Genomic DNA, 44,956 nt, shown 5'->3' on the forward strand with positions numbered 1-44,956 from the left:
TCTATAAAGAAGAAAGAAGATAACAAATATTGCCTTATGTGGTACGAAAATATGTTATAGTTATATTACATGCAAATTTTTATGTAAAAAAATGTTGTTTTTAAATATTCTTCAATTAATAAAGGTTCTTTTCTCATAGAATTTAAAATTAATCAAAAAAAAACGAGGGACAAATCCCTCGATTTTTTAATTCTCACATGCTTGATGCGGTACTCAAAAATTTTCAATATAAAAATACCATTAACATTATTGATTTCCTAAAATAATAGGCATTCCACTTTTTCCTGAACCAATAATAACAACTTTACTATTAGTAGAGTTTGCTAGTCTATTGGTAGCTTCAATACCTTTATCTTGTAAAATTTTATCAGTTAACGATGCACTTAAAATTCTGTTTGCATCCGCTTTACCTTTTGCTTCAATTATTTGTTTTTCTGCTTCTTTTTGAGCTGTTACTAACCTAAACTCATATTCTAAAGATTCTTGCTCTTGCTTTAACTTACGCTCAATTGCTTCTTTAATAGTTGATGGTAAGGTTACATCTCTAACTAAAATTTCATTTAATTGAACATATTGTTTTTCTAATATCTTCTTTGTCTCTATAAATATTTCATCTTGAATTGCATCTCTTTTACTAGAGTATAATTGCTCTGGAGTATAACGACCAACTACACTACGAGCGGCTGAACGAATTGCTGGTTGAATTACACGTTGTAAGTAATTTTCTCCTAATACTTGATGTAATTTACCTAAATTGCTGTAAACCGGTTGATACCAAGCTGATGCATCTATTTGAATTTCCAAACCGTTTGATGATAATACTTTCATTTTTTCAAAAAGCTCTTGCTGTCTTACTTCATAAACATGAACCTTGTTCCAAGGTGCAACTATATGAAAACCTTCTCCTAAAGGTGGTTCATCAGTTACAACCCCTCCGTCAAAAGTTTTATACAGTACTCCTGCTTGTCCTGATTTAATTGTTTCTGTTGATTTTGCTATAAAAATTATTAAAACTATTACTACTGGAATTAACATTCCAAACTTTGGGAATTTTAACTCTACTTGATTTCTTGCCATCACTTATATATTTTATATTCTCAAAAATACTGAATTAATTTTCATTGTACTTTAATAACCTAAGAGCATTTAAAACTACAATTAATGTAGAGCCTTCATGCATTAAAACTGCTAAACCTATAGATGCAAAACCAAATAATGTTGTTGGAATCAGAATTGCTACTACTCCCAAGCTTATCCACAAATTTTGTTTAATTATACTTTTTGATTTTCTACTCAACCCTATTACAAAAGGTAAATTTTCAATTTTATCAGAAAGTAATGCAACATCTGCAGTTTCTAAAGCAACATCACTACCTGCTGCTCCCATGGCTATACCTACTGTGCTATTTGCCATTGCTGGTGCATCATTCACTCCATCACCTACCATAGCTATTCGAGTTTCAGCTTCTTTTAATTGTTGAATAGCTGCAACTTTATCTTCAGGTAATAAATTTCCTTTTGCTTCTGTTAAACCTATTTGCTTAGCTATAGAATCTCCAACATTTTGATGGTCTCCAGTAAGCATCACCATTCTTTTTATTCCTATCTTTTTTAATTTTATTAAAGTATCTTTTGCTGATTCTCTAGGAACATCCATCACACTTAGCAAACCAATTAACCTATTATCAAAAGCTACTAACATGGTAGTGTGTCCTTCTGCTAACAAATTTTTTACCTGTTTTTTTACTTCTTGAGAAATGATTATTTGGTTTTCTTCTAATAATTTTTCATTTCCTATAAAAACTTTTGTCTTTTTATAATCTGCTGAAACCCCTCTACCCTGAACAGCACTGATATTGGAAGCTTCATTAGAAGGTTGAATAGCATATTGTTCTTTAATGTCTTTAGAAATTGCCTTTGCTAATGGATGATTGCTCAAACTCTCTACTTCTACTACTAGTTTTAAAAACTCTTTTTCTTCAAAATTATTTAAGGCGATTGCATTCGTTAATCTTGGTTTTCCTTCGGTGAGTGTACCTGTTTTATCAAAAGCTATTGTAGTTAAGCTTCCTAAATCTTCTAAAGCACGCCCTCCTTTTATTAACACTCCTCTGTTAGCTGCTCTAGCAATACCACTTAACACTGCACTAGGAGTCGATATTGCTAGTGCACATGGACTTGCTGCTACTAATACAGTTATTGCTCTGTATAAACTTTCATTTACAGTTTCATCTAATATCAAATAAGCAAAACACAAGACAAAAACTAAGATTATTACAAAAGGTACAAACCATTTTTCAAACTTTTTAGTAAGTAGTTGTGTTGGAGATTTTTTAGTTTCTACCTCGCTTACCATTTTAATTAACCGTGATATCGTTGAATCCTCATTTAGCTTTAATACCTTTACTTCAATAACATTATCACCATTTATTGTACCTGTGTAAACAACGTTTTTCTCTTCAATTTCATTAAAATGTTTTGGTAACGCTTCTAAACTCGAATATGCTTCTTTATCAACAGGCATACTTTCCCCTGTTATAGATGCTTGATTTATACTCGATTTACCTTTAATTACAACACCATCTGCAGCTATTTTAGTGTTAGGCTTAATTATAATAACATCATTAATTTTTAATTCTTCAACCGCAACTTCTACTGTGGTGTTATTTCGTTTTACAAGTGCTTTTTTAGGAGATAACTCTCCCAAAGATTCTATTGATTTTTTTGCTTTATTCATTGCATAATGCTCTAAAGCATGCCCTAAACTAAATAAAAACAACAGTAAAGCTCCTTCTTCCCATTTACCTATATAAGCTGCTCCAATAGCCGCAACTAACATTAAAAAATCGATTTCAAATTCTCCTTTTTTAATTTTCCCAATAGCTTCAATCGTAGTAAAATATCCTCCAAAGAAAAAAGCTATTATAAAACTTATAATTAGATACGTGTTTGGTAGATTAGTTAGTTTTTCGAGCAATATTCCTATGAAAAAAAACAGTCCGCTTAAAATTGAAAAATAAAGTTCTGTTTTTTCTCCAAAAACACCTCCATGCTCGTGTGCATGGGCTTCGTTTTCTGAATGTGTATGATTTGACATTGTAAATTGTTTCGTTAATAGACTTTATTTCTTTTAAAAAGATGCAATTAATTTAATATTAAACATGGGGTTATAGAAGTTATAACCCCATGCTATTATTAATGTGCATGACCTTCCATTCCGCCTGCCATTTGTAATAATTTTCCTTTTAAGAAATGTGCTCCTTTGTTTACAACTTTTGCATTGTAATTATTTTCTTTAATTGTTTTTATTTCAATATAACCATCATCTGAACCTCCAATTGTTACTTCTATTGGCACAAATTCTCCTTCTTTCTTTTCTATAAAAATAAAGTTTTCTCCTTCATTTTCTATCACTGCTTCTTCAGGTACTGCAAATACTTCCTCTCCTCCTAATAAAATTTGAGCATTGATAAACATACCTGCTTTTAATCGGTTTTGCTCATCTTCAAAATGTCCATGAACATTTACCGTCTTCGTTTGGTCATCTACTTTTTGGCTTATTAATTTTATATATCCTTCATATGCGACATCTATTCCCGAAGGTTGAAATTCAAACTCATCCCCTTTCCTTATTTTTGTTATGTCTGTACCAAAAACATTTAACTCAGCATGCATATGATCGTTGTCTATTATTTCTAACATTTCTGAATTAGCAGCTAAAAACATTCCTTTGTTCAAATTATTTTCTACAACATAACCAGAAATAGGTGCTTTAACATATACATATTGTTGAATTCCTTTTGCTGCTACTGTATTAGGTGATAATCCTGCCATTTTTAACTGTGCAGCATAACTACTGACTAAACTTTTAGAAGATCGATACCCTCCTTCAGCAATTTGAAATGATTTTTTTGAGGTAATATCGTTCTCTAACAACATTTTCTTTCTTTCATAATCTGCTTTAGCCACTTTTAGCTTGTTTATTGCTTCAAGATACGCATATTGTAATTCGATAAAATTAGGGTGTTGCAACACTGCAACTGTTTGTCCTTTTTTTACTTTATCTCCAGGTAATAAATCTGTTTTATAAACAAAAGCCTCTAAAGGAGCGTATATAGTAGCTTTACTTTGTGGAGGCACCTCTATAGTACCAGTCACAGCTACTTTTTCTCTAATTTTCTTTTTTTCAATTAAAGAAGTTTCAATTTTTGCTGTAACAAGTTGTTGTTTTGTTAAATGAATTTCATTTTCTTTATGAGCTTCCTCTTTCTTAGTGCTCTCTGTTCTTTTTTCTTCGGAAGCATGGTCGTGACCTGAGTGATCTTCTTTTTTTGAGTTACAACTAACAACGATGATAGTTACTAACAATATTATAATTTTTTTCATCTGTATATTTTTATTCTTTTGTATAAAATTCGTAGGCTATTACAGTTTGGTTAAAGTTATTAACCAGAGATAGATAATTTTGCATTACTTGAAAATAAGCTGTAAAACTCTGGTTATATTGATATGCATCAATTTCACCAACCTTATAAGCTAACTGTAGTTTTTTTATAAACTTTTGTGCTTGTGTAACTGTTGTGTGAATACTTACCAACTCTTTATTTAAATAAATAAGCTGCTCTTGCAGGCTTTTAAAGTTATTTTGAATAACCATAGCCTTATTGTTATTTTCATACGCTATTTCTTCTTGTACAATCTTTTGCTCTTTAATTTTTGCATTATTAGACCAAAAAGAAAGTGGAATATTCACTCCTACATTAAAACCTGTATAACTGTTTTCATTTCCTGTTTTTCTATTAATTACACCAGCAGTTAAAGCAGGAAAATATATTGATTTGGCTACCGATACATTTTTAGCTGCTACCTTATTCTGTTGTGCTAAACTCTCCATAAAATCATTTGATAAAGAATCTTTTTGAATTAAAAAAGACTTCTTCTCTGGTAGCTTTTCAAATGGTTGTATCACATAATCAATCTGTAATAATTGCTTTAACTCATTTTCAGTTTGAACAAGATTCTTATATATCTTATTTTTTTGCGACTGTACACCTAATGATTGTAATGAGGTTAAGTCGTTTTCTAATCCTCCTATTTCTCCAGAAGCATGCAACTTTTTTGCAATTGATTTTATTTGGTTTGTACTTACCTGTTGTTCTTCCATTAAAGACAACAAACCGTATAAATAACTCCACTGTTGGTATAAGCTTCTTGCTTTTCTAACAACTTCTCTTTTTGATATATTGTTATTGATGGTTGCTAGATTATTTGCTGCCTTTGCCAACTTCTTTTTTTGGACATGTGTTAAAATTGAACCGAAATTTTGATTTACAGACCATTCCTTTTCTGCAATACCATTGGCTACCCCTACATCTTGATATTGAATAGCTGTAGGACTTAAATCAATTGCTTTACTTATTGCTGCTTTCGATTTTTTCACTGCAAGAGTTGATTTTTTCATCAAAACCGATTTTTGTAAAGCTAACTCAATAACTTGCTGTTCTGAAAGTTTTTGTGGTACTTCTTGAGCTTTAATACTGAAAATACCAGCAGCAAACACCAAAATAGTTACCACACCTTTTTTCATTTTTAAGTTTACTTTCTTTTCAAAAATCATATATAACACAGGTAAGATAAGTAAGGTTAATAAAGTAGCTGATATCAACCCTCCTATTACTACCGTTGCCAAAGGTTTTTGTACCTCTGCTCCTGCTGACGATGATAATGCCATAGGTAAAAAGCCTAATGAAGCCACTGCTGCGGTCATAATTACAGGACGTAAACGCACCGATGTTCCTTTTTTTACTATTTCAGTAAGGTCTAATATTCCTGAAGCCTTTAATCGGTTAAACTCAGCAATTAAAACGATTCCATTTAACACAGCTACTCCAAATAAAGCTATAAAACCTACTCCTGCTGAAATTGAGAATGGCATATCACGCAACCATAATGCAAAAATTCCTCCAATAGCAGACATCGGTATCGCAGTGAATATTAATACGCTTTGTTTAATGGATTTAAAGGTAAAATAGAGTAGCAAAAAGATTAACAATAAAGCTACTGGTACTGCTACTCCTAATCTGGCACGAGCTTCTTCTAAGTTTTTAAAAGTTCCCCCATAAGTAATATAGTATCCTGGATCGAATGCTATTTTATCTGAAACTTTGCCTTTTAATTCTTTAACAATACTAGCTACATCACGCTCTCTTACATTAAAACCAACAGTTATTCTTCGTTTAGCATCATCTCTTTGAATTTGATTCGGACCTGTTTTGAAATCTACAGATGCCACTGCTGTTAAAGGAATTTGAGCCCCTGTTGAAGTTGTGATGTATAGTTTACGAATGTCTTCAATACTAGCTCTTTTATTTTCTGCCAAACGTACTACCAAGTTGTAGCGTTTTTCACCTTCATATACTGAACCTGCTGTTTGTCCTGCAAAAGCAGTATTTACTACTGTATTAACATCAGAAATGTTGAGTCCGTAATAGGCTAACTGACTTCGATTATAATCAATTACGATTTGTTGTAACCCAGTCATTTTTTCAACATACACGTCTTCCGCCCCTTCTACACCTGGAATAATTCTACTAAGTTGATTGGCATACTTTACTAATTTATCCAGATCTTCTCCATAAATCTTTAGTACAACATCCTGCCTAGCACCTGTCATTAACTCATTAAATCGCATTTGAATGGGTTGTTGAAACCCAAAAGAAACACCTAACAAATTTTCATCTAACAATTGCTGCATTTTCTCTGTCAGTTCATTCTTTGTGCTAGCTTTTGTCCATTCATCTTTTTCTTTTAGAATTATAATGATGTCTGAAGCTTCTATTGGCATTGGATCTGTTGGTATTTCTGAAGAACCTATCCTACTTACAATTTGCTCTATTTCGTCGGGAAATTCCTTCATTAATAGTGTTGATGCTTGATTTGAAACATCAATCGTATACGAAAGTGAACTTCCAGTTGAAACAATAGCTTGTACTGCTAAATCACCTTCGTCTAAAGAAGGAATAAATTCCGATCCCATTTTAGAAAAAGTCACCAAACTAAGTATAAACACTAGTACTGAACCTATCACAACTTTTACTTTATGAATTAGCACAAAGTTGAGTATTGGTGTATACACATTTTGTATCGCTGTTATGATTTTATCTGAAATATTCCTTTTGTTGTTTATTGTTTTCTTTAAAAACAACGAACTCACCATAGGTACATAAGTAAGCGATAGCAAAAATGCTCCTAAAATTGCAAAACTTACTGTTAATGCCATTGGTTTAAACATTTTTCCTTCAATACCTACTAAGGCAAGAATTGGTAAATACACAATAAGGATAATTATTTCTCCAAAAGCCGCACTTGTTCTTATTTTTGAAGCTGATTCATACACTTCATCATCCATTTGATTTTGGGTTAATTGAGTTCCAGATTTTTTTAACCCCAAATGATGTAGCGTTGCCTCTACTATAATTACCGAACCATCTACGATAATACCAAAATCAATAGCTCCTAAACTCATTAAGTTTCCAGAAACGCCAAAAACATTCATTAAACTAATAGCAAACAGCATTGCTAAAGGAATTACAGATGCTACTATTAAACCTGCTCGTAAATTACCTAGCAGTAGTACTAAAATAAAGATTACAATTAGTGCTCCTTCTATAAGGTTTGTTGATACCGTTTTTATGGCTTTATTTACTAATTTGGTGCGGTCTAAAAAAGGCTTAATAGCAACGCCTTCAGGCAAACTTTTTTCTATTTGAACTATTCTTTCTTTTACATTTTCAATCACCTTAGAAGAATTGGCTCCTTTTAACATCATAACAATAGCACCTACCACTTCTCCATCGGTATTTCTTGTCATTGCGCCATATCGTACCGCATGTCCTAACTGAACTTTCCCTATATCTTTCATCAAGATAGGGGTTCCATTTACATTGTTTTTTATGACAATGTTTTGGATATCTTCCGGAGTTTTTATCAACCCTTCACTTCTAATAAAGTACGCTTTCGGGTTTTTATCTATATACGCTCCTCCTGTATTTTGATTATTTTTAGATAGTGCCTCAAAAACTTCATTAATACTAACATTTAATGATTGTAAACGTTCTGGTTGAATAGCTACTTCATATTGTTTTAAAAAACCTCCAAAGCTACTTACATCTGCGACTCCCTCTATTCCTAGCAGTTGACGACGTACAATCCAATCTTGAATAGATCGTAGCTCCATTGCGTCATACTGCTTTTCATATCCTTTTTTAGCATAGAGTGTGTATTGATATATTTCTCCTAACCCTGTGGTTACAGGCGCCATTTCGGGTGTTCCTACTCCTTCAGGAATTTGATCTTTAGCTTCAATAAGCCGTTCGCTAATTTGTTGACGCGCCCAATAAATATCGGTACTTTCTTTAAAAACAATTGTAACGACACTTAACCCAAATCGAGAGAAAGAACGAATCTCTTCGATATCAGGAATGTTTGACATGGTTATTTCTATAGGAAACGTAACTAAACGTTCTATATCTTGGGCTGATTGTGAGGGTGCAGATGTTATTATTTGCACCTGATTATTGGTAATATCTGGTACAGCATCAATAGGTAATTGTTTTAGAGAGTAGATTCCCCAGCCTATTAATGCGACAACCAATGCTCCAATAATCAATTTATTTTTAATTGAAAATTTTATAATGTTATCTAACATTTTGTATTGATTTAATTCTATTGTAACATAATTTTTACCGGTTATTATTAAATAACCGGTACAACAGTTCGTAGTTCTTGTTTACACAAGAGCTACTGCTGTTTTTAATAATAAAATAGAATTAAGACTTAGGTGGCTGGAAAATAGCCGATAAGTACGAGTTATAGTAGGTGTTTTGATAGAAGTTAATCCTGTTTCTTATTTCAAAAAAGACAGGGATATCAAAACTATAATCAATCGGAATAAAATCTGCTGTAACAGTAATTACGTTACAATGATGGTGATGTTCTTTGTTTTTTTCTTCTTCAGTATCATGTTGATGATGCTCATCTTGATGATCTTCATTTAACACATCGTGATGCATTTCTGATTCAGCTACAAAAACCACAGCATCAGTATGTGCCTGTAGAGGAGGTACAATTAACAGTAAGGTTAATAATATGATGATGCTTTTTTTCACTAATCTAATTTAGAGTTACAAAATTATAAAAATTTATGAATCTTCATTATCCAATCTATCTTTAACATACTCAATTTTTGTTTTACCATGCGCAAAAGGCTTGCCTTCTTCGTCTAAACTCACCATGATAATTTTATCAATTGCAATAATTGTTTTTCGGGTTATTTTGTTACGAACCTCACAACTTAAGGTGATAGACGTTGTTCCAAACTTTACTACATTTATTCCTATTTCAATAATATCTCCTTGTTTTGCTGAACTAACAAAGTTAATTTCAGACATAAACTTGGTTACTGTTTTAGGAATTTCTAACTGAATTATAGCATATAACGCTACTTCTTCATCAATCCATTGTAATAATCGTCCTCCAAAAAGTGTTCCGTTAGGATTTAAATCTTCTGGTTTTACCCATTTACGTGTGTGAAATCTCATCGTATTTATTGTTCTATATTTTTAGCTTCAAAAGCTACTAAATCGTTATTTACAAAAGTAAAGGTTATTTGTATAGGATTGCAACATACCTCACAATCTTCTACATAGGTTTCAGATGTACTGGCATCTAATAACATAGAAATTTCTTCCCAACAATGCGGACATTGAAAAAAGTGTTCATACGTCATATTTTACCATAATATTTTCTAACAAACCACTCTATTGACAATAAAACTATAATCAGTAATAACAACCATTTCCAATCAACTAAACTTTGTTTTTTGGTAATAGACTTTTGAGTGGTATAAAAAGATGCATCTTCTTGTATCTTTTTTAATAAATCATCAACTTTATCTACATAAACTATAGCTCCGTCTGTTTTTAACGCTAGCTGTTCTAATTTTTTAAAATTAGCATTGGTAAACTGCTCTTCTATCTGATAGTCTTCAATTTTGAACCTCCCTGAGCTACTTATATTTTGGTTTTTTACAGTTACTGTATATGAATATTCTCCTGAAGCTAATCCTTCAACAGCAACTTGATACGAGTTATTAAATAACGAAAACGGAATGCTCTTTTTTGCCTTTGTTTCTAAATTAGTTACTGTTAACTCTAAAGATGCTCTGCTATCAAATTGGTAGTTTTTATCAACGTAAAATGCACTTATGGTTATAGGTTCATTAGCTGCATATAAACGTTGTGCTTTTACCTCTAAACGCTTTCTCTTTTTAGTGGATGCTAAATACTGAACTAAGTTTCCTACAAACGTATCAAAACTTTCAAAATTTTTCTCTTTTAAATAACTGGCAGCTCTCCATTTCCAAATACCTTCACCAAATAGTACTGCATACTTTTTATCATTTTCTTCAAAGGTTGATAATAATGGTTGAGTGGTTTCTATTCCTGCATACTTTTGATACAACAAGCTTTGAGATTCTTTTTTAATCTGTACTTCTCCAAACTTGTCTTTTAGCGGTGGAAATTGACCGAAACCTATATCTTCTTGATAAAAAGTTAGAAAATCTGCATTGTAAATAGCAGTATATTCTTCTTTTTGATTGATAGCTCTTTTTTGAACTCCCAAACCTTGACTATTCAAAAAGTTCCAATCTGTTTTAGTTCCTGATACCAGTAAAAAATTAGATAGTATTTTTTCTAAAGTTGATTTAAAATAACTGTTAGGCTGATACAAAACAAAAAACTGATATGCATCTAAATCTATGTTCCTATCTTGTATCAAAGCAATGTCTACTTTACGTTGTTTATTGCTCTCAATTGCTTTTTTTAGCGCCCCTAAATCTGGATGTAAAAAAGAACTTAATAACAATACTTTGGTTTGCTCATCTAAAACTTCTACTGAAAAGCTTTTATAATTGTTCTTCGTGTTTTTTTCATTCGCTATACTACTTATCGACGCTGTGTAATAGTGCACTCCTTTGGTATTAGACACTAAATTGGCTGTAACAGTTTGCACAGGATTTTCTGGTGAGAGACGTACTCTTTTAGAAAAAACTCTGCTCCCGTTTTTTACAATTGAAAAAGTAGTAGTAACCGTTTCTTTTCCCTCATAATACAACAATGCTTCAACTGGAAACTTGTTCTTTACATAGCTGTACTTATTCACATTTAACTGCGAAATTTGTATGTCTTGATACTTAATGGTATCACCAATAACTACAGGAAATACTTTATGCTTTGTTGATGAAAACTCGTAATCATTCCCTTGGGTTTGGTTTCCATCAGTTATTAAAATGGTAGCTGCATTTTTATCTTTATTCAACTCATTAACAGCTTCAACTGCTTTTGAAATATCAGTTTGTGTTTCAGTAAAAGATAAACTATCTAACACCTGAATATCATTCCCAAACGAAAAATATTGTACGTTAAATTTATCTTGGAGCTCTTGATTACTTTTAATTTTTGAAAGTGTTTCTTCAACCTTCTTTTCTTCTTTAAAAAACTGAGTAGATAGTGAATTATCTACCAATACAGATAGCACAGGTTTTCTGTTTTCTGTTTCAAGAGTTGTTATCTTCGGATTAATGAGTAGCAATCCTATTAAAAAAAGACTTAGGGCTTTTAAGCTAAAAAGTAAGATGTGTACTTTAGGAGTTCTTTTTACCTTATAGAAATATTGAAAAAAAGCAATGGCTACGCTTATTAATACGGCTAATACAATGTAAATTATAGTTATTGACTCCACTCAGCTTATTTTAGTATGTGAAGATAAAAATATCTAACAAATAAAAAGACCTTTTCTTATTTTTCATTTATGACTTCAATCATAAAAAACTAATTATCAGTTACATAATTTTATCAAAAACTATTATGTATGGTAACTACTGAAAACTTAACCACTGAAAAAACACTTCAAAAGACAAATAGCATGGGAATTACGGCTTACATCAATAAAAAAATAGCTGAAGGCGAACGAAACAGTATTGGTATATCTATTATATTAATTACTGTAGGCTCAATGATAGCCTCTATAACTGCTGCTTTAGCTATAGATGGAGAGGTTCATTTATTTGCCCTAATTTTTGCTTGTGTAACCGCTATGGGCGCTAATGCTGCCGCCATAAGTCAACGCCCTTTTAAAATAATTGCATGGGCATTTATTATCAATATACTCGGTAATATTTCGTTGATTATTTACCTACTTACTACGTAGTTGTAGGCTTCGGCTTTGCCTCAAACATTCTAAAAAAGAGCATAGAGGCTATGTTTCGTGCTCTTTCTTTGGCTTCATGCGCTTTTGTTCCGTCAAAAAGTTCATCAACAGTTTCAAACCATAATTGTAGCCAGCGTCCAAAGTGTTCTTGATAAATAGAATATTCAAAATTTCTATCTACATTTTTATGTGCTTTCATTGGGTTTCCTTTAAACTTTCTAACAAAAAACAAATTCGTTTCCCAAAAATCGGTGAGTTTTTGTAAATGAGGTTCCCAAGTTTCTTCTGGAATTGTTTTTAAAAATATAGGACCTATAAAATCATCCTTTCTAATTTTATCATTATAAAAGGTTGATACTAACTTATACACATCTTCCCTATTTTCTATGTCTCTTTTATCCATTTACAAATCGTTGTTGAAATACGCTACAAAAGTATATCTTTATGCTATTGCAATTTATGACTTAAATCATAATGATTCCAGAAGAACTCTTATTAAAATATACCGCTGAAACCAAAAGTTTTCAAAAAGACGAAATTATTTTTTCTGAAAAACAAACCGCACATTATTACTACCAAATAGTAAACGGTGCTGTAAAAATGAATAATTTTAATGATGATGGTAAAGAGTTTATTCAAGGGATATTTTATAAAAACCAAAGTTTTGGTGAACCACCTTTGTTTATTGATGTAAAATACCCTGCTAATGCAGTGGCAATTTCTGATAGTACGATTCTAGCCTTGTCTAAAAGCAACCTGTTTAAATTACTGCACGACAATCCTGAAATTCACTTAAAAATAACCCAAAGTTTAGCAAAACGTTTGTACTATAAAGCTATAATTGCTTCCGAAATATCGAGTCAAGAACCTGCTCATAGAGTACTCCGCTTTATTGATTATTTAAAAGACGATGTATACAAAGTTGAAGGAAAGTATTCGTTTAAAGTAGCCTACACACGTCAGCAAATAGCCGATATTTTAGGTTTACGCGTAGAAACGGTTATTCGGGTCATAAAATCTTTAGAAAAAAAGGGAGACGTAAAAATTAGCAAACGAAAGGTATATCGTTAAAGCCTTCTTTAAAGAGAACATTCAATAAAACACCTTACAAATCATAAAAATTAATTGATTTACGGAATTCCGTAAGAATTTGTACACCCCTTGTAGTAAGTTCGCTGAAATTGTATAATTAGTTAATAAATACCGATAACTCGTTAATAACTTTATCTCAGGTAACCTATTGATTTTAATATATTTGATAGCGTATAAAATTGCTAAACTTTACGATATCCCATACTATTCTCCGGATAAAACAACTAAAGTTTGACATATAACGAGTTAGCGTTCATGCAAGAAGACTATCGCACAGATTAATTTTATTAAATAAATTTTAACCATTAATTCAAATATTATGACAAAAAATGAAGAAAAATTCAAAATTTTAGTAGACCAAAAACCTTTTGAAGTTGAAGAACAATTCATTACGGGTTTGCAGATTAAAACGTTAGTTGCTGCTCCAGCAAATTATGGCGTATGGCTAAAAGTAAATGGACCGAATCCAGACAAAGAAATTGCAGACAACGAGCAAGTTGATTTACAACAACCCGGAAGAGAACATTTTTTTACAGGAGCAAAAACTACAACAGAAGGCTAATGTTTTTACCGGAATTCGACAGAGATTATTTGCTTGAAAAGGAATATGTTTTTGAAGAAAAAATTGATGCTAATCGAAATGGACTGATAATTAGAGATTGGATTTTACCAACTGGAAAGTATAATTTGGAGACATCGGATTTATTAATCTTACTACCGAATGGATATCCTGAAGTTAGACCCGATATGTGGTATTTCAATCCTGCTATTTTATTAGCCCCTTCAAACAAACTTGCAAAACAAACACAAGTCAATATTAATTTTGAGGGGAAAGTATGGCAACGATGGTCAAGACATTATCCTGCTAATGAATGGAGAAGTGGAATTGACGGAATTCATACATATTTAAAGAAAGTACAAACTGCTTTAGAAATAGCTACATGAAGTATTCTATTACAATACAAAACCAACATTTTGAGAATCTTAAGGAAAATCTTATTAAGGTTGACGGAAAAGAACGTGTGGCTTTTATTATTTGTGGACGCTCTATTATTAATGATATTGAGGAAAGGTTTTTAAGTAAGGAGGTTCATTTTATATCTGATGATAAGCTTCTTATTTCAGAACACAATCAAGTAAGTTGGGATAATAAGTATTTTATTGATGTTTTAAAAAAAGCAGAAGTAAAAAACCTTGCTATAGTCTTGGTACATAATCATCCTGAAGGAATAAATAGTTTTTCGCCAATTGACGATAATGGTGAATTCCATCTTTTTAAGTTAGCATTTAATAGAAATGGAGGTGCAAATTCTCATGCCAGTCTAATAATGTTACCTGATGGTAATCTAATTGGCAGAGTTTGGAAGAAAGATTTATCAACGGAATCAATTTCAATGATAAGAGTAATTGGGAACAAGATAAAGCTAAACTATCCAAAACAAACCGATGATTATGAATCGCCTGAAATTTTCAATAGACAGCAATTAGCTTTTGGAAGTTCTTTGGTTCAAGATTTATCAAATTTGAAAATATCAATTGTTGGTGCAGGTGCAACGGGATCTGCAACAGCTCTTCTATTAACCCGATTAGGTGTTGGAGAACTATGCCTAATTGACAAAGACACCATTGAAGAATCAAACTTAAATCGTTTACATGGGGCAAAAATGTCAGATGTTGGACAATTTAAAGTTGATGTTTTAAAAAAATATATTAGTGATATTGGTGTTGGAACAAAAGTTATTGCAGTTAAAGAGTGGGTATCAAATTCAAATTGCATTGAGCAATTAAAAACGAGTGATATTATTTTTGGTTGCACTGATGACCATGCAGGGAGAATTTTACTAAATCGATTCGCTTATTTTTATTTGACCCCGATAATTGATATGGGTCTTGTTATTTCTGTTAAAAAGGATTCTTTTGAATTAGAAAATTTACAAGGTCGTATTTCATACTTATTTCCAGGTAGCGATTGTCTTATTACAAAGGGAAACATTAACATTGACATTGCCTATTCTGAGAATTTGAAAAGGAATGAACCTGAGAATTTTAAAAAATTGAAGGAAGAAGCTTATGTAATTGGAGAAGGTAACCCGTCTCCAGCAATAGTTACATTTACAACTCAAATTGCATCTATGGCAGTTAATGAGTTTCTTAACAGAATTCAAGGATTTAATCCTCAAGCGTTGACTGCTCCTCACAAAATATTTTTCTTTCATCGTGGCATTGAAATTTTTCCTGAGAATATTACAGAAAATGAATGTCGTATATGTGGGAAAAGCAACTATTGGGGAAGAGGTGATATGGAACCATTTTTAGATATGGTAATATAAATGGAAAAACTAAATTATTTTAAAAGTAAAATTAGAGATATGCTATGGTCATATAAACAATTTCAGTATAAAATTGAAATTATTCCCGACAATCCAAACCCAGATTCTCTTAGGGATAATATTGTTTATGTAGTTGGTACAAAAGACTACATAAAATGGGGTTATATTAAATGTCCTTGTGGGTGTGGTGAATCTATAATGTTGTCTTTAAATAAAAAGGCTTATCCTTCTTGGTCTATTAAACAAGATAAAATAGGGAGAGCTACGATTTCTCCTTCGGTAAACAAATTGGACGGTTGTAAAAGTCATTTTTTTATAAGAAAAGGGAAATTGATTTGGGCGACATTAAATGATTATTAAAGAAAAATAAAGCACGAAACGCTAACAATGTGTCATACGTAATGGCTGGGAATGTTGCAAACATCAAGGTTTGTGGCTCGCATCAACACCGTCTCGATTTGATAGCGAGAAGCTCCGAAATCCGCCACTACGCATACACTCAACGTTAGCAGCAATTAATAAAAAAATATGATTGGAACAATATTAGGAATTTTGGGAATAGTCTTCACTTTAGGATTTGGGGGTTATTCTATTTGGGTTTACAAGAAATCAAAGAGAAACGTTAGTCTAGAGTTTAGAAATACAGAGTGCTACAGCCTTTTTAGAGATGATGTAAACAGACTGAATATTGAATTGATATATAATAAAACTACGGTTAATAATACTCTAATCTTATTGAAAGCTAAACTCATCAATAATGGACAAATTGATATAGATAAAAATAGAATTTATAATCCTCTAAAAATTAAAACAACTGAAATATATAAGTGGCTGGAAGCAACAGTAACAAGCTCACCTACTGGCGCAAGTACTAATATAGAATTAATTAGTGACCAAGAAATTCAATTGAATTGGGATTTACTTAAGCATAACGAGTATATCGAGATAGAAGCATTAGTTGAAATTATTGGTGAATTAGAAAAAGAAGGAGAGAAAGGAACCGAATTTTATAATAATCTAAATTTTGATTATCGAATAACAGATTTAAACTCAATCCAAAAAGAAAAGCAGATTTCTAATTCAATTAGACGCAAGGCTTTATCTAATAAAATGAGTAAAATAATGGCTATTGTTTCTATTATAATAGGAGCTTTATTTTTATCATTTGAATTTTTCCCTGCAATAAATATTATGGAAAAGCAAGTCGTAAGCTATGCTATCAAAAAGGGTAATAATGAATTAGTTTCTATAATTTCAGTAAACAATAAATCAGATAAAATAAAGCTATCAATAGAAGGAGAAGAAGATGAACGAGAAATTACCATAGACGAATTTAATCGAACATATGAACTTCAAAAAATTAAAAAAACAACCATTGACCCGAAATCAAGCTTATTCAACCGAATTATTGGTGCAGTTTATATTGGCTTGGGACTGTTGCTTTTATTACTTGAACAGTTGTTTTCATTACTTAAAAAGAGAAAGAAAAAAGCTGCTAACACCGTATAAAATTAATTGCTAGGGCAAACTTACTTACGAAAATCCTCGCGGGTTTTCTATTCGGTTTGTATTTGCTAAATTAGTTGTTTAACCACGCAAAAAACCATGTACAAAACCGGTAGCTATAATTCGATTATAAAATTCTCTACAGACTTTATTGAATACTCCCTACATATCTGTAAGAAAAGCTTAGTGAAGCTCGCTAATATTGCAACATGGGTCGCTGATATTACGGCACGCTCCGTTAACATCACGGCATGGGTCGCTGATATCACGGCACGCTCCGTTAACACCACGGCACGCTCCGTTGACACTACGGCACGGGTCGCTGATACTACGGCATGCTCCGTTAACACCACGGCATGGGTCGCTGATATTACGGCACGCTCCGTTAACACCACGGCACGCTCCGTTGACACCACGGCATGGGTCGCTGATATCAAGGCATACTTATTTGTACCTAAATGAGATTGCTTTTATTAAGTACTAAAATTCCTGTAGTTTATCTCTAAAAAAAGGGAAGTATTTTCTATTTTTGTGCCTTTCAACACAACAACAAAACATGAACTTAACAGAATTAAACGCCATCTCTCCTATTGATGGTAGATACCGTAACAAAGTAGCAAGCTTAGCGAACTATTTTTCAGAAGAAGCTTTAATAAAATATCGTGTAAAGGTAGAAATTGAATATTTCATTGCTTTATGTGAAATTCCATTACCTCAGTTAGCCGATTTCAACAAAGATTTATACGATGATTTACGTAAAATTTATGAAGACTTTTCTGCTGAAGATGCGCTAAAAATCAAAGAAATTGAAAGCGTTACCAATCACGATGTAAAAGCTGTTGAGTACTTTATTAAAGAAAAGTTTGACGCTTTAAGCTTACAGAAATATAAAGAATTTATCCACTTCGGATTAACGTCTCAAGATATTAACAACACTGCTATTCCATTATCTATTAAAGATGCTATGGAAGAAGTATACTACCCTACTTTAGATACCTTAGTTTGCAAATTAGCTGATTTATCAGAAGAATGGGAAAATGTACCAATGTTAGCAAGAACTCACGGGCAACCAGCCTCTCCTACTCGTTTAGGAAAAGAGTTTTTTGTATTTGTAGAGCGTATTAACAATCAAGTTATTCACATACAACATACACCGCATGCAGCTAAATTTGGTGGTGCTACAGGTAATTACAATGCCCACAAAGTAGCGTATCCAGATATCGACTGGAAAAACTTCGGTACTCATTTCGTTGAAGAAGTGTTAGGTTTACACCACTCCTTCCCTACTACGCAAATTGAGCACTACGATCACATGGCGGCTTTATACGACGGATTAAAGCGTGTAAACACGATTTTAATTGATTTAGATCGTGATGTATGGACATACGTTTCTAACGATTATTTCAAGCAAAAAATTAAAAAAGGGGAAGTTGGTTCATCTGCAATGCCACACAAAGTAAATCCTATTGATTTTGAAAACTCTGAAGGAAACTTAGGTATTGCAAATGCTATTTTCGAACATTTATCTGCTAAGTTACCGCTTTCAAGATTACAACGTGATTTAACTGATAGTACAGTACTTCGTAACGTTGGTGTTCCTTTTGGACATACTTTAATTGGTTTTGCTTCTACTTTAAAAGGATTAAACAAGTTATTATTAAATGAAGCTAAGTTCGCAGAAGACTTAGAAAATAACTGGGCGGTAGTTGCCGAGGCAATTCAAACAATTTTGCGTCGTGAAGCGTATCCTAATCCATACGAAGCGTTAAAAGGATTAACACGTACCAACGAGAAAATCAACAAAGATTCTATCGCTAATTTTATTGATACGTTAGAAGTTTCTGAAGCGATTAAAAATGAATTAAAACAAATTACACCATCTAATTACACAGGTATATAACCTATGAATATTATAATCTTTGGGCCTCCTTTAGCTGGTAAAGGAACCCAATCTAAAAAAATAATAAATGATTTTAACTTAACACATCTTTCTACCGGAGATGTGTTAAGAAAAGAAAAAGCTAAAAAAAGTGTTTTAGGCTTAGAAGCTGAAGAATACAGTAGTAAAGGTCTACTTGCTCCAGACGATTTAGTTATGGAAATAGTAGAGAAATTTTATACCGATCAAAATGATAAAAACAATTTTCTTTTTGATGGCTATCCTAGAAACATTAAACAAGCAAAGCATTTAATCAACTTTCTAGAAAAAGATCAGAATGCTATAGATTTAATTATCCATTTAAAAGTTCCTAAAGATGTTTTGTTAGAAAGAGCTAAAATAAGGGCAATTGAAGAAAACAGAAAAGATGATGCAGATCAAAACACAGTTTTAACTAGGATTGATGAATTTGTTAATCTTACTACACAGGCTATTAATTTCATCAAAGAACAGGGAGTAACAACTATTGAGGTAGATGGAAATCAATCTGTAGAAGAAATTTACGAAATAATTTATCAAAAACTAAATAATCTAGAAAGTGAAAAAAGCTAACTTTTTATTTCTATCTAAAGTCTTTTTCTTTTTTTGCATGTTAATTATAACATCTTGTAATACTGAGAAAAAAGGAGATCCTACACGTTTTGTTCACGGAACATTTGAAATTCCTGCTGGTGATAACTACGGAAAAACAACTATTGTAAGAAAAGATAGCTTACAAATAGAAGAGTATACTAAAAAAGTAAGTATTTCTACTGACAGCTTAGTTACTGAAAAAGAAATAAAGCATATAGATACACTCTACATCAAATGGAAAAATAATTTCGCGTATATCCTGCGAATGAAAAGTCCAAAAACCGATTTAGATAAAGACCCTATATTTGTTCAAATAACTAAAGTAACTGACAGCTCTTATAGTTTTACCGCAAAAATTGGCTATTCTAACTTTAAACAAAAAGGAACTGTATATAAAGTAAAATAAACTATGGAAATTTTCTTACAACCTGATACGTGGGGTGCATTAGTAACCTTAACGTTTTTAGAAATTGTATTAGGTATTGATAACATCATTTTTATTTCAATAGCTGCAAATAAGCTACCTGAAAATCAACAAAAAAAAGCCACCAATATTGGACTCTTTTTAGCCATGGTACTTCGTATTGTGCTACTATTTGGTATCTCATTGCTTATTGCTATGAACTCTCCTTTTTTTAACATCGATTTATCTTGGTTAAAAGCCGGAGTTACTGGACAAGCATTAATTTTATTTGCCGGTGGAATATTCCTACTATATAAAAGTACTAAAGAAATTCACCATAAAGTTGAAGGGTATGCTGAAGATGAAAATGATGGTAAGCCTAAAAAAGGATACACATTAACGCAAGCTATTATACAAATTACGTTAATTAACATTGTTTTCTCTTTTGACTCTATTTTAACGGCCGTAGGAATGACCAATGGTATTGAAGGTGCAATGCTTATTATGATTACCTCAGTTGTATTATCTATGGTTATTATGATGTTATTTGCAAATCCAGTAGGAAAATTTGTAAGCAAACACCCAACCATTCAAATGTTAGGATTATCTTTCTTAATCTTAATTGGATTCATGCTTATTGCAGAAGGGGCACATTTATCGCATGCTACTCTTTTTGGAGAAGAAATAGGGAGCATCCCTAAAGCCTATTTATATTTTGCTATTACCTTTTCTTTAGTAGTAGAAATGTTAAATATGAAAATGCGAGGCAACTCAAAAAAGCATTAAGAAAATATTAAGACTATAAAAAAATAAAACCTAATAGTAAATTTCTATTAGGTTTTATTTTTTATACTTTTGTGCTAAGTGATTAAGCTCAAAAAACATATTGCACTACTAAGTATATTAATTCTACTATTACCAACAGTAGTTTTAACAATACACTTATTCGAAAATCATGAGCATACTGTTTGTACATCTACTAGTGAGCATCACTTTCATGCGCAAGAACTTGATTGTTCTTTAGCTCACTATCAATTTAACACATTTACATATCGTACTGCTGAAAATTTTGCAGTTATTCCGCAACACTTTTATAAATTAGATTATGAGACTCAACCTCAGTTAATCTCTTATGTGTATGCTGATAAAAAATCTTCAAGAGCACCCCCATATTTTACTGTATCATAATATTGTTATAAAAACTAACAAAACACATCGTTAACAGTAAAATTCATTTTAATGAAGAAAATAATAAACTTCCTATTATTCATAGGAGTATCTGCTATATATGCACAAAACAGCTTATCAGGAAAAATCACAGACACTGATAATCAACCACTTTTAGGAGTAGAAGTATACTCAGAACAATTACACAAAGGGACTGTAACCAATGAAAACGGCACCTACAACATACAAAACATTCCTAACGGAAAAGTAATCTTTAACTTTACATTCTTAGGTTTTAAAACTGTTTCAAAAGAGTTTAATTTTAATAATGAAAATGTCTCTTTTAATCTTCACTTAGAAGAATCTATTTTTAAAATTGATGAAGTAACCATCTCCACTCCTTTTAACAAATTACAGTCAGAAAATGTAATGAAAGTTGAACGTATTTCGGCTAGAGCCCTTCAAAAAACAGGAGCTACAACATTAGCTGAAGGAATTACAAACATTGCAGGAGTATCTCAAGTTTCTACAGGAACATCTATTGGAAAACCTGTTATTAGAGGTTTAAGTGGTAACAGAGTTTTAGTGTACACACAAGGTATTCGATTGGAAAACCAACAATTTGGTGGAGAGCATGGTTTAGGTATTAACGATGCTGGTGTTGCTGGTGTTGAAGTTATTAAAGGACCTGCTTCGCTTTTATACGGTTCTGATGCTTTAGGTGGGGTTTTGTACATTCAACCAGAAAAATTTGCCCCAGAGAATACTACTAAACTTAATGTGAATCAGCGTTACTTTAGTAATACTTTAGGTACAAATACTTCGGTTGGTTTAACATCTTCTTTAAAAAACTGGCAATTTTTAGCTAGAGGAACGTACGCACAGCATGCAGATTACAAAACACCTAGTTATAGAGTAACTAACACACGATTTAAAGAAAAAGATTTAAAGTTAGGTGTAGGTTTTCATGAGAAAAACTTTTCTTCTGAGTTACGTTATAACTTCAACAATTCTAAACTAGGATTAACTGAAGGAATTGGAGAGCAAACCAAAGAAACACATTTCGAAACTCCTTATCAAGATATCGACAATCATATTATAAGTTTACACAATCATATTTTCTTTAAAAACTCAAAATTAGATATCGATTTAGGGTATACCATTAATAACCGTAAAGAGTTTGAAGATCATCATGAGCATGAAGAGGAACACGAAGAAGGTGAGGAAGATCATGAGCATGAAGAAGAACATGAACATCATGAAGAAGGTGAAGCTGCTTTAGATATGAAGCTAAAAACGTTTAGTTACAACACTAAATATCACCTTCCTAAATTTGGAAAATTTGAAGTTTTACTAGGTGCTCAAGGTTTACACCAAACCAACACTAACTTTGGTGAAGAATTGTTAATTCCTGACGCTACTGTAAACGATTTTGGTGTATTTACTACAGCAAACTATGAATTGAATGATAATACTTCACTACAAGCTGGTATTCGTTATGATAATAGAGCTATTACCACAGAAAGACATGAAGTAGCACATGAAGATGAAGTACATATTTTTGAAGCTATAGATAAGTCTTTTAATAGTTTTACAGCTTCTTTTGGTGCTAAAACTAAACTTTTTAATACTGTAACAACTCGTTTAAATGTTGCAAGCGGATTTAGAGCTCCTAACCTTGCTGAGTTAACTTCTAATGGGGTACATCACGGTACCAATCGTTTTGAAGTTGGTAATAACAACCTTGTTAATGAGAAAAACTTACAGTTTGACCTTTCTTTAGATTACAACTCTGAACATTTTGAATTATTTGCTAACGGTTTTTACAATAAATTAAACAATTATATTTACTTATCACCAACTGGTGAAATTGAAGATGAAGCTCCTGTTTATACTTACTTGCAAGAAGATGCTAAATTATACGGTGGAGAATTTGGTTTTCACTTACACCCACACCCTTTAGATTGGTTACACCTTGAAAGTAGTTTTGAAACGGTAATTGGTAAACAAGATAACGGAAGTTATTTACCTTTAATCCCTGCTAACACTTTAAAAAATACACTTAGAACAGAGTTTTCGAATGAAAAATGGTTACCAAATGGGTATGCTTCTGTAAGCTTACATTCGTATTTAAAGCAAGATAATGTTAGTGATTTTGAAACTACTACACCAGCTTATAATTTGGTTAATTTTGGTATTGGTGGAGATGTTATTATTAGTAAATATACTTTTACTACATCCTTAGCAATTAACAACCTTTTTGATAAGAAATACATAAATCACTTATCAAGATTAAAGCCTGATAATATTTTTAATCCTGGTAGAAATATTGTTTTAGGAATAAACTTTACCTTATAACATTTCAAAGTATCATACACAAAAGCCTATCAAAAAGATAGGCTTTTATTTTTTAGCATAATTTAGCTCCAACCACTAATATTCATCGTAGAACTGGCATCTACTTTTATCTGATTATTAATAGGCGGATTTTTAGCATAAATTATTAAAGTACTTGCTTTTTCAACAGATCCTGTTATTGTTTTTACTTCTCCAAAATCCACATACATTACTACTGTTCCTGAATTTTTTACATTAATATTACAATTTCCATCTTCTAAAGTAATGCTCATTGCTTGTACATTCGATGCATCGTTACAATTAACATTTAATGATTTAGCTCTTAAAGGACGTCCTAAAGCAATAGTTCCTGATGCATGACTTATCATCGTTAAAGTTTCTTCAAAAGATAAACCATCATTTATTAGATGGATACTTCCACTACTTCTAGCTTCTAAGTTACCTGTTGAATACTTTCCTACCTTAATGTTTTCTACATTGAATAATCCTGAAGAAACAAGTGAGTACGGTTTTAATGCTGTTAATGTGCTCATAATAATTAGTTTTAGGTTAAATATGTAAGTAAAGATGATTTATATTTTACTTACTTTTTTTCAAAAAACCTTAGACGATAAGCAATTGTTTATGAACGACTTAAAAACAATCATCAAAACTCCCCAACAAATATGCTGGGGAGTTTTTTTATATAAACAAACTTTAACTTAATAAAGTTTTTAATGCTTTTCCTTTTTAAGCAATTCCGGAAACTTGCGTTTAAACCGATTTAGTCGAGGAATTGAAACTTTCTGCACATACGGATTCTCTGGGTGCAAACGTTCATAGTTTTGATGATACTCTTCCGCAGGATAAAACTTCTCCATCTTTTTAACCTCCGTAACTATTTTCCCTTGATAAACATCTTTATTTAACCTTTCAATAGTATTTTCTAATATTTGCTTTTCCTCTTCTGTTTTGTAAAAAGCTATTGATCGGTATTGTGAACCATAATCAGGATGTTGCCCGTTTTTGGTTGTTGGATCATGTGAACCAAAAAATACCGTTACTAACATTTGAAAACTAACTTTTTTCGGATTGTAATATACTGCTACAGACTCTGCATGCCCTGTACGACCAGTTCCTATAGTTTTATACGTTGGGTTTTTAGTGTGTCCTCCTGCATATCCTGATACAGCCTCCTCTACTCCATTTACACTTTCAAAAATTGCTTCTACACACCAAAAACAACCACTTGCAAAGTAAGCTACTTTTGTTTCTGAAAGTACTACTTCTGACGTCTCTTTCTGTTTTTCTTCTTCTTTATGTGAGAAACTCAATAAAGTTATCGCTAAAACAATAGCTGTAAATACTGTTACTACCTTAAATATCTTCATATAAATAGTTCTGTTTATATGTTAGTTGGTCGAAGAAAGAATACAAATTTTACAATTGTTTACAACTTTAATATTTCCTTAAGAAATTTGTTTGTATGTTGCCTTTGTGTTTTCTATTTTTGTTTACGTAAACAGTAGATTTTAATGGAACATTTTATAGTATCGGCACGTAAATATCGTCCTCAAAATTTTGAAGATGTGGTAGGGCAACAGGCTATTACCAATACGTTAGAAAATGCTATACAAAACAACCATTTAGCACAAGCTTTATTGTTTACAGGACCTCGTGGAGTTGGTAAAACATCGTGTGCACGTATCTTGGCTAAACGTATTAACCAAGAAGATGCAACTACTGATGATGAAGATTTTGCTTTTAATATTTTTGAATTAGATGCTGCTTCTAACAACTCGGTTGATGATATTCGTAATTTAACTGATCAAGTTCGTATTCCACCTCAAACAGGAAAGTACAAAGTTTATATTATTGATGAGGTTCACATGCTGTCACAAGCTGCTTTTAACGCCTTTTTAAAAACGTTAGAAGAACCGCCAGCTCATGCTATCTTTATCTTAGCAACTACCGAAAAGCATAAAATTATTCCAACGATTCTATCTCGTTGTCAAATTTTTGACTTTAAACGTATTGGTGTTTTAGATGCTAAAGAGTATTTAAAAACCATTTGTGCTAAAGAAAATATTACTGCTGAAGATGATGCTTTACATGTAATTGCACAAAAAGCTGACGGTGCAATGCGTGACGCCCTTTCTATTTTTGATAGAGTTGTAAGTTTCTCAGGAAGCAACTTAACACGAGAAGCAGTTACTCAAAACTTAAATGTGTTAGACTACGATGTGTATTTTAACATTACTGGCTTGTTACTTGGAAATAAAATTCCTGAAGTTTTGATGACTTTTAATGATGTATTAGGAAAAGGGTTTGAGGGACATCATTTCATAAATGGTTTAGCTTCTCACTTTAGAGACTTGTTAGTTGCAAAAGATAAAGCGACTATAGCTTTACTAGAGGTTGGAGACAACACTAAGAAAAAGTACTTAGAACAAGCTTCTAAAGCTAGTATGCAGTTTTTACTCCCTGCTATAGATAAGGCAAACGATTGCGACTTGAAATATAGAGGAAGTAAAAACCAACGATTATTGGTAGAACTTACTTTAATGCAAATTGCCTCTATCACTTTTGATGGAGCAAAAAAAAAATCTAGCAACTACATAATTCCCGCTACTTTTTTTACCGCTTTATCTCCCTCAATTAAAAAAACTGAGGTGAAACCTGCTGTTGCAAAAACTCCTAAAAAAGTTGAAGCTACACCTGTAACAGCTTCAGCAGCAAAAGAAACTCCTGCTAAACCAGTTTTAAAAAATATTAAACGACGTACCTCTGCTTTATCTTTTAAAAGTTTACAGCAAAAGAAAGAAGTAAAAAGTAACATAGATGTAGAAGAAAATTACGACAATCATCCTAGAACTCCTTTTACTCAAGATGAGTTAAAAGATGCTTGGAAAAAATATTATTTTCAACTTCAGAATTTTGGAGAACGAAGTATAGCCGCTATTTTAGCTTCAGATGAACCTAAACTACAAGAGGATTTTACCATTGTTTTTTCATTACCTAATGATTTAATGAAATCTCAACTTGAAAAAGGAAAACCTAAATTACTACGTTTTTTACGTGAGAAACTAAATAATTACGGTATTCAAATTAATGTTATTGTAAATGAAACAGTAGAAAAAAAGTTTGCCTATACTCCTCAAGAGAAATACGACAAACTAAAAGAAAAAAATCCGTTAATTGAAAAGTTAAAGAATACTTTTGGGTTAGATGTTTAAATTCTTTCCAACGTAAACTAACTTCCAATCTTCTATTTTTTTAACGTTTTTCTCAAATTCTGAAATCAATAAAATCTCATTCTTTTGACTCTTAACAAAAATTGGTATTGACTTTTGATCACGATTAATTTCATCAATTTTATTTTTATAGTCATCAATAGAATTTACTACTGTCTCATGAATTTCAGGAAACTCTCTTACAGCTTCCATTAAGTTAATATAATCATCTTCTATAGTAAATAAATGATCTTCATCTTCGTAGTCTTTTGTAATAACTTCTTGTGAGGTTGCTAAACGATAAGCTCCTTGTTCACCAAAAATCGACGAAAAATTTGAGATGACAAATTTATTAATTGAATCACTTCCAGTCATTGCTATTAAATATCCTACATCATTTAATTCAATATTATCTGTTAATTCATCATCGTAAATATTTACTTCAATCGATTCTAACCCTTCTTCCTTAGCCTTTTCTACATTTTCAATATTAGAGTCAATTAATACTACTCTTCGTTTATTATCTTTTAAGTACTTCGCAATCATTCTAGCTAAATCTGATGCTCCAACAATCATAATTGCATTAGAACGCTCTAAAAACACTCCTACTAGCTTAGAAAACAATCTTGCTGTCGTTGCATTTAACAAAACAGTTCCTAACACTACCATGAACACCAAAGGTGTAATATACTCTGCTCCTTCAATTCCTTGCTTTAGTAATTTACTACCAAATAAAGAAGCAATACCTGCGGCAACAATACCTCTTGGACCTACCCAACTAATAAAGAGTTTTTCATTTGTTTTTAAGTTAGATTTCGATGTACTTAAAAATACTGCTAGTGGGCGTATTACAAACACTATTAAAGCAAATAAAAGCAGTGTTTTCCATTCATACAATAGTGTTAATTCTTTATAATCAATATTTGCTGATAATAAAATAAACAGAATTGAAATTAATAAGACACTTAATGATTCTTTAAAGTATAATATTTCTTTTAAATTCTTTAGTTTACTGTTTCCTAACACCATCCCCATTACTACAACGGCTAGTAGTCCTGATTCATGAGCAAATAACTCTGACTCTACAAACACTAATAAAACAGTGGATAAAGAAACTACATTTAATAAATAGTGTGGCACCCATTTTTTGTTGATTACAAATATTAAAGCATGAGCAAAGGTGAAGCCAAAGGTCGTTCCAAAAAGGATTATTTTTAAGAATTCTAACAAGGCGGTTCCTGTAAAACCTGCTCCTCCTCCTACACTTATAAATTCAAAAACAAGTACAGCTACTAAAGCTCCAATGGGGTCTATTAAAATTCCCTCCCATTTTAAAACTGCTGAGACGTCTTTTTTAAGTGGTATATTTCTAAGAATTGGTGTTATTACCGTAGGTCCTGTAACGATTATTAATCCTGAAAATAAAAACGATAATTCCCAACTTAAACCAAACACATAATGAGCGATTATAGCTCCTCCAAAAAAGGTAATTGCCGATCCTAGGGTTATTAATTTTGTAATAACAGGTCCTATATTTTTTATTTCACCACGTCGTAAGGTTAATCCTCCTTCAAAAAGAATAATACTAATAGATAATGACACGAAATAATACAGTCCATCGCCAGGAAACAATCCTTTTTCTCCATTCCAAACAGGTTCTATCCATTTACTACCATCAACATTAAAAAATTCTGCTGCAATAGGTCCTACAAGCAATCCTATTAAGATTAAAGGTAAAATTGCTGGAATTTTAAATCTCCAAGCTACCCATTGTGCTAAAATTCCAAGTATAATTATCCCTGCTAGTTCTAACATATTTTATATTTAAAAAAACTAAAAATACAGCTTTTAATTAAACCGTATTTATATTTATTTAATTTTTTATTTCAATAACTCTCTTCAACTCATTACCAAAATCATCTATAACCGTTATTGTATGAGTTCCGCTTTTTGGCATAACTGCTTGCTCATGATATTGTTCTGTTATTCCGATGAATTGTTTGTTTAAATACCAATACACTTTTGCCTCTGCATTAGCGTGTGTTAGCTTTAAAATTATAGGATTTAGCTTATTGTTTTCTCCTCTTGTTAAAGATATTTTCGAGGTATATTTGGCAGGAAAAACAAAATCCATTGTATTACTTTCCAACTGATTACAATCTGGTCTAAACTTAGGTAACGATCTGTAATCTGCATTGTTTTGCTGATAATAATACGCCATTAGTGGAGGTAACACAAACCATGATTTTGTTACCATGTTTGAAATTGACTCACAATTAGAATTAACTCTAAACTTTTCTAACCTATCCACTGTTATTTCTTGATGATACGGACACGACTTGGCTTTCATTCCACTTTTTTGAACTCTTTTTGTTACAGATGGACAGATAGATTTGGCTAAGAACCCGCTTTTTTCACAAATAGCTGCTTCTACTAAATCTTCATAGGGTTCTAAAAACCAATTAGATTTTGGTAACACATCAAAAACATTAAATAGTAAAGGAGCTGCACTACCAACTCCTGTTAAATCAGGACGTCCTTCTCCATCAGAATTCCCTATCCATACTCCCACTACATATTTAGGCGTAACTCCAACTGCCCAAGCATCTTTATTTCCAAAACTTGTCCCTGTTTTCCACGCTATTTTTTGAGATGAATCGTAATACTTCCAAGCTTGATCTGTATAAGGTCTATTTACCTCTATTAAAGTGTTTAGTGTTAAAAATGTAGCTCCAGCATCTAAAGTTGTATAATCCTCCTGAATCTCACCAAAATCTGTAATTCCATCAGACAAAAAGCTTGGTTCTATAAATTCTTTTTGATAATAATTGTGTTTTAATTCTTCATAGTGATTTACAATACCTGCATATCCTGCAAAAGTTTTACATAAATCCCACAAACTGGCTTCAGCTCCTCCTAAAATTAATGAAAGTCCGTAATAATCCGCAGATTTATTAATATCATTAATGTGATATGCTTTGATATCTTCTCTAAATTTTTCCAATCCATATCGTTGTAACATACGCACTGAAGGAATATTTAATGAACGTGTTAACGCTTCGTTCGCAGGAACTGCTCCATCAAAAGTTAAATTAAAATTTTTCGGAGAATACCCTGCAATTTCTGTTGGTACATCTGCTACTAATTGATTGGGTAATAAATCTCCTGACTGTAGCATTTGTGCATATAAAAAAGGCTTTAAAGTACTTCCTGTGCTTCTTGGAGCATTAATATTATTCACATCTTTTTGATGCGCTTTATCGGTTGGAGAGTTCCCTATATAAGACAATACTTTTCTTGTTTTAATATCTAATACCAAGACCGCCATATTGTAGACTTCATTTTGTTTTTGACGAAAATAATGTTGTTTTACTAAGTTATTTACTTGCCTTTGTAAATGAATATCAATAGAGCTTTTTACGCGTTGTCCTCTATACTGTTTTGTTACTTCTTGCACAAAATGTGGTGCTACCGTAGGTAATGGATATGGTTTTTGTGGTAATTCTTCTTCAATCGCTAAATCATAGGTTATTTGATCTATAATCCCTTCCTCATGTAATTTTTGTAATAATCTATTTCTTTTAATTTTTAATCTTTGTTGATTTTTCCCTGGATAAATTAACGATGGAGCATTTGGCAACACCGCTAATGTAGCCGTTTCTGCCCACGATAATTGATGTGGTTTTAATCCAAAATAACGCCACGAAGCCATTTCTAACCCAACAACATTTCCTCCATAAGGTGCATGAGAAGCATACAGATTTAAAATTTCTTTTTTAGAATGACGGAGCTCTAATCGTGTGGCTAATATTAACTCTTGCAGTTTTTCAAAATAGGAACGTTTTTTATTTTTTCTTGATAAACGAATTACTTGCTGCGTTAATGTGCTACCACCTCGGACTACTTTTTTTGCTTTGATATTTTCTACCATCGCTTTTCCTATTGAAATAGGATTGAATCCAAAGTGCTTGTAGAAATAAGCGTCTTCAAATTCTAAAATACAATATTCAAATTTTTTAGGAACAGAATCTAACTCAGGAAATCTCCATTGACCATCACTGGCAATTACAGCTCCTAACAATTCATTATTTTTTGCTGTTACGACTGTTGATGTTGGATTATCGAATAGGTTTTTAGGCAGACAGAAATAATAAGCTACCATAAAAACACTTATAATGATAACTTTAATTTTATGCTGTTTTAAAAAGATAAAAACAATTTTCATAGACAACTTATATATCTCAAAAGTATAAAGTTTATAGCAAACATTTAGTCGATAAGTCTGTTATATTTGCAACTCAAATTACACTATGAGTTTTAACTTACTTTCTTCACCTTTACAAGGGTTTACCGATTTTCGTTTTAGGAATGCCCAACAAAAATATTTTGGTGGTATCGATACTTATTATGCTCCTTACATTCGATTAAATGGGAAATTTAAAATAAAATCGAGTTATGAACGTGATTTACTCCCTGAAAATAACACAACTTTAACGGTTATCCCACAAGTTATAACCAATGATGCTGAAGAATTTTTATTTGTTGCCAAATATGTACAAAGTTTAGGTTATAAAGAGTTGAATTGGAATTTAGGGTGTCCCTACCCTATGGTTACAAAATCGGGTATGGGTTCTGGTTTAATTTGTAATCCTACGCGAATAGATGAAATACTACATCGTGCTCATAACGAAACCGACATTCTAGTATCGATGAAAATGAGAATGGGATATGAAAACAGTGAAGAAATACTACACACTTTTCCTATTTTAGATAAATACCCGTTAAAAAATGTGGCTATTCATGCCAGAATTGGAAAACAATTATACAAAGGAGGTGTTGATTTAGATGCTTTTCAAAAATGTATAGACGTTGCCAAACATCAATTATATTATAATGGTGATATTACCTCAGTAGCAGGTTTTAAAGCTATAAAAGAACGTTTTCCTAGTATTACACATTTTATGATTGGACGTGGTTTAATTGCAGATCCTTTTTTACCACAAATGATTAAAGATAATACTACTGAATATTCAAAAGACAGATGGAAAACATTTGGAGAGTTTCATGATGAAATATACCAGCAATATGATGCTGCCTTATCTGGGCCAACACCTATAAAAATGAAAATGTTAGGCTTTTGGGAGTATTTTTCTCAATCGTTTTCTGATCCTCGTAAAACTTATAAGAAAATTAAAAAAGCGACAAACCCTAAGAAATATCAAGCGGCTGTTAAGGAGATTTTGGGTGGAGAAAGGTAAAAGGTTACCCTCATTGAAAGATAACCTTGAAACTTTAAATATATAACTAATACTTATTATATTCTGTTTTACCTGTTTTTATACAATCAATCACATGTTTTATAGCTCTATTTTTGCTATAACGACTGTTGATGTTAGGCTATCAAATAAGTTTTTAGGCAGATAGAAACAATAAACAACCACCGCATATACTGTGATGATTGTTTTGATTTTATTATTCTTTATTAATTTCATTTGTTTTTATGAAACACAATCAGCATGAACATCACTACAAGCTTGATATTCGGGTGGTAAAGCCCAAAATTCTTCACACTGCGTTTCATCAAAAACTAATCCACACTCATAATTTCCTCCTCCACCTAAAATAAATTTTTGTTCTTTTTTTGTTAAAACTTTACCTGTTTTTAAAATTTCATTTTTCATGATACTACTAAGATTTATTTAAAATATAATTAAATCCTTAAACATTTAAAGACACTCAAGGTTTATGTCTATTCTTCGCGAAAGAATATTGTTATTAAACTATTTATTTTACTATTTCACTTCGTAACTCTAGCATAAATATGCTATTATTTTTAGTAATACTCTATAATTCTGTTTACTTCTGCATAGGGTTTTTCTTCATCATTTAAATAGAAATAACATTTCGTCCAGTTATCGTACTCATCGTGTCCAAAATACTCCATACGATAGGTAGCATATACTGTTTCTTCGTCATTTTCATAGGCAACTACTTTTGCCACTTCTTGTTTGTTGGTATAAAAAAACTCGTTATACGCTTTCCAGTCTTTATTAAACGAGTATCCGCCCGCTGCCCATCTTTTTTTATGTATCAACTGGTTGTTTTTGTTATAGCTATATTTTTCTAAAAACCTCGTAAACCTTTCTTTTCCATTCCTCCGAAAATCAGTTGTTCGCACCGATGTTAAATTCCCTGCATCATCATAGGTGTACTCTTCATGAGGCTCAGCCCCCCTATACCAATTTACCAAACTATGGTCTGGAAAATAAGGGTAATCTTCAAAATTGAATGTTTTTTTTACGAGCTGGTTTTTTTCATTATAATGATAGGTAGCTGTATAACCACTTGATTTCTCATCAATAACTCCATCTAAATCATTATCCCATATACTAATTTGTTTTTCTTGGTGTATTGTCCCATTCTTGTTTAAAACATAATTGTATGCATTTGCTGACCTTTTATAGGAACTGTCTTTTTTTATAATTACATCATAAAAATCATAATGTCTATTTATGTAGTGCACTCGATAGGGATTGAATACAAATTTTTTAATGAGTAGGTTTTGTTTAAACTGTAGCTTAAACTTTATGTCTACTGGATCTTGTATGAATTTTGACATTCGTGCGAGTGTCCTTTTGTCTTTTACTTCTCCCGTTGGAAATGGTTGTGTAAGAGAATCAAAGGCAAAAAAGACTTGTTTTATCCCGTTTTTATCAAATTTATGGTACCCAAAAAGAGCAATTACTTTAAGTTTAGAATATGGAGTAGCATATAACGAATATTTTTCACGAAAAGTAGAATCCTTTATTTTATATATTTTTATGCTAGACCTTGTAACCTTAACAGGTCCGTTATAAAAATAGTCTCTCTCTGAATTTTTATAGTAACTCGCATACTTGCCCGTACTTATTTTAGGGCTTGTACAGCTGTAGAAGAATGATAACATTAAAACAGCTACCCATATAGCTAAATTAAATTGGTCTTTTTCTGAGTTTATATTTTTCATAATATTTTTTTTCTTACTACATATAAAATTCTAACTTTATTATTAATTAGCTTACACAAACCAATAACACTGGTTTACAAGAAAAAACAATCATATTGAATAATAAAATGTTCTCTTTTCAAATAAGGTTACGCCAATGTAATACGAACTTTTTTATTTTTTAAGCGTGTATTATTTAAGTCTTCTAATAACCTTTTTGACTCAGTAATAGGAACTGAAATAAAAGCACAATCTTGTTTCAGTTCAATAACTCCTAATTGTTCTTTTGTTAGATTTCCTTTTTTAAAGAATAAACCTGCAATATCTCCTTTAGATATTTTGTCTTTTCTTCCTCCAGAAATAAATAACGTCTCCCAATAACTAGGCTTTAATTTTTGTTTCTGAGAAATATCCGCATTGGGTATATTTTTAAGAAATTCTGGAAGGTTTTCTTTTTGCCATTTTAAAACATAAGCCGTTCCTTTGGCATTTACCCTTGCTGTTCGTCCGTTTCTATGCGTAAACTCTTCTACTCTTTGTGGTAATTCGTAATGAATAATGTATTTCATTTCTGGAATATCAATTCCTCTTGCAGCTAAATCAGTAGCTAACAATACTTGACTTGTTCCGTTTCTAAACTTTATTAAAGAACGTTCACGATCTCTTTGTTCCATTCCGCCAGAAAAACAACTGTGTGCAATTTTGTTTTTAGTTAAAAACTCGCTTACGTTAGCAATACTATCTTTTAAATTGCAAAAAATAATTCCTTGTTCATTTCCTATGTGATGTAATAACTCAACTAAGGTTTGATTTTTATTTTTTGATGGAGAAACAACCGTTTTTAAAGTTAATTTCTTTGGTTTTTTCCCTGTTAAATAATTTAATACGGTAGGATTGTTTAAGCGTACAAAATCTGGGACTTCAGCTTCTTGAGTTGCTGAAGTTAAAATACGTTTGTTAATGTTAGGTAATTGATTAATAATTCCGCGCATTTCATACTCAAAACCAACTTCTAACGATTTATCAAACTCATCTAAAATTAAGGTTTTAATACTTTCTTTAGAAAAACGATCGTTAGCAAAATGGTCAGAGATTCTACCTGGCGTACCAATTAATATACTGGGTGTATGCTTTAGTTCTATTTTATCTTTTGCCATTGAACGCCCACCATATACAGCATTTACTTTTAAACCTGTTCCCATTTCACGAATCACCTGTTCTATTTGAATTGCTAATTCTCTTGATGGCACTAAAATTAAAACTTGAACCTCTTTATTATTAGGCTCAATTAATTTTAATGTTGGTAGTAAAAACCCTAATGTTTTACCTGTTCCTGTAGGTGATAATATTACTGTATTAGTTGTTTTATCAATAGTAGAAATGGCATTTTGTTGCATTTCATTTAACTCATAGATATTTAATTTTGCTAAAATATCTTCTTGTGTTTTAACTGTATGTACCATAATCCTTTTATATCTATGAATTTTATATTGATTGACAAAGATAGGTAGTCTTACACGAGGAAAGATTAAGTATTTTAGAAATAAATAAAGCTTATTGATGTCAATAAGCTTTATTTATTTCTTTATAAACTACTTCATCACTTTAATCCATTCACCTTTGGTACGAGCTATATAATCATTGTCATACATTGCTTCAACTTGTACTCCTGGTAAATAATATTCACCTAAATACGACGCATTTAATAATACTCTAAATGTTTTAGCTTCATACTTTTTCAAGGTAAAATAGTTACTGATACTTGCATCTCGTATATCAGTATAATCTACTTTTGAAGATGTTGTATTATTTCCAAAATCAGTAAAACGAGTATTTACAATTTCCCATCCTGAAGGAATATATTGCGTTAATGCTACATTGTCAACCGTTTCACTCGTTGGATTCTTTACTGTTACCTCTGCCACAAAGTTGGTTCCTTGTGATAAATTATTTGGGTTAATACGAGTACCTTCTTTTGTTTTATATGTAATAGTTGTTTCTAAATTCTTTTGGAATACTTTTTCTTCACCAACAGGTAAAATTCCTTTGTTTAGTATACGTACATATAAAACTCCGTTGTTTTTGTTTGTTATTTTTAATGAATTCTCTTTTTGAATAGCTATTAAATCTTTTGCCAACAACGATTTTGAAGTACTTGCTTCTCCTGAAGCTTTATTTAACACATAACTTGTATTAATTCCATCACTACCACCATTTTTTAGAGCATATTGGCTCATTGCTAGTAAACTATACGCTGTAGTTTGCGTACTCATCCAATTATTACTTGATAAGTCTTCTGCAATTTCTTTTGCTAGTTTTATTGATTTAGTTTCATCATTCAACAACATATAGGTTTCTAAAGACATTGCTTTATTTCGCGTTTCAGAACCATAGTTTGAATAATATCGTTTTGTATACGTATAACCAGTAATTCCTTTTAAAATAGATGCTGCTATAGCCTTTTTACCTATTAAAGCATACGCACTTGCTAACCTCATTTTTGCTTCATCTGAAACTCCCATTGACTCTCGTAAACGGTTCATTGAAGCTAAATCTGGAGTATTAGCTAAGCTTAATGTATATAATCGGTAAGCTTGTGAAAGCGAATTGTTGTAGTAACGTGAACTATTTCTCCAATTACGTGCTTGCTGCTTTTGGTATCCTACCCATTTTGATTTGAATCCAATAGGCAATGCATATCCTTTCTTTTCAGCTTCTATCATAAAATGACCTGCATACGATGTTCCCCAGCTATTAGCACTACTATTTCCTTGCCAATACGATAATCCTCCATTAGACAACTGGAAACCAGATAGTCGCTGAATAGCTGCTTTTATATTCCTTTCTGTTGAAGCTATCTTTTCTTTTGGTAACTCAAATATTTCAGGTAAATATAACTGCGGAAAAGCACCAGAAGTAGTTTGCTCTACACAACCATGTGGATAACTAATTAAATACCCTAAACGCTTCGTAAAGTTCATTGGTGGTAAGGTTGATAACTCTAGTGTAGCAGCATTTGTCCCTTTTGTACCAAAACTTGTGAAGTTAATCTCTCCTTCTTCATTAGGTTTTAGTACTATATCTTTTACCTCAGTAGTTACTGGATTCGGATTTAATACATCTATTTCTACTTCATAAGACGCTTTTTCTCTACCTGAACTAGCATCTATTTTCATTTTACCTATTCCTTTAAAATCGTTCACTTTTAAAGTAAAGTAGGCCATTTTTTCATCTGGCTGATTAAATGAAACTGTCTGTGTTTTATCTCCTACAATTGTGTATGCTTCGTTTGGCTGTACTGTTACTTTTACATTTTTGATATTTGGTTTCATTGCAAAAACAGTAACCGGTAACGTAACGGTTTCTTGCGGTGTTATTTTACGAGGCAATGAGGCTAAAATCATTACTGGTTTTCGTACAAAAGCTGTTTTTTCATCACTACCATACGCATCTTTTTTTGTATCGGTAGCCACTACCATAGCACGAACAGATCCTACATATTTTGGTATTTTAATTTTGTGTTCCTTACTATCCCCCTTTTCTAAATCGAAAGGTCCTAAATACGTAACCATTGGTTTAAATCGGTTGGCTTTCCTGTTTTTACTTCCTGCTTCTGCTTCATCACCTCCAATACTTAATATTTGATTTACTTTTCCACCGTAAGCACCAATTACATCATCAAATATATCCCAAGTTTTTACTCCTAAAGATTGGCGCGCATAGAACACTCCCCATGGGTTTGGAGTCTTAAAACGTGTTAAATCTAACAAACCTTCATCTACCAATGCAATCGTATACGTCATTGGCCTACCTTTTTCTTCTTTCACTCGAATGGTAGCCATAGATTCTGGTCGTAACTCATCAGCTAACTGGATTTTTGGTTCTAATTTAGTTGCTGGATTGTTTACCAACATTGGTATTGAACCGTACATACGAATTGGTAAATCGTTTACCGTTTGACTATGTTTTTGTAACAGTGAAATGTTTACAAATACATTTGGTGTATAACTCGCTTTTACTGGGAAACTAAATGATGTTTGTTGTGCTTGTGTTGGTACCCAGAAATGGTCTAATACCTCTGTTCCATTTTCTATCGTAATAAACGCTTTTCCTCCTTCGGAAGACGGAAACTTAACAGTTGCTTTTTCATCTACTTCATACGATTCTTTATCGGTTGTAAATATCAACATAGTAGCGTTGCTCTTATCTTGATTTCCTTTTTTCTTAGCATACCAAGAAGGCCAATCAAAATATACCACATTTGAGGTAACATGCTTACTTTTTGAATCCTTTACTTTTATTAAATAACGTCCCCAATCGTTTTCGTCAACCTTTAATTTAAAGGTTCCTTTACCATTAGCGTCTGTTGTTACTTTTAATTTCTTATAAGGTTCATGATAACGTGTACCGTCATAACTAGATAATCCATTATCTGAAGTACTCCACCACCAACGCCATGATAACTTATATACGTTTACTTCTAAACTATTCGCTACTCCTGCCCCATCTTCGTTTACTGAAGCTACATTAAATGTATAGTCTTCATCTGTAAATAAATAGTTTTTAGATTGTGGTTCTTCAGCATCTTGTAATCCAGCATATGAAGTATATGGTGATACTTTGTTAGAAAATACATCAGTACTAAAGTCACCTCCATTTTCGTACACTTTGGTTATGAAGCTCGCTCTAAGCATTCCTGGAGCTTTGTTATCTAATTTAGGTTTTACTGAAAACTTAGTAGTTCCTTCGTTACTTAAATTCCCTTTTAATACTTTAAATTCTTCAGTTCCAAATCGACGAGTTACATCATCAAAATTATAGCTTTTGAATTTTGAAAACTCTGTATTGGTTTGTGAAAATTTTCCGTTGATATCTAACTTTAATCCTCTAGCTATTGCTCCATGCAACCATTTTACTTCTACATCTCCTGTAATAGTTGAGTTTGCTTTGATAAACTCTGAATCTGTAGCTAGTTTAATCTTTAATCGATTAGGTTTAATAGTTTCAACTTTTAATGTTTTATTGAAAACAGCCCCTCCAACACTTACACGTAGCTTCCAGTTACCAGTAATAGCTTCTGGATTTGTTCTTGGAGCATAGGCATATACATTGTTTGATTTCTTTGAAAGTACTTTTCTGTCAATTATCTTTCCTCTTGGATTTAATAATTCAAATTTTATTGGGTGTTCCTCTGGAATTGGATTAGCGTTGTCATTTAATACAAACGTTAAGAATATTTGGTCTCCTGGTCTCCACACTCCGCGCTCTCCATAAATGTATCCTTTAATTCCTTCTTGTAATTTCACCCCAGAAACATCAAACTTACTCATTGACAGTGCTTCTCCATCCTTCAATTTCACATAAGTAGTATTGCTATTTTTAGAAACTACTGCAAAAAAGGCATTTGTTACATCAGAAAAAGAAACTACTCCCTCTTTATTAGTTGTGGCTGAAGCTACTTCTTGTTTTTGTAGGTTATATAAGGTTACTTTTGCTCCTTCTATAACATCTGTGGTAAGTATATCTGTAACAGCTACTAGCGTTTTATTGTTATTTCCTTTTTTAACTATAACCCCAATATTCGTAGCTAAAATATTAGTGCTAATATCTTTGTTGTAATAATATGAAGTTGTGCAAGGATCCTCTCTATCTCTCCAACTATAATCATAATAATAATCATCATAGTAGTTAGGATTATCATAGCTTTTGGTATCTATCTCCTTTTTTCCGAAAACTATAGTTTTGGTTGAAACACCTTCAGCACATTTATAATTTGAATAGTCTTTATTGAATGAAAACTCGACTCTATACATCGCTCCGTTTTCCACTTTTACTATTTCTGCTAAATCGATAGCAAAAGCATTTTCTTTACTTAATTCTAACCCTTGGTTACTAAGGTTTACTGTATATTTTGCTACTGGACGTCCTACATAACGTAAATTTCCTTGATTATTTAAACTATTATCTTGTAAAAACTGTAGTACATTTTCCTTGTATACTTTATAAACTGTAACATCAACCGCCTTTAAATTTACTGCACTAAAGTTTATTTTTAAGTTACTAGAATTTGGAAGTATTGATCCGCTTTTTATAAATTTTACCGCTGGCTTTAGTTCTTCAAAATAAACCGTTTTAATAGTATTTTCTTTTAAAGCATAACCGTCAACACTTTTAATTCCTTTGAATATCTCTATATCAACTTTTTGTGTAAATGATGATTTTGGATATACAATTACTTTGTTACTATTTACCTTATATGTAAAAGCTCTTTTTTGAGTATTTAAAAACTGAATAAGTCCTTTTAAGTTTTGTGATTTCTGTATTGGGTCTGAAAAACTTATTTCAATATGCTGTTTATCTGTATCAATAACTTCAACACTTAATACTTTAAAATTATTTTTTCCTGTAATAGTTACTTCTCTACTTCCTTTAGACTCTGATTTAACAGGAGTTCCTGTCCACTCAACTTTTAATTGTTTATCATCTTCATAGCGTTGTATACTGTCTATTTTAAAATAAACTTTAGAACTCACTTTTCCTACAGTACTAAATTTTATAGGTTTTGCTTTTCCGTTGTATGTAGCTTTTACCAAAGAAGGGATTTTCTCCGTCTCGATAATATCACTAGCGGTTAACTCCCCTTCTACCGCATATAAATTTTTATTGTAAACACTTGGAGATTGTAAGGAAACATTGAATAATAATTCTTTTGTTTTTACTTTAACAGTAAAATCTTCTAAGTCTTCATCAATATCTTCATATAGTTTTGATAAATGAAGCGTTATTGAGTACTCTTGGTTACTTTTTAATTTTTCTGCAGGAACAAAAACTAGTTCATTGTCATTAAAAACAACTTCTCCTTTTATAGCTGGTTTTGTAGTAATAACCTCACTTGCTTCGAAGTTTGTTGTTACTTTCTTTTTTAATATAAATTTTAAGTTTGGAGTTACCGATATTAGTTTATCTGGAAAAACACTAATGTACTCACCAAACTCATTAACATTACTTTCTGTAACAACAGATTTTTTACATGAATTAGCGAAAAGCATCAAAAAGATTAATGCAAAAACGCCAATAATTTTTTTCATTTTTTTAAATAACTGTAATTTCATTTCCTTAGAAGTTTTTTGTCTTTTCTATTTAAAACTACTTAAAAATATCTTTAAAAGATTATCTATTTAGAATTTGTAGCAATTCATTTAGTATTCGTAATTAAAATCAATATTTTTCAGCAATTTTCTTAAGAGATTTTTTTAACAACAAATCTAGCTATTTTTAGGATATTTATTATAAAATTAGCGTTTATATTTTTTACTTTTACAGCCTGAATAACACATTATGCTTGGATTACAGTTTGACACCGAAACTTCATGGGTTGAAGTTGCTAAAAATGGATTAGAACAGTTATTAACGGATCATGCTTTTGCTGAACAAAAAGCTGCTTCAAATGCTGTCTCAATTATCATCAATTACTCTGAAGAAACCGAACTTGTTAAAGACATGAGTGATATTGCTATTGAAGAAATGGAGCATTTTAGAATGGTACATAACATAATGATTGAACGAGGTATGGTTTTAGGACAAGCAACTAAAAACGACTATGCTTTAAAATTACAAAAATTCTTTCCACATACTCGCAATAGAACTGAAGCCTTAATTCATCGACTTTTAGTTGCTGCTTTAATAGAAGCACGCAGCTGCGAGCGCTTTAAAGTTTTTGCAGACAATATGAAAGATGAAGAATTATCAAAATTCTATATTGATTTAATGGTTTCTGAAGCAAATCACTACACCTTATTTTTAGGATATGCTAGAAAGTATATGGATCGTGAAATTGTAGATAAGAAATGGGACGATTTATTAGCTTTTGAAGCTGAAATGATGCGAGAAAGAGGTAAAACAGCAAAAGTTCACGGATAGTGTTTAGTAAAGAAGAATCTGCCCGCTTACGTAAGGACTTTTGGACTAGTTTTGGAAAGTCTTTTCCTAGAAAATGGTTGTTATACAACACTAAAATAAAGGGATTTGCTTTTAAGTTTCAAGCGGATAGAAAAAAAGCTTCTGTTTGTTTAGATTTCGAGCATCCAGAAGGTATTGCCAATGAATTGCTTTACGATCAACTTCTTTCTTTGAAAAATATATTGGAAACAGAATATTTACCTGAAGTTATTTTTGATGATAGTTTTGAGCTAGATAATCACAAGATTATTCACAGAATTTATGTCCCTTTCGATAAAAAATTTAGTATTCATAATAAAGATACTTGGCGAGATTGTTATGAGTTTTATGTTGAAACTATGACACAGTTTGAACTGTTTTTTTATGAGTATGAAGACTTTATAAAACAGGCTATCTAGTCACGGGAAAAACCCCCTTTTTACTAAAATACACACATTTAATTTGTTTTGTATTTAATTTTCATTATATCTTTACAACGTTTTTGATTAACCCCTAACCCCTATAATCATGAATAACTACCCCCTCAAGTTATTAGTGCTATTTTGTGCACTAATAATAACATCTTGTTCTTCTAACGAAGCTGATATTATTGACAACACCCCAGAGATGTCTACTAATATCAGTGAAAAATCGATAGAAGAGGACATTTTAGACCTAATTAACACTTATAGAGTTAATAATGGCTTTTCTTCACTAAGCAAGTTACAAACTATCAAGTCACAAACAAGCAGTCATACAAACTATATGATTGAGAAAGACGAAGTTTCGCACGACTTTTTTTACCAACGTAAAGAGTATTTGTCTGAAAATGCAGATGCTATAAAGGTAGGTGAAAATGTAGCTTATGGCTATTCTACTGCTGAAGCTGTAGTTAATGCTTGGATTAAAAGCGACGGGCACAAAGAAAATATTGAAGGTGACTATACTCACTTTGAAGTTACAGCTGAAAAAAGCGACAACGGTAAGTGGTATTACACAAATATTTTTGTGAAAAAATCGTAAAATAAATTAAAACCCCAATTCAATATGCGCATTGAATCGGGGCTAAAGAAAACTACTCTACGGAAACTAATTACTTATTTTTCTATTTATAATCGTTAATAATTATAAATTTTGATCGTCGGTTTTCTTGATGTTCCTCTTCTGTACAAGGAACACCGTTAGAACATTTGTTCACTAATTGTTTTTCTCCGTAACCAATAGCACTTTCTATTCTATTGGTATCTATATCTCTTGAGAAAATATAATCTCTAGTAGATTTAGCTCTCTTATCTGATAAAGTTTCGTTATAATTATCACTTCCCCTACTATCGGTATGAGCTTCAATCTTGATAATCATTTTTGGATGGTTTTTTAATACTCGTACAATGTGCTCAAGCTCATATGCTGCATCTGGACGTATATTCCATTTATCAAAATCAAAAAATATAGGATCTATCACTATCTCATTACCTATAATTAAAGGTGTTAAATATAAATTCTGTTCTATATTTTTATTATCCTCATTTGTTGTTAATATGTCTTTCAAGTCATCTTTATAATCACTTTTTGATCCTCTTAAAACATACTTCTTTCCACAATTAACTTCAAAAAAGTAAGATCCATCTGCTTGCGTTGTAATTTTATCTAATACTTTCCCTGTAGTATCTACCAATTCTACTAACGCATCTGCTAATAGCTCATTTGTCTTTTTGTCAAATACTTTTCCTGAGATAAACTGCTTACATTTTTCAAAACTATATATGTCATCATGTCCTTTACCTCCTGGTCTATTTGATGAAAAATACCCTGTTTTATTATCTTCATTTAAGAAAAATGCAAAATCATCATAACCACTATTAAATGGCGCTCCTAAGTTTTTTACTTCTGATGAATTGTTATTTAATACGTTAGATTTATAGATATCTAACAGTCCTAAGTTTGCGTACCCATCTGAAGAAAAATAGAGTGTATAATCTTTTGCTACAAAAGGAAACATTTCTCTACCAATGGTATTAATTTTATCCCCCATGTTTACAGGATCTCCATAAGTTCCATTTGGTAAAATTGCTACTTTGTAAATATCTGTAAAACCATAACCTCCTGGTCTATCTGACGTAAAATATAGTGTTTTCTCGTCTGGACTTAATGCTGGGTGTCCGCTTGAATATACTTCATCATTAAATGATGGTTCTTCTATATTATCCCATTGCCCATTAATCAATGTAGCTTTATATATTTTTAAGTGAGATGTTCCTTTTTTATCATAATCCAACTTATCTCTTTTATTTAAGTTGTTTCTGGTAAAGTACATCGTGACTCCATCTTTTGTTATGGCTACACTTGATTCGTGAAAACTTGTGTTAATTTTTGAGGATGTAATTGGTCCAACATCTTCAATCGTTTTTATTCCATTTTCTATATTTATTTTTGCTTCATATAAATCTAAATAAGGCTCATTATTCCATTCATAAATTTTGCCTTTGTTATTTTTTGCTGACGAAAAAACAAATTTATTTCCTGTAACATAAGGTCCAAAATCAGAATTCTTGGTATTAACTTCTAAGTTATAAACATTGATAGTATCATTATTTAAAGTCATTAACTTTTCGTAATCCTCTTTGGATAAACTTCCCTTAGCATCGGGTAACTTTTGTAACCATTCATCTGCTTTTTCATATTCACCAATACTTCTTAATGATTGTACGTATCTATGAATATTTTCATTACTTAACCCTTCTTCACTTTCTGAAGCTAATTGATACCAATGAGCTGCTTTTTTTGAGTCTGAGTTGTTATAATAGCAATCGCCAAGTCTTGCTAATGTATAGGTCGTGCTATCTCCTTTTTTTACTGCGCTTTCATAAAACTCAGCTGCTTTTACATAAGCATAATCTCTAAAGAACTTATCTGCTACTCTTTTCTGAGAAAATGAATAAGAGAATGAAAAAATTAAGATTAAAAGTGTAATTTTTGTCTTCATAATTCTGCTTTTTAAAAATATCTAGGAGATTTAACTCTATTTACCTTATGCAATTCAAACATTAATAATATTTCATGTGTTCCATTTGAATATTGATTAATGTCTGATAACGGATACTCATACGCGTAACCTACTCGGAACTGTCGTGATACTTGAAAATCTACTAATGCTCCTAAAGCTCCGGTATCTTCATTAATTCT

37 protein-coding genes are annotated in these 44,956 nt (G+C 31.6%); 18 read left to right on the forward strand and 19 right to left on the reverse strand.

Annotated features, from left to right (window positions below):
* Positions 1 to 246: 246 nt before the first annotated feature.
* The 8 genes from ACQYZ7_RS16105 to ACQYZ7_RS16140 all read right to left on the reverse strand — a co-directional run bounded on the left by ACQYZ7_RS16105 (position 247) and on the right by ACQYZ7_RS16140 (position 11,802).
* Positions 247 to 1,077 carry a prohibitin family protein gene (locus ACQYZ7_RS16105; protein ID WP_430730735.1) on the reverse strand — a complete coding sequence of 277 codons (831 nt, stop codon included), beginning with the start codon at positions 1,075 to 1,077 and terminating at the stop codon, positions 247 to 249.
* Between the two features lie 34 nt (positions 1,078 to 1,111).
* The gene (locus ACQYZ7_RS16110) at positions 1,112 to 3,097 is read right to left on the reverse strand and encodes a heavy metal translocating P-type ATPase (RefSeq protein WP_430730736.1); all 1,986 of its coding nucleotides are present in this window, start codon (positions 3,095 to 3,097) and stop codon (positions 1,112 to 1,114) included.
* A gap of 98 nt (positions 3,098 to 3,195) precedes the next feature.
* Positions 3,196 to 4,386, reverse strand: a complete 1,191-nt coding sequence (locus ACQYZ7_RS16115; protein ID WP_430730737.1) for an efflux RND transporter periplasmic adaptor subunit — start codon at positions 4,384 to 4,386, stop codon at positions 3,196 to 3,198.
* A gap of 10 nt (positions 4,387 to 4,396) precedes the next feature.
* Complete coding sequence (locus tag ACQYZ7_RS16120; protein ID WP_430730738.1) at positions 4,397 to 8,707, reverse strand: CusA/CzcA family heavy metal efflux RND transporter; 4,311 nt, start codon at positions 8,705 to 8,707, stop codon at positions 4,397 to 4,399.
* A 121-nt stretch (positions 8,708 to 8,828) separates the two neighbouring features.
* Entirely contained in the window at positions 8,829 to 9,167 is a 339-nt protein-coding gene (locus ACQYZ7_RS16125; RefSeq protein ID WP_430730739.1) for a hypothetical protein, read from the reverse strand.
* Positions 9,168 to 9,200: 33 nt separating this feature from the next.
* Positions 9,201 to 9,599, reverse strand: a complete 399-nt coding sequence (locus ACQYZ7_RS16130; protein ID WP_430730740.1) for an acyl-CoA thioesterase — start codon at positions 9,597 to 9,599, stop codon at positions 9,201 to 9,203.
* 5 nt (positions 9,600 to 9,604) lie between these two features.
* Positions 9,605 to 9,787 carry a CPXCG motif-containing cysteine-rich protein gene (locus ACQYZ7_RS16135; RefSeq protein ID WP_430730741.1) on the reverse strand — a complete coding sequence of 61 codons (183 nt, stop codon included), beginning with the start codon at positions 9,785 to 9,787 and terminating at the stop codon, positions 9,605 to 9,607.
* On the reverse strand, positions 9,784 to 11,802 hold the full coding sequence (locus ACQYZ7_RS16140; RefSeq protein WP_430730742.1) for a VWA domain-containing protein: 2,019 nt from the start codon (positions 11,800 to 11,802) through the stop codon (positions 9,784 to 9,786). The genes ACQYZ7_RS16135 and ACQYZ7_RS16140 overlap by 4 nt, the downstream gene beginning before the upstream one ends.
* A gap of 129 nt (positions 11,803 to 11,931) precedes the next feature.
* Between ACQYZ7_RS16140 and ACQYZ7_RS16145 the strand changes: the two genes are divergently transcribed.
* Positions 11,932 to 12,270: a hypothetical protein gene (locus ACQYZ7_RS16145; protein WP_430730743.1), complete on the forward strand. Its 339-nt coding sequence runs from the start codon at positions 11,932 to 11,934 to the stop codon at positions 12,268 to 12,270.
* Here ACQYZ7_RS16145 and ACQYZ7_RS16150 read toward each other — a convergent pair.
* Positions 12,263 to 12,673: a group III truncated hemoglobin gene (locus ACQYZ7_RS16150; protein ID WP_430730744.1), complete on the reverse strand. Its 411-nt coding sequence runs from the start codon at positions 12,671 to 12,673 to the stop codon at positions 12,263 to 12,265. The two genes, ACQYZ7_RS16145 and ACQYZ7_RS16150, sit on opposite strands and share 8 nt — an antisense overlap.
* Positions 12,674 to 12,744: 71 nt before the next feature.
* On the opposite strand from ACQYZ7_RS16150, the gene ACQYZ7_RS16155 reads away from it, so the two are divergent.
* The 12 genes from ACQYZ7_RS16155 to ACQYZ7_RS16210 all read left to right on the forward strand — a co-directional run bounded on the left by ACQYZ7_RS16155 (position 12,745) and on the right by ACQYZ7_RS16210 (position 23,638).
* A complete protein-coding gene (locus ACQYZ7_RS16155) occupies positions 12,745 to 13,341 on the forward strand; it encodes a Crp/Fnr family transcriptional regulator (protein ID WP_430730745.1) in 597 nt (198 codons plus the stop codon).
* A gap of 340 nt (positions 13,342 to 13,681) precedes the next feature.
* A complete protein-coding gene (locus ACQYZ7_RS16160) occupies positions 13,682 to 13,924 on the forward strand; it encodes a multiubiquitin domain-containing protein (protein ID WP_430730746.1) in 243 nt (80 codons plus the stop codon).
* The gene (locus ACQYZ7_RS16165) at positions 13,924 to 14,307 is read left to right on the forward strand and encodes an E2/UBC family protein (RefSeq protein ID WP_430730747.1); all 384 of its coding nucleotides are present in this window, start codon (positions 13,924 to 13,926) and stop codon (positions 14,305 to 14,307) included. The genes ACQYZ7_RS16160 and ACQYZ7_RS16165 overlap by 1 nt, the downstream gene beginning before the upstream one ends.
* Positions 14,304 to 15,692, forward strand: coding sequence for a HesA/MoeB/ThiF family protein (locus ACQYZ7_RS16170; RefSeq protein WP_430730748.1), 1,389 nt, complete (start codon positions 14,304 to 14,306; stop codon positions 15,690 to 15,692). The genes ACQYZ7_RS16165 and ACQYZ7_RS16170 overlap by 4 nt, the downstream gene beginning before the upstream one ends.
* Positions 15,693 to 15,731: 39 nt before the next feature.
* The gene (locus ACQYZ7_RS16175) at positions 15,732 to 16,052 is read left to right on the forward strand and encodes a DUF6527 family protein (RefSeq protein ID WP_430730749.1); all 321 of its coding nucleotides are present in this window, start codon (positions 15,732 to 15,734) and stop codon (positions 16,050 to 16,052) included.
* Between the two features lie 168 nt (positions 16,053 to 16,220).
* Positions 16,221 to 17,201 carry a hypothetical protein gene (locus tag ACQYZ7_RS16180; protein WP_430730750.1) on the forward strand — a complete coding sequence of 327 codons (981 nt, stop codon included), beginning with the start codon at positions 16,221 to 16,223 and terminating at the stop codon, positions 17,199 to 17,201.
* A gap of 553 nt (positions 17,202 to 17,754) precedes the next feature.
* Entirely contained in the window at positions 17,755 to 19,098 is a 1,344-nt protein-coding gene (gene purB, locus ACQYZ7_RS16185; protein ID WP_430730751.1) for an adenylosuccinate lyase, read from the forward strand.
* Between the two features lie 3 nt (positions 19,099 to 19,101).
* A complete protein-coding gene (locus ACQYZ7_RS16190) occupies positions 19,102 to 19,689 on the forward strand; it encodes an adenylate kinase family protein (protein ID WP_430730752.1) in 588 nt (195 codons plus the stop codon).
* Between the two features lie 37 nt (positions 19,690 to 19,726).
* Positions 19,727 to 20,116 carry a hypothetical protein gene (locus tag ACQYZ7_RS16195; RefSeq protein WP_430730753.1) on the forward strand — a complete coding sequence of 130 codons (390 nt, stop codon included), beginning with the start codon at positions 19,727 to 19,729 and terminating at the stop codon, positions 20,114 to 20,116.
* A 3-nt stretch (positions 20,117 to 20,119) separates the two neighbouring features.
* Positions 20,120 to 20,899 (forward strand): TerC family protein, encoded by a 780-nt coding sequence (locus tag ACQYZ7_RS16200; RefSeq protein WP_430730754.1) that lies wholly within the window; start codon positions 20,120 to 20,122, stop codon positions 20,897 to 20,899.
* A 78-nt stretch (positions 20,900 to 20,977) separates the two neighbouring features.
* Positions 20,978 to 21,301, forward strand: coding sequence for a hypothetical protein (locus tag ACQYZ7_RS16205; protein ID WP_430730755.1), 324 nt, complete (start codon positions 20,978 to 20,980; stop codon positions 21,299 to 21,301).
* 51 nt (positions 21,302 to 21,352) lie between these two features.
* Positions 21,353 to 23,638: a TonB-dependent receptor gene (locus ACQYZ7_RS16210; protein WP_430730756.1), complete on the forward strand. Its 2,286-nt coding sequence runs from the start codon at positions 21,353 to 21,355 to the stop codon at positions 23,636 to 23,638.
* A 62-nt stretch (positions 23,639 to 23,700) separates the two neighbouring features.
* Here the strand turns inward: ACQYZ7_RS16210 and ACQYZ7_RS16215 are convergent, their stop codons facing one another.
* Both ACQYZ7_RS16215 and msrA read right to left on the reverse strand, forming a co-directional pair.
* Positions 23,701 to 24,171 carry a hypothetical protein gene (locus ACQYZ7_RS16215; RefSeq protein WP_430730757.1) on the reverse strand — a complete coding sequence of 157 codons (471 nt, stop codon included), beginning with the start codon at positions 24,169 to 24,171 and terminating at the stop codon, positions 23,701 to 23,703.
* 180 nt (positions 24,172 to 24,351) lie between these two features.
* The gene (gene msrA / locus ACQYZ7_RS16220; RefSeq protein ID WP_430730758.1) at positions 24,352 to 25,008 is read right to left on the reverse strand and encodes a peptide-methionine (S)-S-oxide reductase MsrA; all 657 of its coding nucleotides are present in this window, start codon (positions 25,006 to 25,008) and stop codon (positions 24,352 to 24,354) included.
* Positions 25,009 to 25,152: 144 nt separating this feature from the next.
* Here msrA and dnaX point away from each other — a divergent pair, with 144 nt between their 5' ends.
* The gene (gene dnaX, locus ACQYZ7_RS16225; protein ID WP_430730759.1) at positions 25,153 to 26,853 is read left to right on the forward strand and encodes a DNA polymerase III subunit gamma/tau; all 1,701 of its coding nucleotides are present in this window, start codon (positions 25,153 to 25,155) and stop codon (positions 26,851 to 26,853) included.
* Here the strand turns inward: dnaX and ACQYZ7_RS16230 are convergent.
* Both ACQYZ7_RS16230 and pbpC read right to left on the reverse strand, forming a co-directional pair.
* Positions 26,842 to 28,665, reverse strand: a complete 1,824-nt coding sequence (locus tag ACQYZ7_RS16230; protein WP_430730760.1) for a cation:proton antiporter — start codon at positions 28,663 to 28,665, stop codon at positions 26,842 to 26,844. The genes dnaX and ACQYZ7_RS16230 overlap by 12 nt on opposite strands.
* A gap of 58 nt (positions 28,666 to 28,723) precedes the next feature.
* On the reverse strand, positions 28,724 to 31,075 hold the full coding sequence (gene pbpC, locus ACQYZ7_RS16235; protein WP_430730761.1) for a penicillin-binding protein 1C: 2,352 nt from the start codon (positions 31,073 to 31,075) through the stop codon (positions 28,724 to 28,726).
* 85 nt (positions 31,076 to 31,160) lie between these two features.
* Here pbpC and ACQYZ7_RS16240 point away from each other — a divergent pair, with 85 nt between their 5' ends.
* On the forward strand, positions 31,161 to 32,108 hold the full coding sequence (locus ACQYZ7_RS16240; RefSeq protein WP_430730762.1) for a tRNA dihydrouridine synthase: 948 nt from the start codon (positions 31,161 to 31,163) through the stop codon (positions 32,106 to 32,108).
* A 240-nt stretch (positions 32,109 to 32,348) separates the two neighbouring features.
* On the opposite strand, the gene ACQYZ7_RS16245 is transcribed toward ACQYZ7_RS16240, so the two are convergent.
* The 4 genes from ACQYZ7_RS16245 to ACQYZ7_RS16260 all read right to left on the reverse strand — a co-directional run bounded on the left by ACQYZ7_RS16245 (position 32,349) and on the right by ACQYZ7_RS16260 (position 40,923).
* Positions 32,349 to 32,531, reverse strand: a complete 183-nt coding sequence (locus ACQYZ7_RS16245; RefSeq protein ID WP_430730763.1) for a hypothetical protein — start codon at positions 32,529 to 32,531, stop codon at positions 32,349 to 32,351.
* Between the two features lie 152 nt (positions 32,532 to 32,683).
* Positions 32,684 to 33,856, reverse strand: coding sequence for a hypothetical protein (locus ACQYZ7_RS16250; RefSeq protein ID WP_430730764.1), 1,173 nt, complete (start codon positions 33,854 to 33,856; stop codon positions 32,684 to 32,686).
* A 128-nt stretch (positions 33,857 to 33,984) separates the two neighbouring features.
* On the reverse strand, positions 33,985 to 35,298 hold the full coding sequence (locus ACQYZ7_RS16255) for a DEAD/DEAH box helicase (RefSeq protein WP_430730765.1): 1,314 nt from the start codon (positions 35,296 to 35,298) through the stop codon (positions 33,985 to 33,987).
* 129 nt (positions 35,299 to 35,427) lie between these two features.
* A complete protein-coding gene (locus ACQYZ7_RS16260) occupies positions 35,428 to 40,923 on the reverse strand; it encodes an alpha-2-macroglobulin family protein (RefSeq protein WP_430730766.1) in 5,496 nt (1,831 codons plus the stop codon).
* Between the two features lie 250 nt (positions 40,924 to 41,173).
* Between ACQYZ7_RS16260 and ACQYZ7_RS16265 the strand changes: the two genes are divergently transcribed.
* From ACQYZ7_RS16265 to ACQYZ7_RS16275, 3 genes are all read left to right on the forward strand, one after another.
* Positions 41,174 to 41,755: a tRNA-(ms[2]io[6]A)-hydroxylase gene (locus tag ACQYZ7_RS16265; protein ID WP_430730767.1), complete on the forward strand. Its 582-nt coding sequence runs from the start codon at positions 41,174 to 41,176 to the stop codon at positions 41,753 to 41,755.
* Entirely contained in the window at positions 41,755 to 42,192 is a 438-nt protein-coding gene (locus ACQYZ7_RS16270; RefSeq protein ID WP_430730768.1) for a DUF4268 domain-containing protein, read from the forward strand. Before ACQYZ7_RS16265 ends, ACQYZ7_RS16270 begins: the two co-directional genes overlap by 1 nt.
* A gap of 109 nt (positions 42,193 to 42,301) precedes the next feature.
* Positions 42,302 to 42,796: a CAP domain-containing protein gene (locus ACQYZ7_RS16275; protein WP_430730769.1), complete on the forward strand. Its 495-nt coding sequence runs from the start codon at positions 42,302 to 42,304 to the stop codon at positions 42,794 to 42,796.
* Positions 42,797 to 42,878: 82 nt separating this feature from the next.
* On the opposite strand, the gene ACQYZ7_RS16280 is transcribed toward ACQYZ7_RS16275, so the two are convergent.
* Together ACQYZ7_RS16280 and ACQYZ7_RS16285 are read right to left on the reverse strand one after the other, a co-directional pair.
* On the reverse strand, positions 42,879 to 44,756 hold the full coding sequence (locus tag ACQYZ7_RS16280; protein ID WP_430730770.1) for an OmpA family protein: 1,878 nt from the start codon (positions 44,754 to 44,756) through the stop codon (positions 42,879 to 42,881).
* An 11-nt stretch (positions 44,757 to 44,767) separates the two neighbouring features.
* Positions 44,768 to 44,956 (reverse strand): type IX secretion system membrane protein PorP/SprF (locus ACQYZ7_RS16285; protein ID WP_430730771.1); only part of this gene is annotated, 189 nt, incomplete at its 5' end.

The organism is Tenacibaculum sp. SDUM215027 (assembly GCF_050566205.1).
GTDB lineage: Bacteria > Bacteroidota > Bacteroidia > Flavobacteriales > Flavobacteriaceae > Polaribacter.

Coding starts and splice junctions, on each gene's coding strand:
- ACQYZ7_RS16105 (WP_430730735.1), bottom strand. CDS start 1,077: ATGGCAAGAAATCAAGTAGAGTTAAAATTCCCAAAGTTTGGAATGTTA.
- ACQYZ7_RS16110 (WP_430730736.1), bottom strand. CDS start 3,097: ATGTCAAATCATACACATTCAGAAAACGAAGCCCATGCACACGAGCAT.
- ACQYZ7_RS16115 (WP_430730737.1), bottom strand. CDS start 4,386: ATGAAAAAAATTATAATATTGTTAGTAACTATCATCGTTGTTAGTTGT.
- ACQYZ7_RS16120 (WP_430730738.1), bottom strand. CDS start 8,707: ATGTTAGATAACATTATAAAATTTTCAATTAAAAATAAATTGATTATT.
- ACQYZ7_RS16130 (WP_430730740.1), bottom strand. CDS start 9,599: ATGAGATTTCACACACGTAAATGGGTAAAACCAGAAGATTTAAATCCT.
- ACQYZ7_RS16135 (WP_430730741.1), bottom strand. CDS start 9,787: ATGACGTATGAACACTTTTTTCAATGTCCGCATTGTTGGGAAGAAATT.
- ACQYZ7_RS16145 (WP_430730743.1), top strand. CDS start 11,932: ATGGTAACTACTGAAAACTTAACCACTGAAAAAACACTTCAAAAGACA.
- ACQYZ7_RS16150 (WP_430730744.1), bottom strand. CDS start 12,673: ATGGATAAAAGAGACATAGAAAATAGGGAAGATGTGTATAAGTTAGTA.
- ACQYZ7_RS16155 (WP_430730745.1), top strand. CDS start 12,745: ATGATTCCAGAAGAACTCTTATTAAAATATACCGCTGAAACCAAAAGT.
- ACQYZ7_RS16160 (WP_430730746.1), top strand. CDS start 13,682: ATGACAAAAAATGAAGAAAAATTCAAAATTTTAGTAGACCAAAAACCT.
- ACQYZ7_RS16165 (WP_430730747.1), top strand. CDS start 13,924: ATGTTTTTACCGGAATTCGACAGAGATTATTTGCTTGAAAAGGAATAT.
- ACQYZ7_RS16170 (WP_430730748.1), top strand. CDS start 14,304: ATGAAGTATTCTATTACAATACAAAACCAACATTTTGAGAATCTTAAG.
- ACQYZ7_RS16175 (WP_430730749.1), top strand. CDS start 15,732: ATGCTATGGTCATATAAACAATTTCAGTATAAAATTGAAATTATTCCC.
- ACQYZ7_RS16180 (WP_430730750.1), top strand. CDS start 16,221: ATGATTGGAACAATATTAGGAATTTTGGGAATAGTCTTCACTTTAGGA.
- purB (WP_430730751.1), top strand. CDS start 17,755: ATGAACTTAACAGAATTAAACGCCATCTCTCCTATTGATGGTAGATAC.
- ACQYZ7_RS16190 (WP_430730752.1), top strand. CDS start 19,102: ATGAATATTATAATCTTTGGGCCTCCTTTAGCTGGTAAAGGAACCCAA.
- ACQYZ7_RS16195 (WP_430730753.1), top strand. CDS start 19,727: ATGTTAATTATAACATCTTGTAATACTGAGAAAAAAGGAGATCCTACA.
- ACQYZ7_RS16200 (WP_430730754.1), top strand. CDS start 20,120: ATGGAAATTTTCTTACAACCTGATACGTGGGGTGCATTAGTAACCTTA.
- ACQYZ7_RS16210 (WP_430730756.1), top strand. CDS start 21,353: ATGAAGAAAATAATAAACTTCCTATTATTCATAGGAGTATCTGCTATA.
- ACQYZ7_RS16215 (WP_430730757.1), bottom strand. CDS start 24,171: ATGAGCACATTAACAGCATTAAAACCGTACTCACTTGTTTCTTCAGGA.
- msrA (WP_430730758.1), bottom strand. CDS start 25,008: ATGAAGATATTTAAGGTAGTAACAGTATTTACAGCTATTGTTTTAGCG.
- dnaX (WP_430730759.1), top strand. CDS start 25,153: ATGGAACATTTTATAGTATCGGCACGTAAATATCGTCCTCAAAATTTT.
- ACQYZ7_RS16230 (WP_430730760.1), bottom strand. CDS start 28,665: ATGTTAGAACTAGCAGGGATAATTATACTTGGAATTTTAGCACAATGG.
- pbpC (WP_430730761.1), bottom strand. CDS start 31,075: ATGAAAATTGTTTTTATCTTTTTAAAACAGCATAAAATTAAAGTTATC.
- ACQYZ7_RS16240 (WP_430730762.1), top strand. CDS start 31,161: ATGAGTTTTAACTTACTTTCTTCACCTTTACAAGGGTTTACCGATTTT.
- ACQYZ7_RS16245 (WP_430730763.1), bottom strand. CDS start 32,531: ATGAAAAATGAAATTTTAAAAACAGGTAAAGTTTTAACAAAAAAAGAA.
- ACQYZ7_RS16250 (WP_430730764.1), bottom strand. CDS start 33,856: ATGAAAAATATAAACTCAGAAAAAGACCAATTTAATTTAGCTATATGG.
- ACQYZ7_RS16255 (WP_430730765.1), bottom strand. CDS start 35,298: ATGGTACATACAGTTAAAACACAAGAAGATATTTTAGCAAAATTAAAT.
- ACQYZ7_RS16260 (WP_430730766.1), bottom strand. CDS start 40,923: ATGAAAAAAATTATTGGCGTTTTTGCATTAATCTTTTTGATGCTTTTC.
- ACQYZ7_RS16265 (WP_430730767.1), top strand. CDS start 41,174: ATGCTTGGATTACAGTTTGACACCGAAACTTCATGGGTTGAAGTTGCT.
- ACQYZ7_RS16275 (WP_430730769.1), top strand. CDS start 42,302: ATGAATAACTACCCCCTCAAGTTATTAGTGCTATTTTGTGCACTAATA.
- ACQYZ7_RS16280 (WP_430730770.1), bottom strand. CDS start 44,756: ATGAAGACAAAAATTACACTTTTAATCTTAATTTTTTCATTCTCTTAT.